50 protein-coding genes, 1 tRNA gene and 2 pseudogenes are annotated in these 56,789 nt (G+C 71.4%); 26 read left to right on the top strand and 27 right to left on the bottom strand.

What is annotated here, in order from left to right:
- The first annotated feature begins 12 nt into the window (after positions 1-12).
- From ABZ078_RS11465 to ABZ078_RS11455, 3 genes and pseudogenes are all read left to right on the top strand, one after another.
- On the top strand, positions 13-783 hold the full coding sequence (locus ABZ078_RS11465; protein WP_356574030.1) for an SDR family oxidoreductase: 771 nt from the start codon (positions 13-15) through the stop codon (positions 781-783).
- Positions 780-2,300, top strand: a pseudogene (locus ABZ078_RS11460) (AMP-binding protein); the annotation flags it as partial. The gene ABZ078_RS11465 and the pseudogene ABZ078_RS11460, both read left to right, overlap by 4 nt.
- Positions 2,301-2,350: 50 nt before the next feature.
- A complete protein-coding gene (locus ABZ078_RS11455; RefSeq protein ID WP_356574028.1) occupies positions 2,351-2,944 on the top strand; it encodes a TetR/AcrR family transcriptional regulator in 594 nt (197 codons plus the stop codon).
- Between the two features lie 122 nt (positions 2,945-3,066).
- On the opposite strand, the gene ABZ078_RS11450 is transcribed toward ABZ078_RS11455, so the two are convergent.
- The 3 genes from ABZ078_RS11450 to ABZ078_RS11440 form a co-directional block, all read right to left on the bottom strand.
- On the bottom strand, positions 3,067-4,281 hold the full coding sequence (locus tag ABZ078_RS11450) for an acyl-CoA dehydrogenase family protein (protein ID WP_356574026.1): 1,215 nt from the start codon (positions 4,279-4,281) through the stop codon (positions 3,067-3,069).
- A gap of 6 nt (positions 4,282-4,287) precedes the next feature.
- Entirely contained in the window at positions 4,288-5,319 is a 1,032-nt protein-coding gene (locus ABZ078_RS11445) for a phosphotransferase family protein (protein ID WP_356574024.1), read from the bottom strand.
- Positions 5,320-5,474: 155 nt separating this feature from the next.
- A complete protein-coding gene (locus ABZ078_RS11440) occupies positions 5,475-5,771 on the bottom strand; it encodes a hypothetical protein (protein ID WP_356574022.1) in 297 nt (98 codons plus the stop codon).
- A 130-nt stretch (positions 5,772-5,901) separates the two neighbouring features.
- On the opposite strand from ABZ078_RS11440, the gene ABZ078_RS11435 reads away from it, so the two are divergent.
- A complete protein-coding gene (locus ABZ078_RS11435) occupies positions 5,902-6,879 on the top strand; it encodes an NADP-dependent oxidoreductase (RefSeq protein ID WP_356574020.1) in 978 nt (325 codons plus the stop codon).
- A gap of 139 nt (positions 6,880-7,018) precedes the next feature.
- Here the strand turns inward: ABZ078_RS11435 and ABZ078_RS11430 are convergent, their stop codons facing one another.
- Genes ABZ078_RS11430 through ABZ078_RS11415 form a run of 4 tightly spaced genes read right to left on the bottom strand, consistent with a single transcriptional unit; the run spans position 7,019 to position 9,330 of the window.
- Positions 7,019-7,321, bottom strand: a complete 303-nt coding sequence (locus tag ABZ078_RS11430; RefSeq protein WP_356574018.1) for a DUF202 domain-containing protein — start codon at positions 7,319-7,321, stop codon at positions 7,019-7,021.
- A gap of 59 nt (positions 7,322-7,380) precedes the next feature.
- The gene (locus tag ABZ078_RS11425) at positions 7,381-7,773 is read right to left on the bottom strand and encodes a DUF202 domain-containing protein (protein WP_356574016.1); all 393 of its coding nucleotides are present in this window, start codon (positions 7,771-7,773) and stop codon (positions 7,381-7,383) included.
- Between the two features lie 58 nt (positions 7,774-7,831).
- Positions 7,832-8,347 (bottom strand): NUDIX domain-containing protein, encoded by a 516-nt coding sequence (locus ABZ078_RS11420; RefSeq protein WP_356574014.1) that lies wholly within the window; start codon positions 8,345-8,347, stop codon positions 7,832-7,834.
- Between the two features lie 53 nt (positions 8,348-8,400).
- Positions 8,401-9,330: a DMT family transporter gene (locus ABZ078_RS11415; RefSeq protein WP_356574012.1), complete on the bottom strand. Its 930-nt coding sequence runs from the start codon at positions 9,328-9,330 to the stop codon at positions 8,401-8,403.
- 308 nt (positions 9,331-9,638) lie between these two features.
- Between ABZ078_RS11415 and ABZ078_RS11410 the strand changes: the two genes are divergently transcribed.
- The 4 genes from ABZ078_RS11410 (at position 9,639) to ABZ078_RS11395 (ending at position 13,706) form a co-directional block, all read left to right on the top strand.
- Complete coding sequence (locus tag ABZ078_RS11410; protein WP_356574010.1) at positions 9,639-10,592, top strand: hypothetical protein; 954 nt, start codon at positions 9,639-9,641, stop codon at positions 10,590-10,592.
- A 36-nt stretch (positions 10,593-10,628) separates the two neighbouring features.
- Positions 10,629-12,176, top strand: coding sequence for an APC family permease (locus tag ABZ078_RS11405; protein ID WP_356574008.1), 1,548 nt, complete (start codon positions 10,629-10,631; stop codon positions 12,174-12,176).
- 185 nt (positions 12,177-12,361) lie between these two features.
- On the top strand, positions 12,362-13,099 hold the full coding sequence (locus ABZ078_RS11400; protein ID WP_356574244.1) for a molybdopterin-dependent oxidoreductase: 738 nt from the start codon (positions 12,362-12,364) through the stop codon (positions 13,097-13,099).
- Positions 13,083-13,706: a cytochrome b/b6 domain-containing protein gene (locus ABZ078_RS11395; RefSeq protein ID WP_356574006.1), complete on the top strand. Its 624-nt coding sequence runs from the start codon at positions 13,083-13,085 to the stop codon at positions 13,704-13,706. Before ABZ078_RS11400 ends, ABZ078_RS11395 begins: the two co-directional genes overlap by 17 nt.
- Before the next feature lie 56 nt (positions 13,707-13,762).
- Here the strand turns inward: ABZ078_RS11395 and ABZ078_RS11390 are convergent, their stop codons facing one another.
- From ABZ078_RS11390 to ABZ078_RS11370, 5 genes are all read right to left on the bottom strand, one after another.
- On the bottom strand, positions 13,763-15,082 hold the full coding sequence (locus tag ABZ078_RS11390; protein ID WP_356574004.1) for a hypothetical protein: 1,320 nt from the start codon (positions 15,080-15,082) through the stop codon (positions 13,763-13,765).
- A gap of 261 nt (positions 15,083-15,343) precedes the next feature.
- The gene (locus ABZ078_RS11385) at positions 15,344-16,369 is read right to left on the bottom strand and encodes an L-idonate 5-dehydrogenase (RefSeq protein ID WP_356574002.1); all 1,026 of its coding nucleotides are present in this window, start codon (positions 16,367-16,369) and stop codon (positions 15,344-15,346) included.
- Positions 16,370-16,383: 14 nt separating this feature from the next.
- The gene (locus ABZ078_RS11380) at positions 16,384-17,157 is read right to left on the bottom strand and encodes an SDR family oxidoreductase (protein ID WP_356574000.1); all 774 of its coding nucleotides are present in this window, start codon (positions 17,155-17,157) and stop codon (positions 16,384-16,386) included.
- A gap of 10 nt (positions 17,158-17,167) precedes the next feature.
- Positions 17,168-18,565, bottom strand: a complete 1,398-nt coding sequence (locus tag ABZ078_RS11375) for a gluconate:H+ symporter (protein ID WP_356573998.1) — start codon at positions 18,563-18,565, stop codon at positions 17,168-17,170.
- Between the two features lie 55 nt (positions 18,566-18,620).
- Positions 18,621-19,139 carry a gluconokinase gene (locus ABZ078_RS11370; protein ID WP_356573996.1) on the bottom strand — a complete coding sequence of 173 codons (519 nt, stop codon included), beginning with the start codon at positions 19,137-19,139 and terminating at the stop codon, positions 18,621-18,623.
- 137 nt (positions 19,140-19,276) lie between these two features.
- On the opposite strand from ABZ078_RS11370, the gene ABZ078_RS11365 reads away from it, so the two are divergent.
- On the top strand, positions 19,277-19,978 hold the full coding sequence (locus ABZ078_RS11365) for a FadR/GntR family transcriptional regulator (protein WP_356573994.1): 702 nt from the start codon (positions 19,277-19,279) through the stop codon (positions 19,976-19,978).
- 3 nt (positions 19,979-19,981) lie between these two features.
- Here ABZ078_RS11365 and ABZ078_RS11360 read toward each other — a convergent pair whose 3' ends face one another.
- A complete protein-coding gene (locus ABZ078_RS11360; RefSeq protein ID WP_356573992.1) occupies positions 19,982-20,359 on the bottom strand; it encodes a YchJ family metal-binding protein in 378 nt (125 codons plus the stop codon).
- Positions 20,360-20,438: 79 nt separating this feature from the next.
- Positions 20,439-20,523, bottom strand: a tRNA-Leu gene (locus ABZ078_RS11355).
- A 191-nt stretch (positions 20,524-20,714) separates the two neighbouring features.
- On the opposite strand from ABZ078_RS11355, the gene ABZ078_RS11350 reads away from it, so the two are divergent.
- From ABZ078_RS11350 to ABZ078_RS11340, 3 genes are all read left to right on the top strand, one after another.
- Entirely contained in the window at positions 20,715-22,040 is a 1,326-nt protein-coding gene (locus tag ABZ078_RS11350) for a M20/M25/M40 family metallo-hydrolase (RefSeq protein ID WP_356573990.1), read from the top strand.
- A gap of 157 nt (positions 22,041-22,197) precedes the next feature.
- Positions 22,198-22,431 carry a chaplin ChpH gene (gene chpH / locus ABZ078_RS11345; protein WP_280889652.1) on the top strand — a complete coding sequence of 78 codons (234 nt, stop codon included), beginning with the start codon at positions 22,198-22,200 and terminating at the stop codon, positions 22,429-22,431.
- Between the two features lie 145 nt (positions 22,432-22,576).
- Positions 22,577-23,428 (top strand): chaplin family protein, encoded by an 852-nt coding sequence (locus tag ABZ078_RS11340; protein WP_356573988.1) that lies wholly within the window; start codon positions 22,577-22,579, stop codon positions 23,426-23,428.
- A 106-nt stretch (positions 23,429-23,534) separates the two neighbouring features.
- Here ABZ078_RS11340 and ABZ078_RS11335 read toward each other — a convergent pair whose 3' ends face one another.
- Positions 23,535-23,723, bottom strand: coding sequence for a DUF5703 family protein (locus tag ABZ078_RS11335; RefSeq protein ID WP_356573986.1), 189 nt, complete (start codon positions 23,721-23,723; stop codon positions 23,535-23,537).
- 47 nt (positions 23,724-23,770) lie between these two features.
- Here ABZ078_RS11335 and ABZ078_RS11330 point away from each other — a divergent pair, with 47 nt between their 5' ends.
- Entirely contained in the window at positions 23,771-24,487 is a 717-nt protein-coding gene (locus ABZ078_RS11330; RefSeq protein WP_356573984.1) for a hypothetical protein, read from the top strand.
- Between the two features lie 63 nt (positions 24,488-24,550).
- Here the strand turns inward: ABZ078_RS11330 and ABZ078_RS11325 are convergent, their stop codons facing one another.
- Positions 24,551-26,728: a helix-hairpin-helix domain-containing protein gene (locus ABZ078_RS11325; protein ID WP_356573982.1), complete on the bottom strand. Its 2,178-nt coding sequence runs from the start codon at positions 26,726-26,728 to the stop codon at positions 24,551-24,553.
- Positions 26,725-27,708: an aldo/keto reductase gene (locus ABZ078_RS11320; protein WP_356573980.1), complete on the bottom strand. Its 984-nt coding sequence runs from the start codon at positions 27,706-27,708 to the stop codon at positions 26,725-26,727. Before ABZ078_RS11320 ends, ABZ078_RS11325 begins: the two co-directional genes overlap by 4 nt.
- Positions 27,709-27,894: 186 nt before the next feature.
- Between ABZ078_RS11320 and ABZ078_RS11315 the strand changes: the two genes are divergently transcribed.
- Both ABZ078_RS11315 and ABZ078_RS11310 read left to right on the top strand, forming a co-directional pair.
- The gene (locus ABZ078_RS11315; protein WP_356573979.1) at positions 27,895-28,959 is read left to right on the top strand and encodes an LLM class F420-dependent oxidoreductase; all 1,065 of its coding nucleotides are present in this window, start codon (positions 27,895-27,897) and stop codon (positions 28,957-28,959) included.
- Positions 28,960-29,236: 277 nt separating this feature from the next.
- Positions 29,237-30,025, top strand: coding sequence for a ferritin-like domain-containing protein (locus ABZ078_RS11310; RefSeq protein ID WP_356573977.1), 789 nt, complete (start codon positions 29,237-29,239; stop codon positions 30,023-30,025).
- Between the two features lie 10 nt (positions 30,026-30,035).
- Here ABZ078_RS11310 and corA read toward each other — a convergent pair whose 3' ends face one another.
- Positions 30,036-31,034 carry a magnesium/cobalt transporter CorA gene (gene corA / locus ABZ078_RS11305; RefSeq protein ID WP_356573975.1) on the bottom strand — a complete coding sequence of 333 codons (999 nt, stop codon included), beginning with the start codon at positions 31,032-31,034 and terminating at the stop codon, positions 30,036-30,038.
- A 62-nt stretch (positions 31,035-31,096) separates the two neighbouring features.
- Here corA and ABZ078_RS11300 point away from each other — a divergent pair, with 62 nt between their 5' ends.
- From ABZ078_RS11300 to ABZ078_RS11280, 5 genes are all read left to right on the top strand, one after another.
- Positions 31,097-31,783 carry a histidine phosphatase family protein gene (locus tag ABZ078_RS11300; protein ID WP_356573973.1) on the top strand — a complete coding sequence of 229 codons (687 nt, stop codon included), beginning with the start codon at positions 31,097-31,099 and terminating at the stop codon, positions 31,781-31,783.
- A gap of 106 nt (positions 31,784-31,889) precedes the next feature.
- On the top strand, positions 31,890-32,480 hold the full coding sequence (locus ABZ078_RS11295; protein WP_356573971.1) for a DUF3090 domain-containing protein: 591 nt from the start codon (positions 31,890-31,892) through the stop codon (positions 32,478-32,480).
- Positions 32,444-33,262, top strand: a complete 819-nt coding sequence (locus ABZ078_RS11290) for an SCO1664 family protein (protein WP_356573969.1) — start codon at positions 32,444-32,446, stop codon at positions 33,260-33,262. The genes ABZ078_RS11295 and ABZ078_RS11290 overlap by 37 nt, the downstream gene beginning before the upstream one ends.
- A gap of 93 nt (positions 33,263-33,355) precedes the next feature.
- Positions 33,356-34,585 carry a cysteine--1-D-myo-inosityl 2-amino-2-deoxy-alpha-D-glucopyranoside ligase gene (mshC, locus tag ABZ078_RS11285; RefSeq protein WP_356573967.1) on the top strand — a complete coding sequence of 410 codons (1,230 nt, stop codon included), beginning with the start codon at positions 33,356-33,358 and terminating at the stop codon, positions 34,583-34,585.
- A 223-nt stretch (positions 34,586-34,808) separates the two neighbouring features.
- A complete protein-coding gene (locus ABZ078_RS11280) occupies positions 34,809-35,783 on the top strand; it encodes a superoxide dismutase (protein ID WP_356573965.1) in 975 nt (324 codons plus the stop codon).
- 99 nt (positions 35,784-35,882) lie between these two features.
- Here ABZ078_RS11280 and ABZ078_RS11275 read toward each other — a convergent pair whose 3' ends face one another.
- The 7 genes and pseudogenes from ABZ078_RS11275 to ABZ078_RS11245 form a co-directional block, all read right to left on the bottom strand.
- Entirely contained in the window at positions 35,883-36,881 is a 999-nt protein-coding gene (locus ABZ078_RS11275; RefSeq protein ID WP_356573963.1) for a PAC2 family protein, read from the bottom strand.
- Between the two features lie 184 nt (positions 36,882-37,065).
- A complete protein-coding gene (locus tag ABZ078_RS11270; RefSeq protein ID WP_356573961.1) occupies positions 37,066-37,737 on the bottom strand; it encodes a FadR/GntR family transcriptional regulator in 672 nt (223 codons plus the stop codon).
- Between the two features lie 111 nt (positions 37,738-37,848).
- Positions 37,849-37,986 (bottom strand): annotated as a pseudogene (locus ABZ078_RS11265) (SMI1/KNR4 family protein); the annotation flags it as partial.
- Between the two features lie 266 nt (positions 37,987-38,252).
- Positions 38,253-39,869: a glycerol-3-phosphate dehydrogenase/oxidase gene (locus ABZ078_RS11260; RefSeq protein ID WP_356573959.1), complete on the bottom strand. Its 1,617-nt coding sequence runs from the start codon at positions 39,867-39,869 to the stop codon at positions 38,253-38,255.
- Between the two features lie 46 nt (positions 39,870-39,915).
- The gene (gene glpK, locus ABZ078_RS11255) at positions 39,916-41,457 is read right to left on the bottom strand and encodes a glycerol kinase GlpK (protein WP_356573957.1); all 1,542 of its coding nucleotides are present in this window, start codon (positions 41,455-41,457) and stop codon (positions 39,916-39,918) included.
- A 98-nt stretch (positions 41,458-41,555) separates the two neighbouring features.
- Positions 41,556-42,350, bottom strand: a complete 795-nt coding sequence (locus tag ABZ078_RS11250) for an MIP/aquaporin family protein (protein WP_356573955.1) — start codon at positions 42,348-42,350, stop codon at positions 41,556-41,558.
- 318 nt (positions 42,351-42,668) lie between these two features.
- The gene (locus ABZ078_RS11245; RefSeq protein ID WP_356573953.1) at positions 42,669-43,433 is read right to left on the bottom strand and encodes an IclR family transcriptional regulator; all 765 of its coding nucleotides are present in this window, start codon (positions 43,431-43,433) and stop codon (positions 42,669-42,671) included.
- Positions 43,434-43,730: 297 nt separating this feature from the next.
- On the opposite strand from ABZ078_RS11245, the gene metH reads away from it, so the two are divergent.
- The 4 genes from metH to ABZ078_RS11225 all read left to right on the top strand — a co-directional run bounded on the left by metH (position 43,731) and on the right by ABZ078_RS11225 (position 51,839).
- The gene (gene metH, locus ABZ078_RS11240) at positions 43,731-47,249 is read left to right on the top strand and encodes a methionine synthase (protein ID WP_356573952.1); all 3,519 of its coding nucleotides are present in this window, start codon (positions 43,731-43,733) and stop codon (positions 47,247-47,249) included.
- Positions 47,250-47,434: 185 nt separating this feature from the next.
- Positions 47,435-48,130, top strand: coding sequence for an HAD family phosphatase (locus ABZ078_RS11235; RefSeq protein ID WP_356573950.1), 696 nt, complete (start codon positions 47,435-47,437; stop codon positions 48,128-48,130).
- A gap of 424 nt (positions 48,131-48,554) precedes the next feature.
- Positions 48,555-50,159 (top strand): ABC transporter substrate-binding protein, encoded by a 1,605-nt coding sequence (locus tag ABZ078_RS11230; RefSeq protein ID WP_356573948.1) that lies wholly within the window; start codon positions 48,555-48,557, stop codon positions 50,157-50,159.
- Between the two features lie 99 nt (positions 50,160-50,258).
- Positions 50,259-51,839: an ABC transporter substrate-binding protein gene (locus ABZ078_RS11225; protein ID WP_356573946.1), complete on the top strand. Its 1,581-nt coding sequence runs from the start codon at positions 50,259-50,261 to the stop codon at positions 51,837-51,839.
- A 90-nt stretch (positions 51,840-51,929) separates the two neighbouring features.
- Here ABZ078_RS11225 and ABZ078_RS11220 read toward each other — a convergent pair whose 3' ends face one another.
- Both ABZ078_RS11220 and ABZ078_RS11215 read right to left on the bottom strand, forming a co-directional pair.
- On the bottom strand, positions 51,930-52,604 hold the full coding sequence (locus tag ABZ078_RS11220; RefSeq protein WP_356573944.1) for a response regulator transcription factor: 675 nt from the start codon (positions 52,602-52,604) through the stop codon (positions 51,930-51,932).
- A 14-nt stretch (positions 52,605-52,618) separates the two neighbouring features.
- Entirely contained in the window at positions 52,619-53,632 is a 1,014-nt protein-coding gene (locus ABZ078_RS11215; RefSeq protein ID WP_356573942.1) for a RecB family exonuclease, read from the bottom strand.
- A gap of 173 nt (positions 53,633-53,805) precedes the next feature.
- Here ABZ078_RS11215 and ABZ078_RS11210 point away from each other — a divergent pair, with 173 nt between their 5' ends.
- Entirely contained in the window at positions 53,806-55,686 is a 1,881-nt protein-coding gene (locus ABZ078_RS11210; RefSeq protein ID WP_356573940.1) for a site-2 protease family protein, read from the top strand.
- A 59-nt stretch (positions 55,687-55,745) separates the two neighbouring features.
- Positions 55,746-56,648, top strand: coding sequence for a tRNA (adenine-N1)-methyltransferase (locus ABZ078_RS11205; RefSeq protein WP_356573938.1), 903 nt, complete (start codon positions 55,746-55,748; stop codon positions 56,646-56,648).
- Positions 56,649-56,789: the final 141 nt, after the last annotated feature.

The following is a 56,789-nucleotide window of genomic DNA, read 5'->3' as shown; positions in this document are numbered from 1 at the left end:
CGAAGGAGACCGATGGTGGAAGCCGTTCAGGGTGCCGGAGTCGTCGTTACCGGGGCTGGAGGTGGCATCGGCGCGGCCCTTGCCCGGCGCTTCGCCGCCGAGGGAGCCCGCGTCGTCGTCAACGACCTGGATGCCGGGAAGGCCGAGGCGGTCGCCGGCGAGATCGGAGGCATCGCGGTTCCCGGCGACGCCTCCGCCGTCGTCGCCGACGCCCGGGACGCGCTCGGTGGCACGGTCGACGTCTACTGCGCCAACGCCGGCGTCGCCTTCGAGGGCGGGGAGGCCGGATCGCTCGACGAGAGGGCCTGGTCGCTGTCCTGGGACGTCAACGTCATGGCACACGCGCGTGCCGCCGACGCACTCCTCCCGGCCTGGCTGGAGCGGGGCAGCGGCCGGTTCGTCTCCACCGTCTCCGCCGCCGGGCTGCTCACCATGATCGGCGCGGCGCCCTACGCCGTCACCAAGCACGGCGCCTACGCCTTCGCCGAGTACCTGTCACTGACGTACCGCCACCGCGGGATCAAGGTGCACGCCATCTGTCCCCAGGGCGTGCGCACGGACATGCTGGACGCCACCGGCAGCGCGGGGGACCTGGTGCTGAAGCCCACCGCCATCGCGCCGGACGACGTGGCGGACGCCCTGTTCAAGGGCATGGCGGAGGACCGCTTCCTGATCCTGCCGCACCCCGAGGTCGCCGGGTACTACCAGGCGCGGGCCGCCGCCCCCGACCGCTGGCTGACCAGCATGAACCACATCCAGCGGAAGTGGGAGGCGAGCCGGTGACCGCCGCCCCCGCCTCCCGTTACGCGGCCAAGCCCTGGCTGGCGCTGCTCAGCGACGCCCAGCGCGCTCCGATCACCCCCGTCGCCTCCCTCGTGCACGCCCTGCGCCGGGCCGTCGCCGAGACCCCGGAGCGCGCCTTCCTCGCCTCCTTCGACGGCCGCCTGACCTACCGCGAGGTCGACGAGCTCAGCGACTCCGTCGCCGGGCACCTCGCCGCCCGCGGCCTGGAGCGCGGCGACCGGGTGGCGATCCTGCTCCAGAACTCCCCGCACTTCGTGCTCGCCCTGCTGGGCGCCTGGAAGGCGGGGGCGACCGTCGTGCCCGTCAACCCGATGTACAAGTCGGGTGAGGTCACGCACGTCCTGCCGGACGGCGACGTGGCCGCGCTGATCTGCTCCGACCGGGTCTGGGAGTCGTATCTGCGCGAGACGGCCGCCGAGTCGCCGGTCCGGATCGTGCTCACCGGCTGCGAGCTGGATTTCCAGATACGCCACGACGCGCGCGTGCTGACCTTCGAGCGGCTCCCGCAGGCCGACGACACCGACGACCTCACGACCGTCGCCCGCGCCGGCCACAAGGCGCCCGAGGGCCGAGACCCGGCCCCTTCCGACATCGCGCTGATCAGCCACACCTCCGGCACCAGCGGTACCCCCAAGGGCGCCACCAACACGCACGGCGACATCATGTACAACGCCGAGCGACAGCGGACCGGTCTGGAACTGCCCGAGGCCCCCGCCTACTTCGCGCTCGCGCCCCTGTTCCACATCACGGGCGTGGTCTGCCAGCTCGGCGCCTGCCTCGACAGCGCGGGCACGCTCGTGCTCGCCCACCGCTTCGAGGCGGGCGTCGTCCTGGACGCGTTCGCCGAGCACGGGCCGCACCACACCGTCGGCCCGTCGACCGCCTTCATGGCGCTGGCCGCCCACCCGGCCGCGACCCGCGACCACTTCGCCTCCTTCCGGATGCCGTCGACCCGGTCTCCGGCACGCTCGCCGTGGGCCCGCCGGGTCCCGAGACGGTCGTACGGATCGTCGACGACGAGGGCCAGGAGGTCCCCTTCGGCGAGCAGGGCGAGATCCTCGTGCGCGGTCCGCAGGTCGTCCCCGGCTACTGGCGGCGCCCCGACGCCACCGCCGAGACCTTCCCGGACGGTGAGCTGCGCACCGGCGACATCGGCTTCATGGACGAACAGGGCTGGCTGTACGTCGTCGACCGCAAGAAGGACATGATCAACGCGTCCGGCTTCAAGGTGTGGCCGCGAGGTCGAGGACGTGCTCTACACGCATCCGGCGGTGCGCCAGGCGGCCGTCGTCGGGGCGCCCGACGGGTACCGCGGGGAGACCGTCAAGGCGTACATCAGCCTCCGTCCGGGTGCGGAAACGGACCCCGGCGCACTCGCCGCGTACTGCGGGGAGAGACTGGCCGCCTACAAATATCCGCGTCAGGTGGAGATCCTGCCCGACTTGCCCAAGACGGCGAGTGGGAAGATCCTCCGTCGGGAACTTCGTTCCCGCCAGTACGACGGCTGGACAACAGGAAGACATCTCGGAAGGCAGGTGGCGGCACAGTGGCCAGGACGACGGACGGAGACGGCACGCCCGTCCCGCAGCGGCTGCTCGCCGCCGCCACCCGGCTCTTCGCCGAGCAGGGCTACGACCGCACCTCGGTGCAGGAGATCGTAGAGGCGGCCGGCGTCACCAAGGGCGCGCTGTACCACTACTTCGGCTCCAAGGACGACCTCCTGCACGAGGTGTACGCGCGCGTGCTGCGCGTTCAGCAGGAGCGGCTGGACGCGTTCGCGGACGCCGACGAGCCGATCGAGCAGCGGCTCCGAGGCGCCGCCGCCGACGTCGTCGTCACGACGATCGAGAACCTCGACGACGCGATGATCTTCTTCCGGTCCATGCACCATCTGAGCCCGGAGAAGAACAAGCAGGTACGCGCCGAGCGGCGCCGCTACCACGAACGCTTCCGCGCGCTCATCGAGGAGGGCCAGGAGGCGGGTGTCTTCTCGAAGGCGACCCCGGCCGACCTGGTCGTCGACTACCACTTCGGGTCCGTGCACCATCTGTCGACCTGGTACCGGCCGGACGGTCCGATGAGCCCCCAGGAGGTCGCCGACCATCTGGCGGACCTGCTGCTGCGGGCGCTGCGACCGTAGGAGCCCGAGAGGTCGGGCCTCGTCCAAGGGGCAGAGCCCCCTGGCTGGGGTCGAAGGGGACGAGCCCCTTCAGGATGGGACGGGTAGGGCGGCGGGGGCGAGACACCCCCGCCGCGACGCAGTCACAGGTGCCGCTTCAGCTCCCGCCGCGCCAGCGACCGCTGGTGCACCTCGTCCGGCCCGTCGGCGATCATCAGCGTCCGCGCGCCGGCGTACAGCTCGGCCAGCGGGAAGTCCTGGCTGACACCTCCCGCGCCGTGCAACTGGATCGCCCGGTCGATGATGTCCACCACCGCGCGAGGCGTGGCGATCTTGATGGCCTGGATCTCGGTGTGGGCGCCCCTGTTGCCGGCGGTGTCCATCAGCCAGGCCGTCTTCAGCACCAGCAGCCGCAGCTGCTCGACCGTCACACGCGCGTCGGCGATCCAGTTGTGCACCACGCCCTGCTGGGCCAGCGCCTTGCCGAACGCCGTACGGGACACGGCCCGCCTGCACATCAGCTCGATCGCCCGCTCCGCCATGCCGATCAGCCGCATGCAGTGGTGGATCCGGCCGGGACCGAGCCGCGCCTGCGCGATGGCGAAGCCGCCGCCCTCCTCGCCGATCAGGTTGGACACCGGCACGCGCGCGTGGTCGAAGATCACCTCGGCGTGGCCGCCGTGGTAGTGGTCCTCGTAGCCGAAGACCCGCATGGCGCGCTTGACCGTGACGCCCGGCGTGTCGCGGGGGACCAGGACCATGGACTGCTGACGGCGGATGTCCGCGCCGTCCGGGTCCGTTTTGCCCATCACGATGAAGATCTTGCAGTCCGGGTTCATCGCCCCGGAGATGTACCACTTGCGGCCCGTGATGACGTACTCGTCACCGTCCCGCTCGATGTGCGTGGTGATGTTCGTGGCGTCGGAGGAGGCCACCTCCGGCTCGGTCATCGCGAACGCCGAGCGGATCTCACCGGCCAGCAGCGGCTCCAGCCACTGCTTCTTCTGCTGCTCGTCGCCGAACTGGGACAGCACCTCCATGTTCCCGGTGTCGGGCGCGGCGCAGTTCGTCGCGGTGGGCGCGAGCTGCGGGGAGCGGCCGGTGATCTCGGCGAGCGGGGCGTACTGGAGGTTGGTCAGCCCGGCACCGTACTCGGCGTCAGGGAGGAAGAGGTTCCACAGGCCCTGCCTGCGCGCCTCCGCCTTCAGCTCCTCGACCACGGCCGGGGTGTCCCACGGGGACGCCAGCGCGGCCCGCTGCTCCTCCGCCACCGCCTCCGCCGGGTAGACGTACTCGTCCATGAAGGCGAGCAGCTTGGCGCGCAGCTCCTCGGTGCGTACGTCGAACGCGAAGTCCATGTGCCGTCAGCCTTCCTGAAGGGTGGTCAGACCGTGCTGGATGAAGACGGGGACCAGGTCGCCGATGCGGTCGAAGCCGCGGCCGACCGTCTGGCCCAGCGTGTAGCGGTAGTGGATGCCCTCCAGGATCACGGCGAGCTTGAACCAGGCGAACGCCGTGTACCAGGAGACGGCGCGGACGTCGCGCCCCGAGCGCGCGGCGTACCGCTCGATCAGCTCGGCCGGGTCCGGGTGGCCCGGAGCCTCGGCGGTGGTGGAGACGGGGGAGTCCGGCATGCCCAGCGGCATGCTGTACATCACCAGCAGGCCCAGGTCGGTGAGCGGGTCGCCGAGCGTGGACATCTCCCAGTCGAGGATGGCCCTGATCCGGTCGTCGTCACCGATCAGGACGTTGTCCAGCCGGTAGTCGCCGTGCACCACGGCCGGGGCGGGGGAGGCGGGCAGCCGCCGTCCGAGCGTCGCGTGCAGCTCGTCGATGCCGGCCAGCTCGCGGTTGCGGGAGGCGTCCAGCTGCTTGCCCCAGCGGCGGAGCTGGCGGTCCAGGAACCCCTCGGGGCGGCCGAAGTCGTCCAGGCCCACCGACGCCGGGTCCACCGCGTGCAGTTCGACGAGCGTGTCCACCAGCGCCAGGACCGCGCCCCGGGTGCGCTCGGGGCCGAGCGGGGCCAGCTCGTCGGCGGTGCGGTACGGGGTGCCCTCGACGAACTCCATGACGTAGAACGGCGCCCCGAGCACCGCCCCGTTATCGGGGTTCTCGCACAGCAGCACCGGCCGCGGCACGGGCACGTTCGTCGGGTGCAGCGCGCTGATGACGCGGTGCTCACGCTTCATGTCGTGCGCCGTGGCGAGGACGTGGCCGAGCGGCGGACGCCGTACGACCCACTTCGACGTGCCGTCGGTGACCGCGTAGGTGAGGTTCGACCGTCCGCCCTCGATCAGCCGGCCGGTCAGCGGGCCCTGCGCCAGACCGGGCCGCTCGCGCTCGAACAGGCCGCGCAGCCGGTCGAGGTCGAGGCCGGGCGGATGGTCGGGGCTCATACGTCGCTCCTGAAGGCAGGTGAACGGGACCTGACTCATGATGCCGACCAGTCGGTATGTCGTCCAGTGGGGGAGCCGAACGTGATCCGGGCCACGATAAGCCGACAGCTCCCCGCGCGCAGCGCCGGGGAGCTGTCGGTGGTGCCTTCTCGGCCTCAGTGGTCGTCCCAGTGCCCGTCGTGGGCGGCGTGCCGGTGGCCGTCGTGGACGTAGTCGACATGGTCGCCGTGCAGAACGCTCTCGTGTCCGCAGTCGGCGCCGTGCTGATGGGTGTGGCTCTCGTGGGCGACGTGCCCTTCCGCCTCGCACTCGTCCCAGTGGCCACTGTGCTCGCGGTGCAGGTGGCCGTCGTGGGCGTAGTCGGTGTGATCGCCGTGCGGCACCGCGGTGTGGCCGCAGTCGGGGCCGTGGGCGTGCGTGTGGGAGAGATGTTCCAGGTGCTGGGTGGTCATGGTGCTCACCTTCAAAGGTGGGGTGATGTTCAAAGGTGGGGGTGACGACGCCCCACAGGCTGCCACGCGAACGACGCCTATCGGGTCATTCGACTTGCGTGGCGTCCTTCCACCCCAGAGCGTCTGACCCATGAAGGGCATCAGCTACTCACGCTACGGCGGGCCCGAGGTGCTCGCATACGGTGACGTGCGGGACCCGCGGGTCGGCCCCGACCACGTGCTGGTCAAGGTGCGGGCGGCGGCCGTCAACCCGGTCGACTGGAAGTGCCGCGAGGGCTACATGGACCGGATGCTCGAGCCGCTCTTCCCGGTGGTGCCGGGCTGGGACGTCTCGGGGGTCGTGGTCCAACCGGGGGTGTCGGTCACGGAGTTCGGCGTCGGCGACGAGGTCATCGGCTACGTCCGCGAGGACCTCCTGACGCACGGCACCTTCGCCGAGTACGTCGCGGCGCCCGTGCGCACCCTCGCGCGCAAGCCCCGCAACCTCACCTGGGAGGAGGCGGCAGGTCTGCCCCTGGTGGGCCTGACGGCGTATCAGGTGCTGATCAAGGTGCTCCAGGTCCGGCGCGGCGAGACCGTCCTCGTGCACGCCGCGGCCGGCGGGGTGGGCTCCATGGCCGTGCAGCTCGCCCGCCATCTGGGTGCCCGGGTCATCGGCACGGCGAGCGCGCACAACCACGACTTCGTACGCGCCCTCGGCGGCGAGCCGGTCGAGTACGGCGACGGCCTGGTGGAGCGGGTGCGGGGGCTGGCGCCCGAGGGTGTGAGCGCGGCGTTCGACACGGTGGGCGGCGACTCGCTGAAGGCCTCGGCCAACCTTCTGGCCCCCGAGGGCCGCCTGGTGTCGATCGCGGACCCGGACGCCTTCGACTACGGGGGCCGCTACTACTTCGTCCGACCGGACCCGCAGGACCTGCTCCGGCTGTCCGAGCTGGCGGAGCAGGGAGTGGTGTCCGTCCACGTCTCGGAGACGTTCCCGCTGGAGCGGGCGGCGGACGCGCATCGGCTCAACCAGGAGGGGCGTACGCGGGGCAAGATCGTGGTGACAGTGGAGTGGGAGTCGGAGGAGGGGGTGGCGCCGGAGGGGTTGTGGCAAGGGGCTGAGTAAGGGCGTGGACCGGCTGTCTCCAGGGCGTGTCGGTGTGCGGTCCTGTCATGGAGACCGGCCGACGATCGCCGTCCGGAGCAGCGGTCGCGAGTCGATCGTCGCCGGGGCGATCAGTACGGCCCTCGGCGACCGGGCGTCCTCAAAAGATCAGGGCGGCCGCGCACACGGCCAGGGCCACGGTGAGCAGGGTCGTGGCCGTTGCGTGCCGGGGGGCGAGTGCCGCGGGCTCGGACGACGCGGCGAGGACACGGATACGGCGGTGGGCCAGAGCCAGGAAGCCCAGCCACAGCGCCAAGCACAGGGCGCAGACGGCCATGCCGGCCACCGAGGCCCCGCCGTGCAGCGCGGTCTTCATGGCGAGTACGGCGGCCACGGTGCCGGAGAGCGTCGTACGGCGCCACGCGAGGCGGGTCCGCTCGGGCTGCAGCCCGGGGTCCCGCACGGGCTCCGCGACCTCCCCCGGTCTCGACCATGCTCGACCGGGGGGACCCCCATCGGCGCTCACCCCTCCCACCCGACGAGCACGACGACGACCATCGCGACGGCCACGACCGCGACCGCGAGGCTGAGCACCGCCGGGAACCGCGACACCGGCAGGTCCTCGCCCCGGCGCATCGCCCGCTCGCAGCGCACCCAGTGATTGACCGCGCGCAGGGAACACAGCACGCCCGCCGCGAGCAGCGCGAGCGCCAGCCCGACCCGCCAGCCCCAGCGCAGATCCGGCAGGAACTGGTCCACCGCGAAACCGCCGCCGATGAGCGCGAGCGCGGTGCGCAGCCAGGCCAGGAAGGTGCGCTCGTTCGCCAGCGAGAACCGGTAGTCGGGGGTGCCGCCCTCCTGCCGGACCCGCTGCGGTTCGAACCACAGACGGACGTTTCGTACGAACTCGATCACATGCACGACCCTATCCGGGAGGTCGTCCGGGGGGCTTGGCCGGCGGTCCTCGGGTGGATCAGTCGGCAGCCCGGTGGGTCCGGAGCCGCTCGTACGCCGCCAGTCCGTCCGGCACCCAGGCCCACTGCGTCAGCCGCCGCTCCACCTCGGCCTCGGGGAGGAAGTCGTGCCAGGCGACCTCCTCCCGCTGCGGGCTCACGGGCAGCTCGCAGCGCACCTCGTACACCGCCGACCACCAGGTCTGCCCGGCGCCGTCGTCATACAGGAACTTGAACAGGAAGGAGGGCCGGGGCAGCCCGCTCACGCCGAGCTCCTCCTCGGCCTCGCGCAGCGCCGCGTCGTCGTACGACTCGCCCGCGCCGACGACGCCGCCGACGAACATGTCGTACCGCGAGGGGAACACCAGCTTGGTCGGGGTGCGGCGGTGCACGAAGAGGCGGCCCTGCGCGTCCCGGGCCTCGATGAAGACGCAGCGGTGGCGCAGGCCCTTGGCGTAGGCCACGCCGCGTGGGGACCGTCCGATGACCCGGTCCTGTTCGTCGACGATGTCGAGGATCTCGTCAGCAGCGCTCATGGGGCCATCCAAGCAGGCTGCCTCGCGGCGGGCGGCGGGCACCGGAATCCAGGTCACCGCGTCGGCAGAGCCGCAGCCGCAGCCGCCCGTGTCGCGAGCTGTGTCTGTGCCGGCGTCCGTGCCTGCGTCGCCCCGCACGGCATCGCCGGATGCAACCCGAGCAGGATGATGCCCACCACGATGCCGGCGAGCCCCGCGGCCTCCCATGCCAGCGCGCCCGCGTCGGCGCGCAGCCGGTCGCCGAGGAAGCCCACACCGCACGCGATGCCGGCCAGCGGCTGGGCCGCGGTCAGGGCGGGCAGGGACATGCGCAGGGAGGCGGTCTCGAACGCGCTCTGCACCAGGATCAGCCCGGTGAGACCGAGCGCCACCACGGCGTACGGCTGCCAGCCCGTCAGCACCTCCGCGAGGCCGCCCTCGGCGAAACGCTGGCCCGTCACCCGGGTCAGCGCGTCCTGCACGCCGTACAGCAGGCCCGCGGCCGCCGCCAGCAGCGCCGGGCCGGAGCTGAGCCGAGAGCGCTTGGCGTACGCCGTGAACAGCAGGGCCAGTCCGACCATGACGCCGATGATCAGCCACTGCCGGAACGGGTCCTCGGGTGCCGTACCGCCGCGGGGTTCTCCGGCGACGATGAACGTCGTCACGCCGCCCGCGAGCAGCGCGAGGCCCGCCCAGCCCTGGCGGCCCAGCGGCTGCTTGGTCTGGCGGCGCGAGAGCGCGAGCGCGAACAGCAGGTTCGTCGCCAGCAACGGCTCCACCAGCGAGACCTCGCCCTGGCCCAGCGCCATCGCGCCGAGGGCCATGCCGACCACCATGAGCCCGATGCCGCCCAGCCAGCGCGGCACCTTCATCAGGTCGAGCAGGATCCGCGGCGAGAGGAAGTCGTTCAGCGGGGCCCGCTGGGCCGCGTTCTGCTGCAGTACGAAGCCGAAGCCCAGGCAGCACGCAGCGGTGACGGCGAGTATCAGGATCTGGAGCGACACGCTGCGTACCTCGATCATCCTGCCGGGCGTTCGGGGGGTGCGTAAGGGCCGACTGTAGCGGCCCCGAGCCCGGCGTGCGCGTCCCGCAATCCTGCGCCGCGGTTCCCCGGCGGCGCCATGACGTACGCCACACAGTCTGAACAAATCCGACATTGCGGGCAGGTTGAATGTCGCAACCGTCCCACTGGTAACAGGAGTTGACGCGTGTAACGCGTCAGCGGCCCTTGACGTGAACTGTTGGCTGCGGCTTTGCTGTGCGTGATCGCTTGATGACAGTCCACACTCTGCCCCCTACAGAACTCAAAACGGTGCCCCCACCACCCCCGCCCCCACTCGGCCGCGGCCGGAAGCGCGCAGCTCACGCCTTCGACGCGGCCCTCGACGACGCCGAGCTCGCCGCGGCCCGCGCCGCGCTGGCCCAGGGCAGGTGGCAGATCGCCCGCTCGCTGCTCGCCAGGACCGGCGACGACTGGGACCGCAGAGGGCACCGCGTCACCGTCCTCGCCCAGGAGCCGTACTGCGCCCCCTGGACCCGCGACTGGCTGCTCGCCGAGCCCGACTCCGCCGACGCCGCCGTCCTGCTCGCCCTCGCCAAGGTCCAGCGGGCACTGCGCGGCAAGGAGAAACCCGTCCGCGCCCGCGAGTCCTGCCACGCCGCCGCCGCGCTCGCGCCCGCCGACCCCACCCCCTGGCTCGGTCTGCTCATGCTGGAGAGCGCCCTGGGCGCCGAGGCGGAGGTGCGCCGCCACTTCGGCGAGGTCCGCGCCCGCCACCCCGACCACCACCACGCCCACCACCTGATGGTCGCCCGGCTCGCCGAACACCGCTCCGGCGTCGGCGCCGACCCGCTCCACGAGGTCTACGACTTCGCCGGCGAGGCCGCCGAGCGGGCCCCGGCCGACTCCCCGCTCGCCATCCTCCCGGTCATCGCCCACGCCGAGCGCTACCGCGTCCTCGCGGCGGCGGGCCACGAACCCCCCGACGCGGCCGCCGCCGCGCACTGGACCGGCCGCCGGGCCCGGCAGGTGATGCGGGCCGCCTTCGACTGGTGGCTGGAGTGGGAGCAGGAAGGCCACCCGCGCCGCCTGGTCGACCTGAACTACCTCGCCCACGCCAAGGTCTGCGAGGGCCGGGGCGCCGAGGCGGCCGCCCTGTTCCACCGCATCGGCCGGCACGCCACCCCGTCGCCGTGGTCGTACCCGGACCGCGATCCGTACTCCGCCTTCCGTGCCGCGCGCGGCATCGCGCTCGGCACGGCGTAACGCCCCCAACCGCAGTCGACCCAAGGACGGTCCCCGATGACCACGGGCAGTTCCCGCACGAGCAGAGCCACGACCGGCAGTGGCGGCATCAGTACGTTCAAGGGGCAGGACCGCGCCCTGCGCGCCGACCGGCTGGGCACGACGGGCCTGCTGCTGTCCGTGCTCGCCGCCACGGCACCCCTGATGGTCGTCGCGGGTGTCATGCCCACGACTTTCGGGGTGATGGGTGTCCTCGGCCAGCCGCTGCTGTTCGTGATCCTCGGCCTCGTCCTCGCCCTCTTCAGCGTCGGTTACGCCGAGATGAGCCGGCACGTCCACAACGCCGGCGCCTTCTACGCGTACATCTCCCGCGGCCTCGGCGGCACGGCCGGCGCCGGCGCCGCGATGGTCGCGCTCGTCGCCTACAACGCCCTCCAGGTCGGCATCTACGGCATCTTCGGCTTCGAGGTCTCCGGACTGTTCGCCACCTACATGGAGGTGCAGGTCGCCTGGTGGATACCGGCGCTCCTGGCCGTGCTCCTCGTCGGAGCCCTCGGCTGGCTGAAGATCGACCTCAACGCGCGCGTGCTCGGCGTGCTGCTGCTCATCGAGGTCGCCCTCGTGGTCGTCTTCGACGTCGCCGCCATCGCCGACCCCGCCAAGGAGGGCCTGTCGCTGCACGCCTTCGACCCCGACACCCTCACCGGCGCGGGCATCGGCACCGCCCTGTGCTTCTGCGTCGCCGCCTTCCTCGGGTTCGAGCAGGCCCCCGTCTACGCCGAGGAGACCAGCCGCCCGCATGTCCTCGTGCCTCGCGTGATGTTCCTGGCCGTCGGCGGCATCGCGGTGTTCTACACGATCAGCTGCTGGGCGTACACCGTCGCCGCCGGCCCCTCGGCCATCGTCGGCACCGCGCAGGAGCAGAGCGCCGGCCTGCTGTTCTTCCTCACCGAGGACCTGCTCGGCCCCGGCTTCACCGACGTCCTGCACGTGCTGTTCGTGACCGGCATGTTCGCCGCGATGCTCAGCTTCCACAACGTCGTCGCCCGCTACGCCTTCGCCATGGGCCGCGAGGGCCTGCTGCCCGGCGCCTTCGGCCGCACCAGCGGCGCGAGCGGCGCCCCCGGCACGGGATCGCTGCTCCAGACCGTGATCGCGCTCGTGGTGGTCGCCCTCTTCGCGCTCACCGACGACAAGCCGACCGGGGATCCGACCGCACCGGTCCTGCACCTGTTCACCTGGATGGGCAGCCTCGGCGCGCTGGGCGTCACCGTCCTGATGGCCGCCGCCTCCGCCTCGGTGATCGTCTTCTTCGTGCGCCGGGGTGCCGCCGCCGCCCAGTTCTGGCGGCTGGCCGCCTCCGGGCTCGCCGTCCTCGCGCTGGCCTTCATCGTCGTCTACACCGTCAAGGACTTCGGCGTCCTGATCGGGGCGGGCCCGGACTCGTCCCTGAGCTGGGCGCTGCCCGCCGTCATCGCCCTCGCCCTGGCCGCCGGCCTGGCCCAGGGCCTGCTGCTGCGCTCGCGCACCCCCGAGAAGCACGCTCGGATCGGGCTCGGCAACGAGGCGTTCCAGCTGGAGAAGGCGGCGACGGAGACGCCGTAACCGACGGACCACGTCCGAGTGCCGCCGTGCGTGGTTACGGAACCCTGACGAGCACCCGCGTTCCCTGGTCCCGCCGGGGTCGCGGGTGTTCGAATGAACGGGTGAACCCCGAACAGCCCGAAGAACAGGGCGGAGTACGGCCCGAGGAACAGGGCGGAGTACGGCCCGAGGAACAGGGCGGAGAACTGGGTGTCGACCAGGGCGGAGTCGAGGGCGAGGAGAAGGGCAGGCCGATCGGCCGCCGCGTCCTCCTCGGCACCCTCGGCCTGGGCGCCCTCGGCGTGGTCACCGCGCCCACCCTGCAACGCGGCCTGGAGTCCTTCCTCGCCGGCGCGTCCGACAAGGACCCCACCGGCCTGACGGACCTGCTGCCCAACGGCGGCGGCTTCCGCTACTACTCGGTCACCTCCTCCGTACCCCGCAGGACGGCCGCCACCTACCGCCTCACGATCGACGGCCTGGTGGACCGTCCCCGCACCTACACACTGGCCGAGCTGCGCGCCCTGCCGCAGACCCGGATGGTGCGCGACGTCCAGTGCGTGACCGGCTGGCGGGTGCCCGAGACGCCGTTCGAAGGGGTGCGCCTGTCCCGGCTCCTGGACGCCGCGGGCGTGCGCCAGGAGGCCGGCGCGGTGCGCTTCACCTGCTTCGACGGCGCGTACACCGAGAGCCTCACCCTCGACCAGGCCCGCCGCGCCGACGTCCTCGTGGCCCTGCGCATGCGGGACAAGGACCTCAGCCACGCCCACGGCGGTCCCGCCCGCCTCTACGTCGCGCCCATGTACTTCTACAAGTCCGCCAAGTGGCTCTCCGGCATCACCGTCACCAAGGACGTGCGGCCCGGCTACTGGGAGGAACGGGGCTACGACATCGACGCCTGGGTCGGCCGCTCGAACGGACGCGACGATGAGCCTACGAGTTGAGGCACCCGCCGGCGCCGTGCGCGTACGGCGCTTCAGCCGGGCCGAGCGCTGGGTGCACCGTACGACGGCCGCGCTGATGGGCGTGTGCGTCGTCACGGCGGCCTGCCTGTACGTCCCGCAGCTCGCCGAACTCGTCGGCCGCCGCGAGCTGGTGGTCCGCGTCCACGAGTGGTCCGGCCTCGCGCTGCCGGTGCCCGTCCTGGCCGGCCTCGCCTCCCGCGCGTTCCGCGCCGACCTGGGCTTCCTCAACCGCTTCGGCCCGCACGACCGCGTCTGGCTGCGCGCCGCCCTGCGCCGTGACAAGCGGCCCGCGTCCCGTCCTGCGGGCAAGTTCAACGCCGGGCAGAAGGTCTACGCGGCCTGGATCGCCGGCGCGACGCTGGTGATGCTCGGCACCGGCCTCATCATGTGGTTCACCCATCTCACGCCCCTGGTGTGGCGCACCAGCGCGACCTTCGTCCACGACTGGCTGGCCCTCACCATCGGCATCGTCCTCGCGGGCCACATCGGCATGGCGCTCCGCGATCCGGAGGCCCGCCGGGGCATGCGGACGGGATCGGTCAGCCGGGGCTGGGCGAAACGGGAGCATCCACTGTGGCGGCCATGAGATGACGCGCGGGGCCGAGCGATGACGCGGATTGGCCGTGGGCGGTACCGGCGTGGTCAGCGGTGGCGCGGGTGGCCGTGGGGTGGCAGCGGGGTCTTGTGCGGTGACGTGACCGGGGCTTGGCGCGGCCCCGGCCCGGTGAGCAGTGGTGACCGTGCTTCCCCGAAGGCCGGCAGTGACGTCGTGAGTGTCGTGAGTGGTGACGCCGGTTCGTTGTCGGGCGGTAGCGGCGCGGTGGGCGCCGACGCGGATTGGCCGTGGGCCGGCATCGGCGCCGCGAGCGAGGACAGTGATCCGCCGTCGGCCGACATCGATGCGCCCAGCGGGGACGCCGTTTCGCCGGGCGTCCCCGTATCCGTGCTCGGCTCCTGCACCACGTCGGGGGCGGTGACGGTGAGGGCGGCGGGCAGGTGGACCTCCGTGCCCGCGTGGTGGACGGCGATGTCGGCCGGGCCCGGCTCCAGCGCCGGTACGACGACCGACAGCACCAGGCGGTCACCCGACTCCGACTTCAGGACGGGCGCCCCGGGCACCTGGAGTCCGCCGATGTTCACGCTCGCGGACCGCACCAGCTCGGCGTGGTCGAGGTAGGTGTCCGCCAGCTCGATCGTGATCGTGTCACCCGGCCGGACCTCGCCGTCGCCGCCCGTGTCGACCCCGGCGATCCGGTAGCCGCAGGCCGGCGTGGCGCCCGTCGTCGCCGCGAGCCGCACCTGGGTGCCCGGATGGCGGCGGTGGAAGTCCAGCAGTCCGCCCAGCACGGCGTAGGCGGCGCGCCCCTTGCAGGTGTCGACGCGGCCGGCGAGGGCCGAGTGGTCCGCGGTCACCGACTCCCAGTCGCCGCCCCCGCCCTGCACCGCCAGGCAGGCGGTGGCCAGCGCGCGCAGCAACCGCCACTCCTCGTCCGCCGACCCCTGGGGGATCACACCGAGCGCGGACCGGCAGTGGGACGGGGTGCGCAACCGGTCGTAGACGACGGCGGGGTCGGGGAGGCCATCGGTGTCGGGCGAGTCGGGCCCGGGCGGGAGCCAGGGCGGGGCCTGGAGGACGACGGTGCTGCCGGCGCTCGGGGAGGGGGCGGGCAAGGCGCTCGGACTCGCGCTCGCCGCGCCGCTCGGGGAGGCGCTCGGCGTGTCCGCGGGCGCGAGCCCGCTCAACTGCCCGTTCGGCGAGGACCGTACGGGTGGCGCGGAGCGATCCGCGGCGCCGGTCGGCAGCCCCCGGGGACCACCCGAGGGCCCCGCGATCACGACCGTGTCCCCGCCGCCCCGTCCGCCCGCCGTGCCGTCCCCGTCAGTGGTGAAGGCCGCGGCGGCCACCGCCACCGCCCCGACGACGAGCAGCCCCGAGATACGCATCCCGAGGGAAACCGCCATGACGCCCCCCGATGTCCATGCCCTCGAGGCAGCGGCAGCCTCCGAGGGTCACCTCATCATCGGGCCGACCGCGCCCGTACGGAAGCCGCTTTCTGCGATCGTCGGTGTGAGTTCGGCCTCCGAACGCCGCGGCCCCGCACATACCGGCGGGCGCCCCGGGCCCTCAAGTACCGGAGCCCGGCGGCACGTCGATGCGCGCGACGCCCCACGAGGCAGCGCGTCGCACGTGCGTCGGCGGCGCCGCCCGCGGAACCCGTGGCGTCAGCCCGCGAAGTCCAGCAGCACCTTGCACGAGCGGCTCCGGTCGGCGGCGAGCGCGAACGCCGACTCGGCCTCCGCGACCGGCACCACCGCGCTGACCAAGCCGTCGAACGACGCCTCGGCGGCGAGCAGTTCCAGCGCGTCGTCGAACTCCGCGTCGAAGCGGAAGGCGCCGCGCAGCTCGATCTCCCGGCTCACCACGAGGTTCCCCGCGAAGGGACTGCGCCCCGCCGGCAGCATCCCGAGCTGCACCACGACACCCCCGCGCCGCACGAGCCGCAGACAGGTGTCCAGCCCGGCCGCGACGCCCGACGCCTCGACGGCCACATCCACCTCGGAAGGCCACCCGGCATCGTCCGGATCGTCGGCCCGTACGAGGGTGTCGGCGCCGACGGCATGCGCGTACCGCAGGGCAGCGGGCAGCAGGTCCGTCGCCGTCACACGCGCCGCGCCGGCCGCCTTGGCCGCCGCGACCACCAGACAGCCGATGGGCCCGGCGCCGGTGACGAGGACGTGCCTGCCGGCCACGTCCCCGGCCCGCCGCACCGCGTGCAGCGCGACGGACAGCGGCTCGGCCAGCGCCGCCCGCCGCGGGCCCAGCCCGGCCGGAAGCGGCCGCAACTGGCCTGCGGGGACGGCCACTCGGGCGGCGAACCCGCCCTGCACATGCGGGAAGCGGGCCGCGCTGCCGAGGTAGCGGGTGTCCCGGCAGACGTTGCGCCGCCCGTCCGCGCACTCGGGACAGACCTCGCACGCGGTGGCGGGATGCACCGCGACGGCCGTACCGGGCGCGGGACCTGTCCCCGCCTCACCGTAGGAGACGACGGTGCCGACCACCTCGTGCCCGAGCACCATCGGCTCCCTCAGCCGGAAGTCCCCGACCCCGCCGTGCCGCCAGTAGTGCAGGTCGGAGCCGCAGACCCCGCCGTAACGGACGGCGACGAGGGCCTGCCCGGGACCCGGTTCCGGGACCGGCACCTCCTCGACGCGCAGGTCCCCCTGCCCGTGGATCACACAACCGAGCATCCCCGCGGCCCCTTTCACAGCACGCTCGTCATGCCGCCGTCGACGTACAGCACCTGCCCGCCGACGAAGTCCGCGGCCGGGGAGGCGAGGAACAGCACCCCGCCCACCAGGTCCTCGGTACGGCCCCAGCGTCCGGCCGGGGTGCGTCGCCGCACCCACGCGCTGAACTCCTCGTCGTCGACCAGGGGTCGGGTGAGCTCGGTCTCGATGTAGCCGGGACCGAGCCCGTTGACCTGGACGCCGTACGGCCCCCAGTCCGCGCACATGCCCTTGGTGAGCATCTTCAGCGCGCCCTTGGTGGCGGCGTAGGGCGCGATGCCGGGACGGACCACCTCGCTCTGCAGCGAACAGATGTTGATGATCTTCCCGTGGCCGCGTTCCGTCATCCGCCGGGCCGCCTCCCGGCCGACCAGGAAGGCACTGGTCAAGTTGGTGTCCAGGATGCGGTGCCAGTCGGAGTCGGTGAACTCCAGGAGCGGGGCGCGCAGTTGCATGCCCGCGTTGTTGACCAGGATGTCGAGCGGGCCCACCCGCTCCTCGACGTCAGCGATCCCGGCGGCCACCGAGGCGCCGTCGGCCACGTCGAACACGGCCGTGCGGACCTCGCCCGGCGGCTCGGTGGCCTTGAGCGCGGCGGCGGCCTCGGTGAGCCGCTCACCGTCGCGGCCGTTGAGCACCACCGTGCAGCCGGCCTCCGCCAGGCCCCGGGCCAGGGCATGTCCGATGCCCCGGCTGGAGCCCGTCACCAGGGCCGTGCGGCCGCTGATGTCGAACAGCGGGTGACTCATCGTCGTACCTCTAGAGGATCAGCGAGAGCAGCAGGACCACACCACCGGCGACCACCGAGATGATCGTCTCCATGACGGACCAGGTCTTGATGTTCTGGCCGACGCTGAGGCCGAAGTACTCCTTCACCATCCAGAACCCGGCGTCGTTGACGTGGCTGAAGAACAGCGAGCCGGCGCCGATGGCGAGGACCAGCAGGGCCGCGTGGGTCGTCGACATGTCGGCCGCGAGCGGGGCGACCAGACCGGCCGCCGAGACCGTGGCCACCGTCGCCGAACCCGTCGCCAGCCGGATCGCCACCGCGATCAGCCACGCGAGCAGCAGCGCCGGGATCGACCAGTCCTCGGAGATGTCGAGGACCATCTGGCCGACGCCCGTGTCGATCAGCGTCTGCTTGAAGCCACCGCCCGCGCCGACGATCAGCAGGATGCCCGCGATGGGCGCGAGGCTCTTCTCGACCAGTGGCGAGACGCGCTCCTTGCCGAAGCCCGCGGGCCTGAGCAGGGTGAAGATGCCGACGAGCACCGAGGCGAGCAGGGCGATCAGCGGGGAGCCGATGACGTCGAAGACGCGCTGGACGGTGTTCTCGGGGTTGTCGATGACGATGTCGACCAGCGCCTTGGAGAGCATCAGGACGACGGGGAGGAGGATCGTGGCCAGCGTGGCCCCGAAGCTGGGCCGCTTCTTCAGGTCGTCGGAGGCGCGCTGAGGGATCATCCGCTCCGGTGCCGGCACGTCCACCCAGCGGGCCGCGTACCGGGAGAACAGCGGACCGGCGATGATGACCGTCGGTATGGCGACGAGGACGCCGAGCGCCAGGGTGACCCCCAGGTTGGCGCCGACCGCGTCGATCGCGACCAGCGGGCCGGGGTGCGGCGGGACCAGGCCGTGCATCACGGACAGGCCGGCGAGGGCGGGGATGCCGATGCGCATCAGCGAGTAGTTGCCGCGCTTGGCGACCATCAGCACCACCGGGATCAGCAGCACGACGCCGACCTCGAAGAACAGCGGCAGACCGATCACCGAGGCGATCAGCACCATCGCCCACGGCATCGAACGGCCGCCGGCCTTGGCGAGGATCGTGTCGACGATCTGGTCGGCGCCGCCGGAGTCGGCGAGCATCTTGCCGAGCATCGCGCCGAGGGCGATCAGCACGCCCACGCCGGCGACCGTGGTGCCGAGCCCGGTGGTGAAGCTGGTGAGGACCTTGTCGAGCGGCGCCCCGGCGATCGCGCCGAGCGCCAGCGAGCCGAGGGTCAGCGACAGGAACGCGTGGAGCTTGAACTGGGTGATGAGCAGGACGATGACGGCGATGCCCGCCAGGACGGCGATGCCCAGTTGAGCGTGGCCGGCCGAGGTGATGGGCTCGACGGTGTCCGCTGCCAGCATCTCGACGCTGAGTCTGGTCACGGGGGTTTCCTTGCAGTACGGGGACGGGGGAGAGGGATGTCAGGCCGCGGGGGCCTCAGGGGGTCGGCTCGAAAAGCGCCGTCAGGGCCGCCACGGCCCGTCCGGTGATCTCCTCGGGGCTGCCCGCGACGTCCACCGCGACGCCCGCCTCGTCCGGCTCCAGCGGCTGGAGCGTGGCGAACTGGGAGTCGAGCAGTGCCGTGGGCATGAAGTGCCCCTGCCGTTGTGACATCCGGTCCTCGATCAGCGCGCGGTCGCCCGAGAGGTGCACGAACACCACGCCCGGCGCGGCAGCCCGCAGCCGGTCGCGGTACGCCCGCTTCAGCGCCGAGCAACTGACCACCCCACCGAGCCCGGCCCGCCCGTCCGCCCAGGCACCGATGGCGTCGAGCCAGGGCCACCTGTCCGCGTCGTCGAGCGGGGTGCCGGCCGACATCTTGTCGATGTTGGCCTGCGGGTGGAAGTCGTCGCCCTCGGCGTACGGGACGCCGAGCCTGGCGGCGAGCAGGGGACCGATGGTGGTCTTGCCGGTGCCCGCGACGCCCATGACCACGACGACATGGGGGGTGTTCATCGCTGCCTCACTGTTTGCTGTCTTCGTCGACACGTGATGTCGACGCAACTGAAGCTCATTAGATACGACGAATTCAAGACCCTGTGACAAATAAGTCTGACTTTTTGTTCGCGTGATCCGCCCCGTACGCTGAGTGCATGAGCACACCGGGCCGGGGGCTGCACGGCCACGTACTGGACACCCTCGGGCCCGCCATCACCGCGGGCGAGTACCCGCCGGGCAGTGTCCTGCGCACGGACGAACTGGCGCAGCGCTTCGACGTCTCGCGCTCGGTGATGCGCGAGGCGGTCCGCGTCCTGGAGTCCATGCACCTGGTCGAGTCCCGGCGCCGCGTGGGCGTGACGGTGCGCCCCGAGTCCGAGTGGAACGTCTACGACCCGCAGGTCATCCGCTGGCGCCTGGCCGGCGCCGACCGCCCCCGGCAACTGCGCTCCCTCACCGTCCTGCGCTCGGCGATCGAGCCGGTGGCGGCGGGCCTGGCCGCGAAGCACGCCACCGCCGACCAGTGCGCCGAACTCACCGAGTGCGCCCTCGGCATGGTCGCCCACTCACGCGGCCACCAACTGGAGGGCTACCTCGTCCACGACATCGCCTTCCACCGCGTCATCCTGAGCGCCTCCGGCAACGAGATGTTCGCGCGCCTGGGCGATGTGGTCGCGGAGGTCCTCGCGGGCCGCACCCACCACGAGGTCATGTTCGAGGACCCCGACCCGGCCGCGGTGACGCTGCACGTCCAGGTCGCGGAGGCGGTCCGCGCGGGCGACGCGGCCCGGGCGGAGCACCTGACCCGCGAGATCACCGTCGGGGCGCTCCAGGAGCTGGACATACTGGCGCCGTAGGCCCTACGGCTGGAGGAACTCCCCGTCGACGTACACCCACGCCCCGTCGACCCGCTCGAACCGGCTCCGCTCATGCAGCGACCCGCCCCGGAACGAGGCCCGGAAGGTCACGGTCCCCGTGGCGTGGAACGCCGAACCGCCCGTCGTCTCCAGGATCTCCAGCCCGGTCCACCGCATCCCCGCATCGAGGTCCAGCCGCGCGGGCCGCGTCCGCGGATGCCAGGTCCGCAGCAGGTACGCCCCGTCTCCCTCGACGAACGCGCTGTACCGCGAGCGCATCAGCGCCTCGGCGGTCGGCGCGGCGGCGGCGCCGCAGTGGTGGCGGCCGCAACACTGGTCGTACGCCCGGGACAGCCCGCACGGGCAAAAACGCGTGGTCATGCCCGCCATTGTGCTGGACGGCCTGCCGCACAACGGCCGAGGGCCGCGACCTCGTGGTCACGGCCCTCGCCATCTCGTGTGTCCGAGGGGGGACTTGAACCCCCACGCCCGATAAAGGGCACTAGCACCTCAAGCTAGCGCGTCTGCCATTCCGCCACCCGGACAAGGTGTCTGTCGTGCGGGGTTTCCCTCGCGGCGACGGAGGAAACATTACCAGGCTTTCGAGAGGTGCCCGATCACCCCCCGTCGTGGTGTGAACGGCGTGTATCGGGTCGCGGCCGGTCTTGGGCCGGGACGGGGGGAGGGGGAGGATGAGGGGGGAACCACCAGCAGCGACAGCGCGGGAGGAAGCAGCGTGAGCGACACGGGCACGGCCAGGGGCGTCACCGGCGAGGACGAGGTCGTGGACCTCTGCCGCGAGCTGATCCAGATCGACACCAGCAACTACGGCGACCACTCCGGTCCCGGTGAGCGCAAGGCGGCCGAGTACGTCGCCGAGAAGCTCGCCGAGGTGGGCCTGGAGCCGAAGATCTTCGAGTCCCACCCGGGCCGCGCCTCCACCGTGGCGCGGATCGAGGGGGAGGACCCGTCCCGGCCCGCGCTGCTCATCCACGGCCACACCGACGTCGTCCCGGCCAACGCCGACGACTGGACCCACCACCCCTTCTCCGGCGAGGTCGCGGACGGGTGCGTGTGGGGGCGCGGGGCCGTCGACATGAAGGACATGGACGCGATGACCCTGGCGGTCGTGCGCGACCGGCTGCGCAGCGGGCGTCGGCCGCCGCGGGACATCGTGCTCGCGTTCCTCGCCGACGAGGAGGCCGGCGGCAAGTTCGGCGCCCGGTTCCTCGTCGACAAGCACCCGGACCTCTTCGAGGGCGTCACCGAGGCGATCAGCGAGGTGGGCGGGTTCTCGTTCACCGTGAGCGAGGAGCGCCGGCTCTATCTGATCCAGACGGCCGAGAAGGGCATGCACTGGATGAAGCTGACGGTGGCCGGCACGGCCGGGCACGGGTCGATGATCCACCGGGACAACGCGATCACCGAACTGTCGGAGGCGGTCGCGCGGCTCGGGCGGCACAAGTTCCCGGTGCGGGTCACCAAGACCACCCGGGCCTTCCTCGACGAACTCGGCGACGCCCTCGGCACCGAGCTCGACCCGGAGAACATGGAGGGCACCCTCGCCAGGCTCGGCGGCATCGCCAAGCTCATCGGCGCGACCCTGAGCAACACGGCCAACCCCACCCAGCTGGGCGCCGGTTACAAGGTCAACGTCATCCCGGGCGAGGCCACCGCCCATGTCGACGGCCGCTTCCTGCCCGGGTTCGAGGAGGAGTTCCTCGCCGACCTCGACAAGATCCTCGGACCGCACGTCCGGCGTGAGGACGTGCACGCCGACAAGGCCGTCGAGACGAGCTTCGACGGGGCGCTCGTGGCGGCGATGCAGTCCGCGCTGGTGGCCGAGGACCCGGCGGCCAAGGCGATCCCCTACATGCTCTCCGGCGGGACCGACGCCAAGTCCTTCGACGACCTGGGCATCCGGGGCTTCGGCTTCGCTCCGCTGAAGCTGCCGCCGGAGCTGGACTTCGCGGGCATGTTCCACGGCGTCGACGAGCGGGTACCGGTGGACGGGCTGAAATTCGGCGTGCGGGTGCTCGACCGGTTCATCGAAGCGTCCTGAAATGGCCCACTGAAACGACACTTCAGCATTCGGGCAGACGTGCTGTCCGTGACCGGGGAGAGTGAACGCGCTCATAAGGTCGTAGCCCTATTAGTTCCTCCTCGTTACAGGTGATGCGATCAGCTACTTGTGATCGCATTGCCAACAAGGAGGAATAATGATCAAGAAGGTCGTCGCTGCTGCGGCTGCCACTGGTGGGCTGGTTCTCGCGGGCGCGGGCCTGGCCGTTGCCGACGCTGGTGCCCAGGGTGCCGCTGTGCACTCCCCGGGTGTCCTGTCGGGCAACGTCGTTCAGGCGCCGGTTCACGTCCCCGTGAACGTCTGCGGCAACACGGTCTCCGTGATCGGGCTGCTGAACCCCGCCTTCGGCAACACCTGCATCAACAAGTGACGTTGTGTCTCGCCCCGTGAAAGGGGCTGAGCCCGTCGGCCCCGGAGCGCGCGCCATGCGCTCCGGGGCCGACCGGCCTTTTCGGAACGTCGGTCGAATACCGACGTCGTCATTTCGGAACAAGGTCGAAGGCAGGGAATCAGCAATGCGACAGGTCACCCGCAAGGGCCTGATGACTGTGGCGGCCGCGACCGGCGTCATCGCCGCCGCAGCCGGCGCCGCCCACGCAACCGGCTCGGGTGCGAACGGCTCCACGTCGAACTCGCCCGGCGCGCTGTCGGGCAACACGGTGCAGGCGCCGGTGGACGTGCCGGTCAACGTCTGCGGCAACACGGTCAACGTCGTCGGGGTACTCAACCCGGCGACCGGAAACAGCTGTGCCAACCAGGGCGGCAGCTCGGCCGGCGGTCACGATGGCTCGGGCGGCGGCTCGGGGTCCTCGTCCGGCGGGCACGCCAGCGACTCGCCCGGCGTCGGCTCCGGCAACCACGTCGAGGTACCGGTCCACGTGCCGGTCAACGTGTGCGGCAACAGCGTCGACATCATCGGCATCGGCAACTCCACCGAGGGCAACGACTGCGCCAACGGAGGCGGGGGCGGGAGCCACACCCCGCCCGGCGGCGGTCACGAGAACCCGCCCGAGTCACCGGAGCAGCCCGGCAACCCCGAGCAGCCGGGCAACCCCGGGGACCCTGGCGATCCTGGAAACCCCGGCAACCCGGGCAACCCCGGAAACCCGGGCAACCCGGGCAACCCGGAGAACCCGGTCGAGCCGACCCACCCCGGATCTCCGAGCACGCCGCCCGGTGCGGGCGGCCAGACGCCGGGCGGTTCGCACGGCAACGACCCGGGCGCCCACTTCGTCACCCAGCCCCAGGGTGACGCGGAGCTCGCCCAGACCGGTACCGACCTGCCGATGGGCCTCGTCCTGCCGGTCGGCGCGGGGGCGCTGCTCGCGGGCGCGGTGCTGTACCGCAAGGCACGGCCCTCGGCGTAAAGCCCGGCCTCCGGCACGACGGAGCGGGCCCCGCATCGGCGGGGCCCGCTCCGGTTCTTCCTTCTCCTGCTGTGTTCCTGTCCCGTTGTCTTCCCGTCGCCTCAGCTCACCACTTGGCCCGCACCTGGCGGATGATCCTGCGGCGCAGCCGCACCTTGCGGCTGCCGTCGCGCAGCAGGCTCAGGCGGTCCAACTCCCAGTGTCCGTACTCCGCATGGTCCGTCAGCAGGCGTGTGGCGTCCTTGCGGGAGACCCCGCGAGGTACGTACACGTCGACAAATTCGTATTCCGGCATCGCATCTATTGTGCGGGCTGGGGCCCGGTACGGATAGCGTCTGCACTATGTCTGATGCTGTGCAGCCCACCGCTGCCGAGGTACGCGCCGCCGCCGAGGCGGTCAAGACCGCGCTCGACCGCCACCTGGCCGCGGTTGAACGCCGGTCGGGTGAGGACGACCCGGCCGTCTACGACGCGTTCAACCAGCTGGCCGCGGCCGCCGAGGTCTATGACGAGCTGCTCTACGACCGCTATGACGAGGTCACGCCCTTCGAGATCCCCGGTGCGGACGACGCGCTGCCGCCGTACAAGGGCCCCGAGGAACCGAACGCGCTGAGCGTGCTGATCCGCCGCGACTACACCGTGGTGGAGCCGCAGCGGCTGATGGCGCAGGCCCAGCGGGTCGAGGCGGCGGACGACGAGGGGGCGGAGGTCTCCGGCAGCGTGCACGGGGCGCTGGGCATCCTGTTCGGCGAGTTCGAGCCGGACGAGATCGCCTCCCGGCACAAGGAGTTCGGCCTGGAGGAGGGCGACTCCACGCTCTGGGTGACCGCCGCGGACGAGTCGGCCGAGCCGGGGGAGTGGCTGGAGACGCCCTTCGAGGGGGTCGACCCGCAGAGTGTGGTCTGCCGGTTCGACGTCAGCGCGGTGTTCGACGACGAACTGGACGATGTCGAGGAGACCGACGAGGACCTCGAGGACGAGCTGGACCCGGACCTGGACGAAGACGAGGACGAAGACGAGGACGAGGACGACCTCGAACCACTGGACGTGGATCGCTGACGCGAGGCGCGGCTGTTCCGCGACGGCTGCGGTCACGGATGAGTCCCGTGACCGCAGCCCCGGTCAGTCCACCGACGGCACCTGCGGCCCGAGCAGGACGGGGAGGCGAGTCGTGCGCGGCTTGGCCTGGACCTCGGCGACCGCTCGGGGCAGCGCCTGCTCCACGCCGTGCACCACGGACAGGTGCCGCTCCGCCCGGCCGAACGCCGTGTAGACCCACGGCCGGTTCAGTGTCTGCGCCGCGTCGCCCGGCAGCACCACGACGACCGCCGGCCACCGGCCGCCCACCGCCTGGTGCGCGGTCAGGGCCCAGCCATGCCGTACGGACTGCTCGACCCGTTCCTTCGGTACGACGACGGCCTCGCCCGCGCAGGACAGGTGCAGTCCCTCGGCGTCGGCCTTCACCACCTGGCCCGGCACCGTACGGCCGGGTGCGGGGGAGTAGGCGACGCGGTCACCGGGGTCGAAGCCGCCGAAGCGGCCGGGGCCGGGGTTGAGGCGCTCCTTGAGCGCGGCGTTGAGGGCGCGCGTGCCGGCCGCGCCGCCGTGACCCGGCGTGATCACCTGCGTCTCCTCGGGCGGGACGCCGATCGCGCGCGGCACCGAGTCCGCGACGAGCTGCACGGTGCGGTGCACGGCCTCGCCCGCGTCCCGCACCGGCACGATCACCAGTTCCTTGCCGGGCGCCTCGACCTGGGTCAGTTCGCCGACGCCGATACCAGACACCAGCTCGCCCAGCGGGCCGGGATCCGGCCGCCGCGAGGCGATCAGTGGGCAGATCCGCGCCGCCAGCAGATCGGCGAACACCCGCCCGGGCCCGGCCGACCACAACACCGCTGGGTCCCCCGCCAGCACCAGCCGGGCCCCGTCCGGCAACGACTCCGCGAGCAGTGCCGCAGTCTCGACGTCCACCTGCGGGGCGTCCAGCACGACGAGCAGGTCGAGGTCCAGCGCACCGTCCGCGTCCCGCCCGGGCCCTTCGGCGCCGGAGAGCAGCCCGGCCACGGTGGCGACACCGGCCACGCCGGTCCGGGCGCCGGCGTCGGCCGCGGGACTGCCCGGTCGGCCGGATCCGCTCAGCAGTGCCGAGAAGCGGTCCCGCCCGAGCGGGCTGTGGGCGGCCGCCCAGGCCCGCAGTCCCAGCGCCTGCGCCGTGTGCAGTAGTGCCGCCGGTTCCGCCAGGGACGCCTCCCCGCCGGTGTGCAGGACCAGGCCGTGCGCCGAGACCGCGCGGATCAGGTCGGCGGCGGAGCCTGCGGCAGCAGCGGCCCGCTCCCACTCCTCGGCCGAACCGTCCTGCTTCGGCACCGAGTTGATCAGGCGGGCCAGTCCGTCGGCGAGGCTCTCCTCCGCGAGGGCGTACCGCTCCAGGCCGACGAGGACACGGACGGGCCGCTCCTCGTCCGCCGCCTCGTCGCCCTGCCGGGCCGGGGCGCCGGGCTCGTCCAAGGCGTCCTGGAAGGCCAGCGCCTCGCCCTCGGCGAGGGTGCTCTGCACGGCCGTATCGGCGTCCGGCACACCCCGCTGGGTCAGCGCCGCGGTGAGGGCCGGCAGCTCCAGGGCCGTGTGCCCGGCGAGAGCCGCCTGTTCCAGGAGCCAGACGGTGAGCGCCCGGCCGCGCCGCTCGTCGTCCGGTCCGCACTCCGCGCCGAGCAGCGCCCGCGCGAACCCGTCGGCCTGCTCCGGCCGTACGCCGACCACGCGCAGCAACTGCCAGGGGTCCGCCCGCAGCCGGTCGCCCGCGCCCTCGCCGAGGGCCGCGGCCACCTGCGGGGCGAGTGCCTCCGGGGCGCCGCCCTCGGCCAGCACGCGCCGTACGGACTCGACGGTCTCCGGCGCGGGACCCACGGGCGCCGCGGTCGGGACGGGCTGCGGACGGCGCACCGGCTCCGGGGCGGGGCGGCGCGGCGGCTCCGGTGCCTCGAAGACGGTGGCCGCCGGCTTCGCGCCGCTCTCCACGGCCCGTACGGCGGCGAGCAGTTCGGCGGCCTTCCCGCTGAGTTTGGTCCCGCTCTCGACGGGTGCCTGCTTCTCGGCCTTCCGCTGCTCGATCCGCTCCCGCTCGATCCGCTGAGCGGCAAGCTCGGCCTCGGCCTCCGACATCTTGGCCGCGGTGTCGTCGGCGCCGCCGTCGGCCGCGGCGGCCTGCGCCGTGGCGTCGCCGTCCCCGGCGCCCTCAGGCGCGGCGCCCGGCGTCCCCGGCTCGGTGTTCTCCGTGGTCTCGGGCGGCTCCGTGCTCACAGCGTGCTCCAGTCGTGATCGGGATAGCGGTGCACGGGCGCCGACACGTCGTCGAGCGCCCGGCAGATCTCGTCAGGAAGACTAAGGTCCTCCACTGACAACGCCGCCGTGAGCTGCTGTGCGTTGCGCGCGCCGATGACCGGCGCGCTCACGCCGGGCCGGTCGCGGACCCAGGCGAGGGCGACCTGGAGCGGGGTCACGGCCAGCCCGTCGGCCGCCGTCTGCACGGCGTCCACGATGCGGCTCGCCGTGTCGTCGAGGTACGGCGCGACGAAGGGCGCCAGATGCTCCGAGGCGCCGCGCGAGTCGGGCGGCGTCGCGTTGCGGTACTTGCCCGTCAGGACGCCCCGGCCGAGCGGGGACGAGGGCAGCAGACCGATGCCCAGGTCGAGCGCGGCCGGCAGCACCTCGCGCTCCACGCCCCGCTGGAGCAGCGAGTACTCCAGTTGTGTGCTCGCCAGCCGGGTCCGCGTCCCGGGCGCCGCGAGCTGCCAGGTCGCCGCCTTGGCGAGCTGCCAGCCGCAGAAGTTGGAGACGCCGGCATAGCGGGCGCGGCCGCTGCCGACCGCCAGGTCGAGGGCCTGGAGGGTCTCCTCCAGGGGTGTGTACGGGTCGTAGGCGTGGACGTGCCAGACGTCGACGTAGTCCGTGCCGAGCCGGGTCAGCGAGGCGTCCAGGGCGGAGAGCAGATGGCCGCGCGAGCCGTCGAAGCGGCGGTCCGGGTCGGGAACGCTGCCCGCCTTCGTCGAGATGACCAGGTCCCGGCGCGGAACCAGCCCTTCTATCAGCCGGCCGAGCAGATACTCGGCCTCTCCGTCGCCGTACACGTCGGCCGTGTCGACGAGCGTGCCGCCCGCCTCCCAGAACGTCTTCAAGAGGTCCGCGGCGTCGTGCTCGTCGGTGTCCCTGCCCCAGGTGAGGGTGCCCAGCCCGATACGGGACACGCGCAGGCCGGTGCGTCCGAGATGCCTCTGCTCCATGAACGCCGAGATTACTGGCCAGAACCTGGCGTGTGGGGGCCTGTGGATGACCAGTTTCCGGGACGGTCACCGAGGGTGCCGACGACCGGCCGAGCGACGCCCGCCACATCGGCCTCCCCGCGGGAGGCCCACCGCGCTAAGGTCGGGCCCACAAGGGACGTTACTGATCGGTAAGGGGAATCCGCCATGCAGCTCGGGATCAACCTCGGCTACTGGGGTGCCGGAATGGACGCGGACAATCTCGCCGTCGCCCAGGAGGCCGACCGGCTGGGGTACGCCGTGTGCTGGGCCGCCGAGGCGTACGGCTCGGACGCGGCCACCGTGCTCTCCTGGGTCGCCGCCCAGACCGAGCGCATCGACGTCGGCTCAGCCATCTTCCAGATCCCGGCCCGCCAGCCCGCGATGACCGCGATGACGGCCGCCACCCTGGACTCCCTGTCCGGCGGGCGCTTCCGGCTCGGCCTCGGCGTCTCCGGACCACAGGTCTCCGAGGGCTGGTACGGCGTCAAGTTCGACAAGCCGCTGGCACGCACGCGTGAGTACGTCGAGATCGTCCGCAGGGCCATGACACGCGAGCGGCTCACGTACGAGGGGCAGCACTGGACGCTGCCGCTGCCCGGCGGCCCCGGCAAGCCGATCAAGCTGACCGTGCACCCGCAGCGCGAGCACATCCCGCTGTACATCGCCGCCATCGGCCCGAAGAACCTGGAGCAGACCGGCGAGATCGCCGACGGCGCCCTTGTGATCTTCCCCTCCGCCGAGCACCTCGAGGAGACCACCATCCGCCACCTGCGCGCGGGGCGCGAGAAGGCCGGCAAAACCCTCGACGGGTTCGACGTCTGCCCGACGCTCCCGCTGGCCGTGGGCCCCAAGGAAGGGGACAAGGACGTGACCGCGCTTGCCGACACCTTCCGCCCCTACACCGCGCTGTACGTCGGCGGCATGGGCAGCGCCAAGCAGAACTTCTACAATCAGCTCGCGCAGCGCATGGGCTTCGAGGCCGAGGCCGCCGAAGTCCAGGAGAAGTACCTGTCCGGCGACAAGCAGGGGGCCGCGGCCGCCGTCCCGCACGAGCTGATCGACCAGACGACGCTGCTCGGCTCCGTGGACCGCATCGCGGACCGGATGAAGGAGTACGCGGCGGCCGGAGTCACCACCCTCAGCCTCGCGCCCGCCGGCTTCACCCTCGACGAGCGGCTCGCCTCGCTCCGCGCCGGAACCGAGGCCCTGGAGCGCGCCGGACTGGCGTGACGCAGGGGGCGTACGAGCGGGTCGCATCAGCGGGCACACGGGGGGAGATTTCCGCGGCCGTGGTGGGGGCTCGGGGGTCTTCCCCGCCACGGCCGTCACGCGGAACAACGCGCGCGTGCCCGTGCGGTTACGCCCTCGGCGTGACCCCCATGGTCATTCGTTCGGCGGAGTTGTCCGACACAAGTGTTGCCAGGCCTTTCTCACCGCATTTGACTCGTTCCTTGCGGATTCCTGCGGAGCCCGTGGCGTCCTGCGTCCGGCAGAGAGGTGCCCAACGATGCTTTCGGCCAAGAGCCTGTTCCAGGAGATCCTCGACAACGACGAGTCCTTCCGCCTGTTCTGCTCCATCGCGGCCAGCGGCGAGTCCCAGGGCGGCTGGGAGAACGCGCGCATCGCCGTGCTCGTCCCGGAGAGCGAACGCGCCCTCGCACCCAAGATCACCCGGCACGGGGCGGACGAGGACAAGCACGGGCGGATCTTCAACGCCCTGCTGAAGAAGCGCGGCCTCGAACCCGTCCCCGTCCCGCCCGAGACCGACTACACGATGCTCCTCGAAAAGCACGGCATCGGGCTCGCCCACGACAAGCTCAAGAGCGACGAACCGCTCACCGTCCAGGACATCGTCACCTACCTGTCGCACAGCCGGGTCACCGAACAGCGGGCCTCCGAGCAGATGGAACTGCTGCGCAGGCACTTCGCCGACCACCCCGACCTCGGGCGCGCGGTCAGGATGATCTCCAACGACGAGGACAACCACCTCGCCTACTGCCACGAGGAGCTTCTGCGCCTCGCGGCCCAGGGGCACGGCCGGGCCATCCAGCGGACGCTGCGCGAGTGCGCGCTCGCCGAGATCCGGATCTACCGGGACGTCAGCCTCGCGGTCATGGACCACATGGGCCGCGTCCTCGGCTGGTCCCGGGCGAAGGCCGCGGTGCTCGCCGCGGGCATCCACGCCGTGTACGCCTGGGAGCGGTTGGCGGGCTGGCGGCGGATGGTGAGCCTGAGGACGCCCGAGCGGCGGGACGCGCTGGGCGGACCCGCGGCCTCGGCGTCCGAGTTCGCCTGACGCACGGCTCCTACAACCAACCCCTCCTCTTGAACAGCCGGTACAGCAGCACCTCCAGGACGGCCATGACCGTGATCAGCACCGGATAGGACCACCGCCAGGTCAGCTCCGGCATGTGGTCGAAGTTCATGCCGTACACACCCGCGATCATCGTGGGGACCGCGGCCATGGCCGCCCACGCGGAGATCTTGCGCATGTCGTCGTTCTGCCGGACGCTCATCTGCGCCAGATGCGCCGCGAGGATGTCGGAGACCAGCCGGTCCAGGCCCTCGACCGACTCGTTCACGCGCGTGAGGTGGTCGCTCACGTCGCGGAAGAAGGGCTGCGCCTCGTCGTGCACGAAGGGCACGCGCGCGCCGAGCGTGCCCGTCCCGGCGAGCCGGGCCAGGGGCGGGGCCAGCGGGCCCGTGGCCCGGCGGAACTCCAGGACCTGCCGCTTGAAGTTGTAGATGCGGGACGCCGTGTGCCGCGAGCCCCCGACGGTCGGCGAGAACACCTCCGCCTCCAGCTCCTCCAGGTCGGTGCCCAACTCGCCCGCCACGTCGACGTAGTGGTCGACCACCGCGTCGGCGATCGTGTACAGCACCGCCGTAGGACCCTGCCGGAGCATCTCGGGGTCCTCCTCCAGCCGGTGCCGCACCGCCTGGAGAGGCGCCTCCTCGCCGTGCCGGACGGTCACCACGAACGAGTCGCCGACGAAGACCATGACCTCGCCGGACGAGACGACGTCGCTCTGCGGCTCGTACCCGACCGGCTTGAGGACCATGAACAGCGAGTCGTCGTACACCTCGAGCTTCGGTCGCTGATGCGCCTTCAGCGCGTCCTCGACGGCCAGCGGGTGCAGCGCGAACTCCTCCGTGACCTGGTCGAACTCCTTCTCCGTGGGCTCGTACAGCCCGATCCAGACGAACGCGTCGTCCCGGCGACGGCACAGGTCCAGGGCGTCGGAGAGGTCCTGCGGTCCCTCCGTCCGGCGCCCGTCCTGGTAGATGGCGCAGTCGACGATCACGGAGCGTGTTCTCCCGTCCTCCGGCCGTGGGCGCACCGCTCGGTGCGCCTACGCTGGGCGGCATGCCCACGCTGATCCTGGTCCGGCACGGACGTTCCACCGCCAACACCGAGGGATTGCTCGCCGGGTGGACGCCCGGTGTCGCCCTCGACGAGCGCGGGGCCGCGCAGGCCGCCGCACTGCCCGGGCGGCTCGCCGAGCTGCCGATCTCCGAGGTCGTCACCAGCCCGCTGGAGCGCTGCCGGCAGACGATCCGGCCGCTGCTCGACGCCCGCCCCGGGCTCACCGCCCACACCGACGAGCGCATCGGGGAGTGCCACTACGGCGACTGGTCCGGTCGCAAGCTCGCCGAGCTGGGGGACGAGCCGCTGATGGAGGTCGTCCAGGCGCACCCGTCGGCGGCCGCGTTCCCCGGCGGCGAGTCGATGCGGGCGATGCAGACCCGCGCCGCCGAGGCCGTACGCGAGTGGAACGCGCGCGTGGAGCGCGATCACGGTGCCGACGCCGTGTATCTGATGTGCTCGCACGGCGACATCATCAAGTCCCTCGTCGCGGACGCACTCGGTCTTCATCTCGACCTCTTCCAAAGGATTTCCGTAGAACCGTGTTCCATCACCGCGATCCGTTACACCCGTCTGAGGCCGTTCCTCGTACGCCTCGGGGACACCGGTGACTTCGCGTCCCTCGCCCCGCGCGAGGAACCACCGGCCGGCGATGCGACGGTCGGAGGCGGCGCGGGCGCACCGTGATCGTCCGGCGCAGTAGGGTGAAGCGGTCGAAGCAGCGCCGCACGCACGAATTCGCCGTCGCCGTACCCAGATTTCGCCGTACTCACGATTCCAATGGAGACAGGACGTGTCCCGTCAGGTGTTCCTCTACGACCCCCCGGACCGCTTCGTGGCCGGTACGGTCGGACTGCCCGGACGCCGTACGTTCTTCCTCCAGGCCACCGCAGGCTCCCGGGTGACCAGCGTGGCCCTGGAGAAGACCCAGGTCGCCGCTCTCGCCGAGCGCATGGACGAACTGCTCGACGAGGTCGTACGGCGTAGTGGCGGCAGCGCCGCCGTGCCCGCCGTGGCGCCCACCGAGATCGCCGACACCGCCCCGCTGGAAACCCCCGTCGAGGAGGAGTTCCGCGTCGGCACCATGGCCCTCGCCTGGGACGGCGAGGAGCAGCGCATGATCGTCGAGGCGCAGGCCCTCGTGGAGCTCGACGCCGACACCGAGGAGGACCTCGCCGAGGCCGAGGAGCGGCTGCTCCAGGACGAGGAGAACGGCCCCCCGATGCTGCGGGTGCGGCTCACCGGCGCGCAGGCGAGGGCCTTCGCCAAGCGCGCCCTGGACGTCGTCAACGCCGGGCGGCCGCCGTGCCCGCTGTGCAGCCTCCCGCTCGACCCGGAAGGACACGTATGTCCGCGCCAGAACGGATACCGCCGCGGAGCGTGACCTCGGTGGACCTGCTCACCGAGGGTGAGCTGACGGTGCGCGGCCGCATCCGTGAGGCGTCCAACGCGGCGCTGTTCTGCACGGTCGCGTACGAGGGGCGGGAGGCGTCCTGCGTGTACAAGCCGGTCGCCGGTGAGCGGCCGCTGTGGGACTTTCCCGACGGCACGCTCGCGCAGCGCGAGGTCGCCGCGTTCGAGGTCTCCGAGGCGAGCGGCTGGGGACTCGTGCCGCCGACCGTGCTGCGGGACGGGCCGTACGGCGAGGGCATGGTCCAGTTGTGGATCGACGTGACGGCCGAGGCCGAGCTGCTCGCCCTGGTGGACGGCGAGGAGCCCGAGCCCGGCTGGAAGGCGATCGGCTTCGCCGAGGTCGGCGAGGGACAGACCGCTCTGCTGGTGCACGCCGACGACGAGCGGCTGCGGCGGCTCGCGGTCCTGGACGCCGTGATCAACAACGCCGACCGCAAGGGCGGGCACCTGCTGCCCACCGAGGGCGGCCGGCTCTACGGCATCGACCACGGCGTGACCTTCAACGTCGAGAACAAGCTCCGCACGCTGCTGTGGGGCTGGGCGGGGGAGCCGCTGACGGCGGAGGCGGTCGAGGTGCTCGGTTCCCTGCGGGAGGCGCTGAAGGAGGGCGGCGCGCTGGCCGTGCGGCTGGCCGCGCTGATCACCGCCGCGGAAGTGGCGGCCACGCGCGCGCGTGTCGACGCGCTGCTCGCCTCGGGCCGGCATCCGGAGCCGAGCGGAGAGTGGCCGGCCATTCCCTGGCCCCCCGTCTAGAGCACAACGGCCGGTATCACGCAAGCCCGCCTTACCGGCCATCCGGCCTGGTCCGGTTCGTATCCGGAACATCCGTCCGGTTAGGCTCATGACATGTATGCCTGGCCCGCTTCTGAGGTCCCCGCCCTGCCCGGTCAGGGCCGCGACCTGAGGATCCACGACACCGCGACCGGCGGTCCGGTCACCCTCGACCCCGGTCCCGTCGCCCGTATCTACGTCTGCGGCATCACCCCGTACGACGCGACCCACCTGGGTCACGCGGCGACCTACAACGCGTTCGACCTCGTGCAGCGCGTGTGGCTCGACACCAAGCGCCAGGTTCACTACGTCCAGAACGTCACCGACGTCGACGATCCGCTCCTGGAGCGGGCCGAGCGCGACAACATCGACTGGGCCGCCCTCGCCGAGAAGGAGACCGCCCTCTTCCGCGAGGACATGACCGCCCTGCGCATGCTGCCCCCGCGGCACTACGTCGGCGCCGTCGAGGCGATACCCGGGATCGTCCCGCTCGTCGAGCGCCTGCGGGACGCCGGCGCCGCCTACGAACTCGAAGGCGACGTCTACTTCTCCGTCGAGTCCGACCCGAACTTCGGCAAGGTGTCCCACCTGGACGCCGCCGCGATGCGCCTGCTGTCCGCCGAGCGCGGCGGCGACCCGGACCGTCCCGGCAAGAAGAACCCCCTCGACCCGATGCTGTGGATGGCCGCCCGCGAGGGTGAGCCCAGCTGGGACGGCGGTTCGCTCGGGCGCGGCCGGCCCGGCTGGCACATCGAGTGCGTCGCCATCGCCCTCGACCACCTCGGCATGGGCTTCGACGTCCAGGGCGGCGGCTCCGACCTCGCCTTCCCGCACCACGAGATGGGCGCCTCGCACGCCCAGGTGCTGACCGGCGAGTTCCCCATGGCCAAGGCGTACGTGCACGCCGGCATGGTCGCCCTGCACGGCGAGAAGATGTCCAAGTCCAAGGGCAACCTCGTCTTCGTGTCCCAGCTGCGCCGCGACGGCGTCGACCCCGCGGCCATCCGGCTCGCCCTCCTCGCCCACCACTACCGGGCCGACTGGGAGTGGACCGACCAGGTGCTGCAGGACGCCGTCGACCGCCTCGGCCGCTGGCGTGCCGCGGTGTCCCGGCCCGACGGGCCGGGAGCCGAGGCGCTCGTCGAGGAGATCCGCGACGCCCTCGCGAACGACCTGGACGCCCCGGCCGCGCTCGCCGCGGTCGACCGATGGGTCGCGGCGCAGGACGAGCGGGGCGGCACGGACACGGGCGCCCCCGGTGTCGTGTCGCGAGCCGTGGACGCGCTGTTGGGCGTGGCCCTGTAACCCGAACAGGACACGAGAGGGGCGCTTCCTCCGCGCGGAAGGAAGCGCCCCTCTCATGCGTCGCGGTGGGCGCCGGAATCGGGCCGCATGCTGTCCACATGCTGTCCAGGTGCTGTCGAAGGGCCGTCTTCCGCTGCGGGGGCGGTCTGCCTGTGGTGGGGTGGAGGAGTCAGTTGACCGTTGGACCAGCCGTCGGCCGGTCCCGTCCGCGGAAGGACGCACCGTGGCCCCCGAACGCCGCTCCTTCGCACCTCACCTCACCCGTCGCAGACTCCTCACGGCCGGCGCCGCCACCGCCGGTGCCGTACTGGTCGGGTCTGCCGGCACCTCCGCCACCGCGGCCGGAAAGACCCGGCCCGCGGTGATCCACCTCCCGAACGGCTTCCGCCCGGAGGGCATCGCCATCAGCGGCGGACCGTACGCCTACCTGGGCTCGCTCGGCGACGGCTCGATCTACCGCGCAGACCTGCGCACCGGCCGGGGCGAGATCATCTCCGCCGGACCCGGCACACCCTCGGTCGGCCTCAAACTCGACCACCGGGGACGCCTGTTCGTCGCCGGACGCGGCCAGGGTGCCCGCGTCGTGGACGCCCGCACCGGCGAGCTCCTCGCCTCGTACGTCCTCACCACGGCGACCCCGACCTTCGCCAACGACGTGTACCTGACCCCGCGCACGGCCTGGTTCACCGACTCCTTCCAGCCCGCGCTGTACGCCCTGCCGCTCGGCCGGCACGGCCGACTGCCGGACGCGGACGAGGTCGTGAAGATCACGCTGAGCGGCGACTGGAGCCAGGTCCCCGGCGAAGTCGTGAACGCCAACGGCATCACCCGCACCCCCGACGGCTCGGCCCTGCTCGTCGTGCAGTCCGGGGTCGGCGGCCTGCACCGCGTCGACCCGCGCACCGGCGTCACCAAGCGCGTCGACCTGGGCGACGCCGCCCCGCTGACCAACGGCGACGGCCTGCTGCTGATCGGGCGGACGCTGTACGTCGTGCAGAACCGGCAGAACGCGATCGACGTGTTCGGGCTCGCCGCCGACGGCCGCAGCGGCGTCTTCCAGCGCCGGATCACCGACCCGCTGTTCGACGTGCCGACCACGGTGGCCGCGTACCAGGGCCGGCTCTACCTGCCCAACGCGCGCTTCACGACCACGCCGACGCCGGAGACGACGTACGACGTGATATCCGTGCGTGCCTGACGATTCCCCGCCCCGGTGACGACGGAGGGCGGTGCGCGGATCGCGCACCGCCCTTTCTCGGCCCTTTTCTCGGCTCTCTTCTCGGCCCTCCAGGACTCCTCAGTCCTCCGACGACTCGTCGTCGTCCGTGCCGCCCGCCTTCGGTGGCTTGGGCGGCTTCGTACGGCCGCCCGGGTTGTCCCTCAGGCCCGGGTTGTCCCTCAGAAAGGGCCCGGCCTCCCCGCCGTCCGCGGTGGCATGCCCGCCGGCGGGGCCGCCGCCGTCCCGGCGCCGCAGATACCGCTCGAACTCGCGGGCGATCGCCTCGCCCGACGCCTCCGGCAGCTCCGCGGTGTCCCGGGCCTCCTCCAGCGACTGCACGTACTCGGCGACCTCGCTGTCCTCGGCGGCCAGCTGGTCCACACCGACCTGCCAGGCGCGCGCGTCCTCGGGCAGCTCGCCCAGCGGGATGCGCACGTCGATCAGGTCCTCCAGGCGGTTGAGCAGGGCCAGCGTCGCCTTCGGGTTGGGTGGCTGCGAGACGTAGTGCGGTACGGCCGCCCACAGCGACACCGCGGGCACGCCCGCGTGCGTGCACGCCTCCTGGAGGACGCCGACGATGCCCGTCGGGCCCTCGTACTTGGTCTCCTCCAGATCCATCCGGCGGGCCAGGTCCGCATCGGACGTGGTGCCGCTGATCGGGACCGGACGCGTGTGCGGGGTGTCGCCGAGCAGGGCGCCCAGGATGACCACCAGCTCCACGCCCAGTTCGTGCGCGAAGCCGAGCAGTTCGTTGCAGAACGAGCGCCACCGCATGGACGGTTCGATACCTCGGACCAGGACGAGATCACGCGGCTTCTCACCGCCGACGCGGACGACGGACAACCTTGTCGTCGGCCAAGTGATCTTCCTGACGCCGGCGTCCATCCACACCGTGGGGCGGTTCACCTGGAAGTCGTAGTAGTCCTCGGCGTCCAGCGCCGCGAACACCTCGCCCTTCCACTCCCTGTCCAGATGCGCGACCGCGGTGGAGGCGGCGTCGCCGGCATCGTTCCAGCCCTCGAACGCGGCCACCATGACCGGGTCGATCAGCTCGGGAACCCCCTCGAGCTCGATCACCCAGCGCCTCCTTCCGACGTGCCCTCGCTTGACGTCCCAACCTTACGGCGTGCGGCCGGGGCGCCCGCAGCCCCCTTGCAAGGGGTGGTGAACGGATCATTGCCCCGTTCAACGGCCGGGAACACCCGGCAGTCATCCGAGCTGTGTCCTGGGCCCATCGACACGGTGATCAGGGGCGGGCCGGTCACAGCGTCGACCGCAGCCACTGCTCCACGCTCGCGATGTGCACCGTCGCCCACGACCGAGCCGCCTCCGCGTCCCGGTCCCGCAGCGCCGCCAGGATCGCCCGGTGCTCGTGCAGGGTCCGGCTGACGGCGTCCTCCTGGGTCAGCCCCCGCCAGATCCGCGCCCGCGTGGTCGGCCCCGACAGCCCGTCGAGGAGCGAGCACAGCACCGAGTTCCCCGAGCTGCGCACGATGCCCCGATGGAACTCCAGGTCGCAGGCGACGAGCTCCTCCACCGACGGGGCGTCGCCGAGCTTGTCCAACTGGTTCGCCAGGGCGTCCAGTTGCTGCTCGCTGATCCGGGACGCGGCCATCGCCGTGGCGGCCGGCTCCAGGATGCGGCGTACGGCGAGGAACTCCAGCACCGTGTCGTCGCGGTGGAAGTCGACGACGAAGCTCAGCGCCTCCAGCAACAGCTGCGGATCCAGGCTGGTCACATACGTCCCGTCGCCCTGACGCACGTCCAGGATCCGGATCAGCGACAGGGCCCGCACGGCCTCCCGAAGGGAGTTGCGGGACAGTCCGAGCTCGGCGGCGAGCTCGCTCTCCTTGGGGAGCCGGTCGCCGGGGCGCAGCGCGCCGGAGACGATCATCCCTTTGATCTTTTCGATCGCCTCGTCGGTGACTGCCATGGCCGCCCTCCCTGTCGTTCAGGATGCCGTACAAGACATCCGATGTCTCTGCCGCATTATGGAGCCTGTTCGGGCGAGCGCCTCCAAGTCGACGATCACCACGGGCACCGCTCACACCGCGTCGAACCATTCCCTGCCCGCCGCCCAGTGCTGCACCCAGCCGGCGAAGCCGGGCTCGGCGGTCGTGTGTCCGAACCGCGCTCCGAACGGCATGGCCCCGACGTCGGTGACGTGCCATATGTGCCCCCGATCGAAGCCGAAGGCCGCGCGCAGCACGTCGAGTGCACCCGGGTCCGCGTGATCGTTGTTCATGCGGTCATGGATATCAGCCGGCACTGACAGCGGGCAGGCGAAAGGGGCGGCTCCCATCGGCGTGGAGCCGCCCCTTCCGGTGATGGCCGGCCCCAGTGCGGAAGGGGCCGCCCTCGTGCGGCCCGGTCGGTCAGGGGAGTGACCGGACCCGGCGCTGGGGGAGGCTCATCCGGCGAAAACCGTCCCTCGGCGCCATGCGAGGCTCACTTCTTGTCGAGCAGGTCCTGGACCTTCGCCCGGACGTCGTCCGTCGCCAGGCCCCGGATCGTCAGCGTCGTACGACGGCGCAGCACGTCGTCCGGCGTCTCGGCCCACTCGTTGTCGCGGGCGTAGACGACCTGGGCCCAGATCTCCGGGGCGTCCGGGTGGACGCGCTCGCCCAGCTCCGGGTTCTCGTTGGCGATGCGGGCGATGTCGAAGGCCAGGGAGCCGTAGTGGGTCGCCAGGTGCTTCGCCGTGTCGGCCGCCATGCGCGGGCCCGGCGCCGGGTGGTCGGTCAGCAGACGGTGGGCGACCGCGCGCGGGTTGGCGATGCCCGGCAGCGGCAGCTTCTTCGGCAGCGAGGCGATCGGCTCGAAGTCGTCGCCCAGCGGGTGGCCCGGCAGCGCCTCCAGCTTCTTCATGATCGTCCGGCCGATGTGCCGGAAGGTGGTCCACTTGCCGCCCGCGATGGACAGCATGCCGCCCCTGCCCTCGGTCACGACGGTCTCGCGCTTGGCCTTCGCCGTGTCACCGGGGCCGCCCGGCAGCACACGCAGACCCGCGAAGGCGTACGTGATGAGGTCACGGTCCAGCTGCTGGTCCCGGATAGAGAACGCCGCCTCGTCCAGGATCTGGGCTATGTCCTTGTCGTTGACCGCGACGTCCGCCGGGTCGCCCTCGAACTCCTCGTCCGTGGTGCCCAGCAGGAGCATGTCCTCCCAGGGCAGGGCGAAGGTGATGCGGTACTTGTCGATCGGGGTCGCGAGCGCCGCCTTCCACGGGGACGTCCGCTTCAGGACCAGATGCGCGCCCTTCGAGAGGCGGATCGACGGGGCGGCATCGGGGTCCTCCATCTTGCGCAGGTGGTCGACCCACGGGCCGGTCGCGTTCAGGACGAGACGGGCGTTCACCCCGAACTCGTCGCCGGACAGGCGGTCCTTCAGGTCCGCGCCGGTCACCCGGCCCTTGGTGAAGCGCAGGCCGGTGACCTCGGCGTGGTTGAGCACGACCGCGCCCGCTTCGACGGCCGCGCGGACCGTCATCAGCGCCATGCGCGCGTCGTTCATCTGGTCGTCGCCGTAGACGGCCACGGCCTTGAGGTTCTCGGTGCGCAGCTCGGGGACGTCCTGCGCGGCCTTGGCCGGCGAGAGCAGGTGGCCCACTCCGTCACCGAACGCGGACAGCGCGGAGTAGGCGAAGACGCCCGCACCGAGCTTCGCGGCGCCGTGCGGCCCGCCCTTGTACACGGGGAGGTAGAACGTGAGCGGGTTCGCCAGGTGCGGGGCCACCTGGCGGGAGACCGCACGGCGCTCGAAGTGGTTCTCCGCCACCAGCTTCACCGCGCCCGTCTGCAGATAGCGCAGACCGCCGTGGAGCAGCTTGGAGGAGGCGGAGGAGGTGGCGCCGGCGAAGTCGCCGGCGTCGACCAGAGCCACCCTGAGGCCGGACTGCGCGGCGTGCCAGGCGGTGGAGATGCCCAGGATGCCGCCGCCGATCACGAGAAGGTCGTACGACGCCTTGGCGAGCTGCTCCCGGGTCTCGGCGCGGCTCGGGTTCGAGCCGGAGGCCGGGTGCGTCCCGAGGGCAGGCACGGACTGCAGGGTGGACTGACTGGTCATTTCGGGTTCTTACTCCTCATCAGAGTTCGAGAGCTGTCGGCTGTCGTCAGTTCTCGTCGTCCTCGAGCCAGCCCATGGTCCGCTCGACGGCCTTGAGCCAGTTCTTGTACTCACGGTCGCGGGTCTCCGCGTCCATGCGGGGGGTCCACTCGGCGGCCCGGCGCCAGTTGGCGCGCAGGTCGTCGGTGCTGTTCCAGAAGCCGACGGCGAGACCGGCGGCGTAGGCGGCGCCCAGGCAGGTGGTCTCGGCGACCATCGGGCGCACCACGGGGGCGTCCAGGACGTCCGAGAGCGTCTGCATCAGCAGGTTGTTGGCGGTCATGCCGCCGTCGACCTTGAGGGTCACCAGCTCGACGCCGGAGTCCTTGACCATGGCGTCGGCGATCTCACGCGTCTGCCAGGCGGTGGCCTCCAGGACGGCACGCGCCATGTGCGCCTTGGTCACGTACCGGGTCAGACCGGCGATCACACCGCGGGCGTCGGAGCGCCAGTGCGGGGCGAACAGACCGGAGAAGGCGGGCACGAAGTAGGCGCCGCCGTTGTCCTCGACCGAGAGCGCCAGCGTCTCGATCTCGGCGGCGGTGGAGATCAGGCCCATCTGGTCGCGCATCCACTGCACCAGGGAGCCGGTGACGGCGATCGAGCCCTCCAGGGCGTACACCGTGTCCTGGTCGCCGATCTTGTACCCGACGGTGGTCAGCAGACCGGCGTAGGAGTTGATGATCTTGTCGCCGGTGTTCATCACCATGAAGGTGCCGGTGCCGTACGTCGACTTGGTCTCGCCCTCGGCGAAACAGGTCTGGCCGAACAGGGCCGCCTGCTGGTCACCGAGCGCGGAGGCGACCGGGATGCCGCCGAGCAGGTCGCCCAGCTTGCCGCCGGTGATCTCGCCGTAGACCTCGGCGGAGGAACGGATCTCGGGGAGGATCCGCAGCGGCACGCCGATCGACTCGGCGATCTTCTCGTCCCACTCCATGGTGTGGAGGTTCATCAGCATGGTGCGGGAGGCGTTGGTGACGTCCGTGACGTGCTTGCCGCCGTCGACACCGCCGGTCAGGTTCCAGATGACCCAGGTGTCCATGGTGCCGAAGAGGATGTCGCCGGCCTCGGCGCGCTCCTTCAGCCCCTCGACGTTGTCCAGCAGCCAGCGGGCCTTGGGGCCGGCGAAGTAGGAGGCGAGGGGAAGGCCGGTCTCGCGGCGGAAGCGGTCCTGGCCGACGTTGCGGCCGAGCTCCTTGCACAGGGCGTCGGTGCGGGTGTCCTGCCAGACGATGGCGTTGTGGACGGGCTCACCGGTGTTCTTGTCCCACAGCACGGTGGTCTCGCGCTGGTTGGTGATGCCGATGGCCTTGATGTCGTCACGGGTGATGCCGGCCTTCTCGATGGCTCCGGCGACGACCTCCTGGACGTTGGTCCAGATCTCGGTGGCGTCGTGCTCGACCCAGCCCGGCTTCGGGAAGATCTGCTCGTGCTCCTTCTGGTCGACGGAGACGATACGGCCGTCGCGGTCGAAGACGATGCAGCGGCTGGAGGTGGTGCCCTGGTCGATGGCTGCGATGAAGGGGCCGGCGGTGTGCGCGTCGGTCACTGTGTGCTCCTGGAAAGTTCCGTGGTTATGGGGCTTTACGTACGGCGTGCGCTGAGAGTTTCGGTGCTTCTCACTCGAATGGGTGAAGCTCGGTTCTCCTAGGCGAATGCCACGTTGTAGATGCCTGCGGCGATCGCACCGCCGATGAGCGGACCGACCACCGGGATCCAGGCGTAGCCCCAGTCGGAGCCGCCCTTGTTGGGCAGGGGCAGGAGGGCGTGCACGATGCGCGGACCGAGGTCACGGGCCGGGTTGATCGCGTATCCGGTCGGACCGCCGAGGGACAGACCGATCGAGACGACGACGAGCGCCACGATCAGCGCGCCCAGCGGGCCGAGGCCGTCGCCGTTGTTGTTCAGGCCCTGCGTGAGGATGGCGAGTACCAGCACGACGGTGCCGATGATCTCGGTGGCGAGGTTCTGCGCCACGTTCCGGATCTCGGGACCGGTGGAGAAGATGCCCAGAACGGGGCCGGCACCCTTCTCCTGGGCCTCGACGGCCTTGGTCGCCGTGGCCTGCGCGCCCGGACCGCCGACGATCTCCTTGTCGGTGAGGTGGGCCTGGAACTGGCCGTAGTAGGCGACCCAGACCAGGGCCGCACCGATCATGGCGCCCAGGAACTGTCCGGCGAGGTACGTCGGAACGTCGCTCCAGTCGTTGTCCTTGATCGCGAGGGCGACCGTCACGGCCGGGTTCAGGTGGGCACCGGACAGCGGCGCCGAGGTGTAGACCGCCGTGAGCACCGCGAAGCCCCACCCGAAGGTGATGGCGAGCCAGCCGGCGTTGCGGGCCTTGGAGGCCTTCAGCGTGACGGCGGCGCAGACGCCACCGCCGAGCAGGATGAGTATGGCGGTACCGATGGTCTCGCCGATGAAGATGTCGGAGCTGGACACCCGCGACTCCTTTGTCCTTCGTCCAGGGGAAGCCGAACCCCGGGTCCCTCCGGTGGTTCGCGTTGCCCTCGGGGTGAGAGCGGTGGCGGCCCTTGGCGTTGTCACACTCTAGCGCGTATTGCCGGTAGGTGTTCGACAATGCCGACCGATGGACGGGAGTCTTGCCCCGGCGTCAGGTGTGCGTCAAGAGCTCTGTCGTCGAATGCGCGATCGTTGTCGCTTGTGTTGATTTATCGACTTGGCGATGTCGGGTCGGTCCACGACGAAGGCGGAACGCCGTACGACGTCCCGGCAACCGCTTTCACCCTGTACGGGCCCTCAGAACCGCCCGGCGCCCAGATCCCGCGACACCGCGCGGGCACAGTCCCGCACCGCCGCGATCAGCTCCGGACGCAGCTCGCCGTCCCGGCACAGCCGCTCCACGGCGCCGGTGATGCCGACGGAGCCGACCGGCATGCGGCGCCGGTCGTGGACGGGTGCGGCGACGGACGCGACGCCCTCCCAGGTCTCCTCGACGTCGGCCGCGTAGCCACGCGCGCGTGTCATGTCGAGGATGTGCTCGAAGCCGTCCAGCTCGCACACGGTGCGGTCCGTGAAGGCCTTGCGGTCGGCCTCGATCGCCTCGCTGTGCGCCACGGGGTCGTACGCCGACAGCACCTTGCCCAGCGCCGTGGAGTGCAGCGGCTGCATGGCCCCGATCTCCAGCACCTGCCTGCTGTCGTCGGGCCGGAAGACGTGGTGGACGATCAGCACGCCCTGCTGGTGCAGGACGCCCAGGTAGACGCTCTCCCCGCTGGAACGGGCCAGGTCGTCCGTCCACACCAGCGCGCGCGCCCGCAGCTCGTGCACGTCCAGATAGGTGGTGCCCAGGCGCAGCAGCTCGGCGCCCAGCTGGTAGCGCCCGGAGGTCTCGTCCTGCTCGACGAAGCCCTCGTGCTGGAGGGTGCGCAGGATTCCGTGGGCGGTGCCCTTGGCGAGGCCCAGCGAGGAGGCGATGTCGGACAGGCCGAGCCGCCGCTCGCCGCCCGCGAGGAGCCGCAGCATCGCGGCCGCCCGTTCGAGCGACTGGATGTTCCGTGCCATCGCCGTACTGCCTCCGTCCCCTTCGACCGTCGACACTCGCGACGTCGCTGCCGCCGTTCGGCAATGTCGAACACTACTAGTCGATGCCGACCTCCCGCTAATGATCCGTCGGCATCAGGTGCGCTTGTGCACCTGTCACTCGTATCCGGCGGTCCCTTCGCCCGCATCCTCGTCCCGCCCCGTGGACGCCCTGACCATTCGCGGTCGGTCCCGGCTACTCTGGCGGCGTGCGCCTGCTGTGGACGGCTCCACAAAGGGCGCAAAGCCGACAGCCGTCGCATTCCAGGGAGCCCTTACATGGCCTCGTTGCCACCGACCCCTTCCGCCGACAGCCGGACCCGTGTGTCCGCTCTCCGAGACGCGCTCGCCACCCGTGTGGTGGTCGCCGACGGAGCGATGGGCACCATGTTGCAGGCCCAGGAGCCCACCCTCGAGGACTTCGAGAACCTCGAGGGCTGCAACGAGATCCTCAACGTGACCCGGCCCGACATCGTCCGCTCCGTCCACGAGGCGTACTTCGGGGCGGGCGTGGACTGCGTCGAGACCAACACCTTCGGCGCGAACCACTCCGCCATGGCCGAGTACGACATCGCCGACCGCGTGTACGAGCTGTCCGAGGCCGGCGCCCGTATCGCCCGCGAGACGGCCGACGCCTTCGGCGCCCGAGACGGCCGCCAGCGCTGGGTGCTCGGGTCCATCGGCCCCGGTACGAAGCTGCCGACCCTCGGCCACATCGGCTACGGCACGCTGCGCGACGGTTTCCAGGCGAACGCCGAGGGCCTGCTCGCCGGCGGCGCGGACGCCCTGATCGTGGAGACCACCCAGGACCTCCTCCAGACGAAGTCCTCGATCCTGGGCGCCCGACGCGCCATGGAGGCCACCGGCACCGAGGTGCCGCTGCTGGTCTCGATGGCCTTCGAGACCACCGGCACCATGCTGCTCGGCTCCGAGATCGGCGCCGCGCTGACCGCGCTGGAGCCCCTCGGGATCGACATGATCGGCCTGAACTGCTCGACGGGCCCCGCCGAGATGAGCGAGCACCTGCGCTACCTCGCCCGGCACTCGCGCACCCCGCTGCTGTGCATGCCGAACGCCGGCCTGCCCATCCTCACCAAGGACGGCGCCCACTTCCCGCTCGACCCCGAGGGCCTGGCCGACGCCCAGGAGACCTTCGTACGGGACTACGGGCTGAACCTCATCGGCGGCTGCTGCGGCACGACCCCCGAGCATCTGCGGCAGCTCGTGGAGCGGCTGCGGGGAGCCACGCCCGTGGAGCGCCGGCCGCAGCCCGAGCCGGGCGCCGCCTCCCTCTACCAGACGGTCCCGTTCCGCCAGGACACCTCTTACCTGGCCATCGGCGAGCGCACCAACGCCAACGGCTCGAAGAAGTTCCGCGAGGCCATGCTGGCGGGCCGCTGGGACGACTGCGTGGAGATGGCCCGCGAGCAGATCCGCGAGGGCGCCCACATGCTCGACCTGTGTGTCGACTACGTCGGCCGGGACGGCGTCGCCGACATGGAGGAGCTCGCCGGCCGCTTCGCCACCGCCTCCACGCTGCCGATCGTGCTGGACTCCACCGAGGTCGACGTCATCCAGGCCGGCCTGGAGAAGCTCGGCGGCCGCGCGGTCATCAACTCCGTCAACTACGAGGACGGCGACGGCCCCGAGTCCCGCTTCGCGAAGGTCACCAAGCTCGCCCAGGAGCACGGCGCCGCCCTGATCGCGCTCACCATCGACGAGGAGGGCCAGGCCCGCACCCCGGAGAAGAAGGTCGAGATCGCCGAGCGGCTGATCGAGGACCTGACGACCAACTGGGGCATCCACGAGTCCGACATCCTCATCGACACCCTGACCTTCACCATCTGCACCGGTCAGGAGGAGTCCCGGGGGGACGGCATCGCCACCATCGAGGCGATCCGCGAACTCAAGCGCCGCCACCCCGACGTCCAGACCACCCTGGGCCTGTCGAACATCTCCTTCGGCCTCAACCCGGCCGCCCGCATCCTGCTCAACTCCGTCTTCCTCGACGAATGCGTCAAGGCGGGCCTGGACTCGGCGATCGTGCACGCGTCGAAGATCCTGCCGATCGCCCGCTTCAGCGAGGAAGAGGTGCAGACCGCCCTCGACCTGATCTACGACCGGCGCGGCGAGGGCTACGACCCGCTGCAGAAGCTCATGGCCCTGTTCGAGGGCGCCACCGCCAAGTCGCTGAAGGCGGGCAAGGCCGAGGAACTGGCCGCCCTGCCGCTGGAGGAGCGCCTCAAGCGCCGCATCATCGACGGCGAGCGCAACGGCCTGGAGGCCGACCTCGACGCGGCCCTCCAGGAACGCCCCGCCCTCGACATCGTCAACGAGACCCTCCTGGACGGCATGAAGGTCGTCGGCGAGCTGTTCGGCTCCGGCCAGATGCAGCTGCCGTTCGTGCTCCAGTCCGCCGAGGTGATGAAGGCCGCCGTCGCCTACCTCGAACCGCACATGGAGAAGTCGGACGCCGACGGCAAGGGCACCATCGTGCTGGCCACCGTGCGCGGCGACGTGCACGACATCGGTAAGAACCTCGTGGACATCATCCTGTCCAACAACGGTTACAACGTGGTCAATCTGGGCATCAAGCAGCCTGTCTCGGCGATCCTGGAGGCCGCCGCGGAGCACAAGGCCGACGTCATCGGCATGTCCGGGCTGCTGGTGAAGTCCACGGTGATCATGAAGGAGAACCTGGAGGAGCTCAACCAGCGCGGCCTGGCGGCGAACTACCCCGTCATCCTCGGCGGCGCCGCCCTCACGCGCGCGTACGTCGAGCAGGACCTGCACGAGATCTACGAGGGCGAAGTCCGCTACGCCCGGGACGCGTTCGAGGGCCTGCGCCTGATGGACGCCCTGATCGGCGTCAAGCGGGGCGTGCCCGGCGCGAAGCTGCCCGAGCTCAAGCAGCGCCGGGTGAGGACCGCGGCCACAGCGGCCGTGGTCGACGAGCGCCCCGAGGAGGGCAACGTCCGCTCCGACGTCGCCACCGACAACCCGGTCCCCGAGCCGCCGTTCTGGGGCACCCGCGTCATCAAGGGCATCCAGCTCAAGGAGTACGCCTCCTGGCTCGACGAGGGCGCCCTCTTCAAGGGCCAGTGGGGCCTGAAGGAAGCCCGCACCGGAGACGGTCCGTCGTACCAGGAACTCGTCGAGACCGAGGGCCGTCCGCGGCTGCGCGGTCTGCTCGACCGGCTCCAGACGGAGAACCTGCTCGAAGCGGCCGTGGTCTACGGCTACTTCCCCTGTGTCTCCAAGGACGACGACCTGATCCTCCTGGACGAACACGGCAACGAACGCACCCGCTTCACCTTCCCGCGCCAGCGCCGCGGCCGTCGCCTGTGCCTCGCGGACTTCTTCCGCCCGCAGGAGTCGGGCGAGACGGACGTCGTCGGCCTCCAGGTGGTCACCGTGGGCTCGCGCATCGGTGAGGAGACAGCCCGGCTGTTCGAGTCGAACTCCTACCGCGACTACCTCGAACTGCACGGCCTGTCCGTGCAGCTGGCCGAGGCACTCGCCGAGTACTGGCACGCGCGCGTGCGCTCGGAGCTGGGCTTCGCCGGCGAGGACCCGGCCGCCATCGAGGACATGTTCGACCTGAAGTACCGGGGCGCCCGCTTCTCCCTCGGCTACGGCGCCTGCCCGAACCTCGAGGACCGGTCCAAGATCGCCGACCTGCTCCAGCCGGAGCGCATCGGCGTCCACCTGTCGGAGGAATTCCAGCTGCACCCGGAGCAGTCCACCGACGCGATCGTGATCCACCACCCGGAGGCGAAGTACTTCAACGCCCGCTGACGAATCCGTCCCCGGCGGCATATCGGCGCACGTCAGCGCGTCCCCCGACGGTATACGGGGTGTGCCCCGGACCGCGCCGGATAAACGAAGCGCTTCGGCCGGGACGGACGTACACTGGTCGGTCCACCGCAGGCCGGTTCCTCTCCGGGGAACCGGCCTGATCGTCCCTTCAAGGAGGTACGTGGATGACCAGCACGGTCCCCGCGCCCACAACCCGTACGGCCGAGGGCTCCGCCCTGCAAGCCGTGCTGCTCGACATGGACGGCACCCTGGTGGACACCGAGGGCTTCTGGTGGGACGTCGAGGTCGAGGTCTTCGCCGGTCTCGGCCACATCCTGGACGACTCCTGGCGCCATGTCGTGGTCGGCGGTCCCATGACCCGCAGCGCGGGGTTCCTGATCGAGGCCACTGGCGCCGACATCACCCTCGCCGAGCTCACGGTGCTGCTCAACCAGGGCTTCGAGGACCGCATCGACCGCGCCGTGCCGCTGATGCCGGGAGCCGCCCGGCTGCTGGCCGAGCTGGCCGCCTACGAGATCCCGACGGCCCTCGTCTCCGCCTCGCACCGGCGCATCATCGACCGTGTGCTCACCTCGCTCGGCCCGCAGCACTTCGCGCTGACCGTGGCCGGTGACGAGGTGCCGCGCACCAAGCCGCACCCGGACCCGTACCTGTTCGCCGCGGCCGGTCTCGGCGCGGACCCGGCCAGATGCGCGGTCGTCGAGGACACGGCGACGGGCGTCGCCGCGGCCGAGGCCGCCGGCTGCCATGTGGTGGCGGTGCCGTCGGTGGCGCCGATCACCCCGGCCGCCCGGCGTACGGTGGTGCCTTCGCTGGAAGAGGTCGATCTGGCATTTCTGCGCGGTCTGATGGCGGCATGACAACGGAAAAGCACCCCGATGTTCACCGAGCGTGCAACATCGATAGCGCGAGAATTCCGCAAGGTAATTCGAACGTGCACGATGGTTGAATTCCGATCACCTCCAAGACCGTTCAGTTTGTGACGTTCACCACGTTGCTCGGGCTCAACGGGAGCGCCACCGGGTGCCGCAGGTCCTCCGAGAGGGGCTTCCTGCGCGCCCATGTGTCCCGATTGATGGACCGGTGCACGAATCCTTCCGCTGTCAGTTCTCCGTTGTGTCCGCGTCCGGTTCCGCTCCGTGAGGGGACCTCAACTCCGGTGGCCGCGAACCCTCCTGCGGGCGCGGACTAACCTCGTCGCGAGAACATCGCACTTACCCCGTGATCCGCCGCACCACCCCTGCATGCCGGATACACGGAGTCGACAGCTGGAGAAACCCGAGCATGAACCGCAAGACTTTGGTGCTGCCGGCCGTCATCGGTCTGCTCGCGCCGGTTCTCGCCGCCTGCGGCGGAACCGACAGCGGCAGCGACAGTGGCGACGCGATCGTCGTCGGCACCACGGACGCGTTCACTGCCTCGAAGGACGCTCCCGCGCCCCTCGACCCGGCCTACGCCTACGACGTCGGCACCTGGAACATCCTGCGCCAGACCGTGCAGACCCTGATGATCCAGCCGCGAGGCGAGGGCGACCCCGTCCCCGAGGCCGCCCAGAGCTGCGGCTTCACCGACAGCGGCAACGAGCGCTACGCCTGCACCCTGCGCGAGGGCCTGAAGTTCGCGAACGGCGACCCCGTCACCGCGGCCGACGTGAAGTTCTCCATCGACCGCGCCCGCGCCCTCAAGGCCGACAGCGGCGTCTTCGCCCTGCTGTCCACCATCGACACCGTCGAGACCCAGGGCGAGCGCGAGGTCATCTTCCACCTCAAGACCGCCGACGCCACCTTCCCGTTCAAGCTGTCCACCCCGGTCGCGGGCATCGTCGACCCGGACCTCTACGCCAAGGGCAAGCTGCGCGACGGCTTCGAGGTCGACGGCTCCGGCCCGTACACCCTCCAGGCCGAGGTCAAGAACGACCAGCTCGTCTCCGCCGTGTTCACCAAGAACCCCGACTACAAGGGGAGTCTGGAGGTGAACAACGACAAGGTCGAACTGCGCAACTTCACGGACGCCGACGCCATGGGCGCCGCCCTCGACAAGGGCGAACTCGACCTGATGACCCGCACCATGTCGCCCGAGCAGATCGAGAAGCTCTCGGCCGACTCCGACGACAGCGTCGACCTCGTCGACAAGTCCGGCCTGGAAATCCGCTACCTGGCCTTCAACACCAACGACCCGTCCGTACGCAGCAAGGCGGTCCGCCAGGCGATGGCCCAGGTCATCGACCGCGGCGAACTCGTCTCCAAGGTCTACGGCTCCCAGGCCGAACCGCTGTACTCGCTGGTCCCCGCCAGCCTCACGGGCCATTCCAACGCCTTCTTCAACAAGTACGGCGACCCGAGCGTCAGCAAGGCCAAGTCCCTGCTGGACAAGGCGGGCATCACCACCCCGGTGAAACTGACGCTGCACTACACCACCGACCACTACGGCCCGGCCACGAAGAACGAGTTCGAGCTGCTGCGCAAGCAGCTCAACGACAGCGGCCTGTTCGACGTGAGCATCAAGGGCACACCCTGGGCGACGTTCCGTCCCGCCGAGCAGAAGGGCGAGTACGAGGTCTACGGCATGGGCTGGTTCCCGGACTTCCCGGACGCCGACAACTTCCTCGCGCCCTTCCTCGACAAGGACAACTTCCTCGGCTCGCCGTACGCCAACAGCACGATCCGCAACACCCTCATCCCGGAGTCCCGCCGCGCCGCCGACCGGCTGTCCGCGTCGGGCAGCCTGATGGACATCCAGGACATCGTCGCCAACGACGTGCCCGTGCTGCCGCTGTGGCAGGGCAAGCAGTACGTCGCCGCGGGCGACAACGTCACCGGTACGGCGTATGTGCTCAACTCCTCCTCGACCCTTCAGCTGTGGGAGCTCGGCCGTGGCGTGAGCGGCTGACGTCTCCCCGTGCCCGGCGCCAGGACCAGGGCGCCGGGTCTGGCCCGGGTCCCAGGACGAGACCCGGGTTCCTCACAACCGACGACAAGGCACTCGTAAGTGAACATGCGCAACCAGTGGCCAGTCCTGCCCGTCGTGGCAGGACTGGCCTCCGGCCTGCTGACCGGCTGCGGAACGGAGACGGGCGATTCCGGGGGCTCCGGCACCTCGGTGGTCATGGGGATGTCGGACGACGTCCTGGCCACCGACCCCGCCTCCGGCTACGACCCCGGCTCCTGGCTGTTGTTCAACAACGTCTTCCAGTCGCTGCTCAGCTTCCCCAAGGGCGCCACCGAACCACAGCCCGAGGCCGCCGAGCAGTGCGCCTTCTCCGACACCAAGGCCACGGTCTACAAGTGCACCCTCAAGGACGGCCTGAAGTTCAGCAACGGTGACGCGCTCACCTCAGCGGACGTCAAGTTCTCCTTCGACCGCATGCTGAAGATCGACGACCCCGACGGCCCCGCGGTCATGTTCCCCACCCTCGAGAAGGTGGAGACGCCGGACGACAAGACGGTCGTCTTCCGGCTCAACACCCCCGACGCCACCTTCCCCAGCAAGATCGCCTCCGGCGCCGGCTCCATCGTCGACGAGGACCACTACGACGCGGAGGGCCTGCGCAAGGACGGCGCCGCGGTCGGCTCCGGCCCGTACAAGCTCGACAAGTTCGACGACGGCGAGGCCGTCTTCTCCGTCAACGAGCACTACAAGGGCACCGCCGAGGTCCAGAACGACGGCGTGACGCTGAAGTTCTTCCACGGCGACCAGGACGCCCTGAAGAAGGCGCTGCTCGCGGGCGAGGTCGACATCGCCTACCGCGGCCTCACCGCGGGCGACATCGCCGACATCGAGAAGTCCGGCGGCGACTCGGGCGTCGAGGTCGTCGAGGGCAGCAGCGCCGAGGTCCAGCACCTCGTCTTCAACATGGACGACCCGGTCGCCGGACAACTCGGCGTCCGCAAGGCCATCGCCCACCTCATCGACCGGGACGCCCTCATCGAGGACGTCTACCAGGGCACGGCGACCCCGCTGTACTCGATCATCCCGGCCGGTATCGGCGGCCACAACACGGCCTTCTTCGACACCTACGGCGCCCGCCCCTCCAAGGCCAAGGCCGCCGCCGCGCTGCGGGCCGAGGGCATCAACGGCAAGGTCAAGCTGACCCTGTGGTCCACGCCCTCACGCTACGGCCCCGCCACGGACCAGACCCTGAAGACGATCGCCGAACAGCTCAACGCCAGCGGCCTGTTCGACGCCGATGTGCAGTCCGTCGCGTTCGACCAGTACGAGAAGGACATCGCCGCCGGCAAGTACGGCGTGTACGTGAAGGGCTGGATCCCGGACTACCCGGACGCCGACAACTTCACGGCCCCCTTCTTCGGCAAGGGCAACGTGCTGAGCAACAACTACAGCAACAACTCGATCACCGGCACGCTCATCCCGAGCACCGCCGCCGAGAGCGACCGCTCCGCGACGGACGACGAGTTCGGCCAGCTCCAGGACATCGTGGCCAAGGAACTACCCGTCCTGCCGGTCTGGCAGGCCAAGCAGTACGCGGTCGTCCACGACAACGTCTACGGCCTGGAGTACTGCCTCGACGCCTCCACCGTCTTCCGCTTCTGGGAGCTCAGCAAGGGCTGACGGACGCTCGCACACGCACACAGGGCGCCCCTTCTCGACAAGGGGCGCCCTCTTCGCCGTGACGCGCGCTCCGGCTTGCGGCCCGCCGGCTCACTGCTGTGCGCCGGGGCGCACCAGCCCGCTCTCGTACGCGTACACCGCGGCCTGCACCCGGTCACGCAGCCCCAGCTTGGTCAGGACGTGCCCCACATGCGTCTTGACGGTGGTCTCGCTGACGAACAGATCCGCGGCGATCTCCGCGTTGGACAGACCCCGCGCCACCAGCTTCAGCACCTCCACCTCGCGCTCGGTGAGCGTGTGCAGGGTGTCCGGCACGGGCTCCTCACCGGAGGGCAGATGCGTGGCGTACTTGTCGAGCAGCCGACGCGTGATACTCGGCGCCAGCATCGCCTCACCGGCGGCGACCACGCGAATCGCCTGCACCAGCTCGTTGGCGGGGGCGTCCTTCAGCAGGAAGCCGCTGGCACCCGCCTTCAGTGCCTCCACCACGTACTCGTCGAGATCGAAGGTGGTCAGCACCAGCACCTTCGCCGGGCCGTCCCGCCCGGGCCCGGTGATCTGCCGCGTCGCCTCGACACCGTCCATCCGAGGCATGCGGATGTCCATCAGAACCACATCGGGCTGCAGGGCCCGCACCTGGTCGAGGGCCTGGAGGCCGTCTCCGGCCTCGCCCACGACCGCGAGGTCCTGCTCCGCCTCCAGGATCATCCGGAAGCCGGTGCGCAGCAGGGGCTGGTCGTCGACCAGTAGGACGCGGATGGCCACGTAAGTCTCCTTCGCTAGTCCGGCCCCATTCTGCCCTGCGGACCGCCGCCGGACTCGGCCGCCCTGACCGGCAACGGGTAGGGCGGGGGAGTACCGCCGAATTCCGGGCAGTGCGCCTGGTGGTCGCACCAGCCGCACAGCTTGGTCGGCCTGGGCCGCCAGTTGCCCGTGTCCGTCGCCAGCCGGATCGCGTCCCACAGCGCGAGCAGCTTGCGCTCGACCCGCTCCAGGTCCGCGCGGACGGGGTCGTAGGTCAGCACGTCACCGCTGCCGAGGTAGACGAGCTGGAGCCGGCGCGGGATCACGTTCTTCAGCCGCCACACGACCAGCGCGTAGAACTTCATCTGGAACAGCGCGCCCTCGGCGTACTCGGGCCGGGGCGCCTTGCCCGTCTTGTAGTCGACGATCCGCACCTCACCCGTCGGCGCCACATCGACCCGGTCGATGATGCCGCGCAGCCGCAGCCCCGAATCCAGCTCGGCCTCGACGAACAGCTCGCGCTCGGCGGGCTCCAGCCGGGTCGGATCCTCCAGACCGAACCACCGCTCGACGAGCTGCTCCGCCTCACCCAGCCACGTCGCCAGCCGCTCGCCCTCGGGATCGTCCGCGAACAGCTCCACGACCTCCGGCCTGCTCTCCCGCAGCCGGTCCCACTGACCGGGGATGAGCGCCTTGGCGCGCGGAGCGGTCCGCTCGGCGGCCGGGGCGTCGAAAAGCCGCTCCAGCACCGCGTGCACCAGCGTGCCCTTCGTCGCCGCCGCGCTCGGCTTCTCCGGCAGCCGGTCGATCACCCGGAACCGGTAGAGCAGCGGGCACTGCATGAAGTCACTGGCACGGGAGGGGGACAACGACCTCGGCGGTATCACCACGGGGGCGGCGGCGTCGGCCGCCGGGGCCGCGCCCTCACCGCCCTCGGCCGTCGCCGCCGTACTGTCCGCCCCCACCGGGTACTCGTCCGCCACCGGCTCTGTCACCGGCGCGACATCACTGCCGCAGTCCGCCGCGGCCCCCTCCGTGCTCGTCTCCATGACCACAGACCATACGGCCCGCCACTGACAGTGACCCAACCGCGCCGTTACGGCCGCGGCAGCCGGGGAAACAGAGGGGGTGCCGGGGAGAAAGGCGTCACGACGGCCGCATACCATCGACCCGAGACCCTTCCGCCCGGCAGTGCGGAAGACGCTTCGAACGAGGGGACACCGTGGACGAGAGCGGCAGCGGGCAGCCGCGGTCCGGCGACAAGGAATCGGCCGAGCGCCACGCAACACCTGCGACCCCGGCCGCCGGCCCCACACGCTCCGGCTCGCCCCGACGGGCCACGCCCCCGACACCCCCGGCCGACGAACCCACCATGGTGGTACGGCGGTTGGACCTCACCGGCGACGACGCCGCCGGGGACGCCCCGGCGCACCACGAGGACGGGCACGCGGCGACGGACGAGCGACCGCACCGAACCGACGCCGACGGCCGGAAGGCCGAGACGGCCGACGCGCGGGACCGTGACACCGACGACCCCGAAACCGGCCCGGCGCACGACCCGAACACCCCCCTGCGCGAGGCCGGCAGCCGTCGTACGGCGACCGACCCCGCGCCGGTCGCCGATCGCCCCACACCACCGGGCGACGGCTCGCAGGAAGCCGACGAACCCGCCGAGCCCCCTGCGCCGACCACGGGTGCCACCCCCCACGACGCCGACCGACCCGCACCCACACCCGCCCCCACACCCGGCCCGACCTCGCACGACAGCGCCGCCGAGCGCCCCGAGCCCCCGCGGCCGCAGAGTCCGGACACTCCGGCCGACAGCCACGCGTCCGGCCCCGCCACCGGCCACCGGCCCGCCACTGACCACCAGCCCGCTGCCGACCACCGGCACACCCCCAACACCCACCGGCACACCCCCGGCGGCCAAGGGCAGCCGCCGCGGCCGCCGGAGCCGCGGGGCGGGCTGCTCATGGGACGGCCCTTCGGCGTACCCGTCTACGTCGCGCCCAGCTGGTTCCTCGTAGCCGCCCTCATCACCTGGGTGTTCGGCGGACAGCTCGACCGCGTGCTGCCGGAGCTCGGCGCCGCCCGCTATCTCGTCTCGCTCTTCTTCGCGGTCGCCTTCTACGCCTCCGTCCTCGTCCACGAGCTGGCCCACACCGTCGCCGCCCTCCGCTTCAAGCTGCCCGTACGCCGCATCCAGCTGCAGTTCTTCGGCGGCGTCTCCGAGATCGAGAAGGAGGCCGAGACACCCGGCCGCGAGTTCATCCTCGCCTTCGTCGGCCCGCTGCTCTCCCTCGTCCTCGCCGGCGTCTTCTACGCCGCCATGCAGCCCGTCGAACCCGGCACCGTCCCCGGCGTCCTGCTCGCCGGCCTGATGATCTCCAACCTCATCGTGGCCGCGTTCAACCTGCTCCCCGGCCTGCCCCTGGACGGCGGCCGCATGCTCCGCGCGATCGTCTGGAAGATCACCGGCAAGCCCATGGCCGGCACCGTCGCCGCCGCCTGGGTCGGCCGCGCCCTGGCCGTCTCCGTCCTCGTCGGCCTCCCCTGGCTCACCCAGTCCGGCGCGCTCGGCACCGACGCGGTCGACAACGTCGGCATGGACACCGTCATGGACGCCCTGCTCGCCGCCATCCTCGCCGCGATCATCTGGACCGGCGCCGGCAACAGCCTGCGCATGGCCCGCCTGCGCGAACACCTCCCCGAACTGCGCGCCCGCGCCCTCACCCGCCGTGCCGTCCCCGTCGAGGGCGACACCCCCCTCTCCGAGGCCCTGCGCCGCGCCAACGCCGCCGGAGCCCGGGCCCTCGTCGTCGTCGACGCCGACGGCAACCCCCACTCCCTCGTCCGCGAGGCCGCCATCGTGGGCGTACCGGAACACCGCCGCCCCTGGGTGGCCGTCAGCGGACTCGCCCAGGAGCTCACGGAGGGGATGCGGGTGTCGGCCGAACTGGCGGGAGAGGAACTCCTCGACGCACTCCGGGGCACCCCGGCCACCGAGTACCTGGTCGTCGAGGAGACCGGCGAGATCTACGGCGTCCTGTCCGCGGCCGACGTGGAGCGCGCCTTCGTGAAGGCCATGGCCCGCCCCAGCTGACCGGCCCTCGGCACGCACGCGTGGTCGGCGGCCCCCACAAACCCCGGTAGGCTGGTCACATGTCCGAACCGACCGGTGCCGCCCGCAGGCGCGGGCCCTTCAAGGTCGGGGACCAGGTACAGCTGACCGACCCCAAGGGCCGCCACTACACGTTCACGCTCGAGGCCGGGAAGAACTTCCACACCCACAAGGGTTCCTTCCCGCACGACGAACTGATCGGCGCTCCCGAGGGCAGCGTTGTCCGCACCACCGGGAACGTCGCCTACCTCGCGCTGCGCCCCCTGCTCCCCGACTACGTCCTGTCCATGCCCCGCGGGGCAGCCGTCGTCTACCCGAAGGACGCGGGGCAGATCCTCGCCTTCGCCGACATCTTCCCCGGCGCCCGCGTCGTAGAGGCCGGCGTCGGCTCCGGCTCGCTCAGCAGCTTCCTGCTGCGCGCCATCGGCGACCAGGGCATGCTGCACTCCTACGAGCGCCGCGAGGACTTCGCCGACATCGCCCGGCAGAACGTGGAACGCTACTTCGGCGGCCCCCACCCCGCCTGGCAGCTCACCGTCGGCGACCTCCAGGACAACCTGAGCGACACCGACGTCGACCGCGTCATCCTCGACATGCTCGCCCCCTGGGAGTGCCTGGAAGCCGTCTCCAAGGCGCTCGTCCCCGGCGGCATCGTCTGCTGCTACGTCGCCACCACCACCCAGCTCGCCCGGACCGTCGAGTCCATCCGCGAGATCGGCTGCTTCAACGAGCCGACCGCCTGGGAGACGATGATCCGCAACTGGCACATCGAGGGCCTGGCCGTCCGCCCGGACCACCGGATGATCGGCCACACCGGCTTCCTGCTCACCGCCCGCCGCCTCGCCGACGGAGTCGAGCCGCCCATGCGCCGCCGCCGCCCCGCCAAGGGCGCCTACGGCGAGGACTACGAAGGCCCGAACGCCGACGGAGGCACCGGCCGCTGAGACGGCCTCGTGCCGCGTTCAACGTACGAGCGCCGTGGCCGAGTTCCGGGACTCGATCCGCACGTCCTCGATGTTGACCCCGGCCCGCCCCGCGTCCGCGAAGATCCGGGCCAGCTGCCCCGGCTGGTCGTCGATCAGCAC

Source organism: Streptomyces sp. NPDC006385 (genome assembly GCF_040612485.1).
GTDB lineage: Bacteria > Actinomycetota > Actinomycetes > Streptomycetales > Streptomycetaceae > Streptomyces.
Note: the sequence above shows the minus strand (reverse complement) of the source record. Positions and strands in the feature narration are given on the sequence as shown.

Bases quoted from the DNA above. Each gene is read 5' to 3' on its own strand.
- ABZ078_RS11465 (WP_356574030.1), top strand. From the start codon at position 13: ATGGTGGAAGCCGTTCAGGGTGCCGGAGTCGTCGTTACCGGGGCTGGA.
- ABZ078_RS11450 (WP_356574026.1), bottom strand. From the start codon at position 4,281: ATGGACTTCGCGTTCGACGTACGCACCGAGGAGCTGCGCGCCAAGCTG.
- ABZ078_RS11445 (WP_356574024.1), bottom strand. From the start codon at position 5,319: ATGAGCCCCGACCATCCGCCCGGCCTCGACCTCGACCGGCTGCGCGGC.
- ABZ078_RS11440 (WP_356574022.1), bottom strand. From the start codon at position 5,771: ATGACCACCCAGCACCTGGAACATCTCTCCCACACGCACGCCCACGGC.
- ABZ078_RS11435 (WP_356574020.1), top strand. From the start codon at position 5,902: ATGAAGGGCATCAGCTACTCACGCTACGGCGGGCCCGAGGTGCTCGCA.
- ABZ078_RS11420 (WP_356574014.1), bottom strand. From the start codon at position 8,347: ATGAGCGCTGCTGACGAGATCCTCGACATCGTCGACGAACAGGACCGG.
- ABZ078_RS11405 (WP_356574008.1), top strand. From the start codon at position 10,629: ATGACCACGGGCAGTTCCCGCACGAGCAGAGCCACGACCGGCAGTGGC.
- ABZ078_RS11395 (WP_356574006.1), top strand. From the start codon at position 13,083: ATGAGCCTACGAGTTGAGGCACCCGCCGGCGCCGTGCGCGTACGGCGC.
- ABZ078_RS11390 (WP_356574004.1), bottom strand. From the start codon at position 15,082: ATGGCGGTTTCCCTCGGGATGCGTATCTCGGGGCTGCTCGTCGTCGGG.
- ABZ078_RS11385 (WP_356574002.1), bottom strand. From the start codon at position 16,369: ATGCTCGGTTGTGTGATCCACGGGCAGGGGGACCTGCGCGTCGAGGAG.
- ABZ078_RS11380 (WP_356574000.1), bottom strand. From the start codon at position 17,157: ATGAGTCACCCGCTGTTCGACATCAGCGGCCGCACGGCCCTGGTGACG.
- ABZ078_RS11370 (WP_356573996.1), bottom strand. From the start codon at position 19,139: ATGAACACCCCCCATGTCGTCGTGGTCATGGGCGTCGCGGGCACCGGC.
- ABZ078_RS11365 (WP_356573994.1), top strand. From the start codon at position 19,277: ATGAGCACACCGGGCCGGGGGCTGCACGGCCACGTACTGGACACCCTC.
- ABZ078_RS11360 (WP_356573992.1), bottom strand. From the start codon at position 20,359: ATGACCACGCGTTTTTGCCCGTGCGGGCTGTCCCGGGCGTACGACCAG.
- chpH (WP_280889652.1), top strand. From the start codon at position 22,198: ATGATCAAGAAGGTCGTCGCTGCTGCGGCTGCCACTGGTGGGCTGGTT.
- ABZ078_RS11340 (WP_356573988.1), top strand. From the start codon at position 22,577: ATGCGACAGGTCACCCGCAAGGGCCTGATGACTGTGGCGGCCGCGACC.
- ABZ078_RS11335 (WP_356573986.1), bottom strand. From the start codon at position 23,723: ATGCCGGAATACGAATTTGTCGACGTGTACGTACCTCGCGGGGTCTCC.
- ABZ078_RS11330 (WP_356573984.1), top strand. From the start codon at position 23,771: ATGTCTGATGCTGTGCAGCCCACCGCTGCCGAGGTACGCGCCGCCGCC.
- ABZ078_RS11320 (WP_356573980.1), bottom strand. From the start codon at position 27,708: ATGGAGCAGAGGCATCTCGGACGCACCGGCCTGCGCGTGTCCCGTATC.
- ABZ078_RS11315 (WP_356573979.1), top strand. From the start codon at position 27,895: ATGCAGCTCGGGATCAACCTCGGCTACTGGGGTGCCGGAATGGACGCG.
- ABZ078_RS11310 (WP_356573977.1), top strand. From the start codon at position 29,237: ATGCTTTCGGCCAAGAGCCTGTTCCAGGAGATCCTCGACAACGACGAG.
- ABZ078_RS11300 (WP_356573973.1), top strand. From the start codon at position 31,097: ATGCCCACGCTGATCCTGGTCCGGCACGGACGTTCCACCGCCAACACC.
- ABZ078_RS11290 (WP_356573969.1), top strand. From the start codon at position 32,444: ATGTCCGCGCCAGAACGGATACCGCCGCGGAGCGTGACCTCGGTGGAC.
- mshC (WP_356573967.1), top strand. From the start codon at position 33,356: ATGTATGCCTGGCCCGCTTCTGAGGTCCCCGCCCTGCCCGGTCAGGGC.
- ABZ078_RS11270 (WP_356573961.1), bottom strand. From the start codon at position 37,737: ATGGCAGTCACCGACGAGGCGATCGAAAAGATCAAAGGGATGATCGTC.
- ABZ078_RS11260 (WP_356573959.1), bottom strand. From the start codon at position 39,869: ATGACCAGTCAGTCCACCCTGCAGTCCGTGCCTGCCCTCGGGACGCAC.
- ABZ078_RS11245 (WP_356573953.1), bottom strand. From the start codon at position 43,433: ATGGCACGGAACATCCAGTCGCTCGAACGGGCGGCCGCGATGCTGCGG.
- metH (WP_356573952.1), top strand. From the start codon at position 43,731: ATGGCCTCGTTGCCACCGACCCCTTCCGCCGACAGCCGGACCCGTGTG.
- ABZ078_RS11235 (WP_356573950.1), top strand. From the start codon at position 47,435: ATGACCAGCACGGTCCCCGCGCCCACAACCCGTACGGCCGAGGGCTCC.
- ABZ078_RS11230 (WP_356573948.1), top strand. From the start codon at position 48,555: ATGAACCGCAAGACTTTGGTGCTGCCGGCCGTCATCGGTCTGCTCGCG.
- ABZ078_RS11215 (WP_356573942.1), bottom strand. From the start codon at position 53,632: ATGGAGACGAGCACGGAGGGGGCCGCGGCGGACTGCGGCAGTGATGTC.
- ABZ078_RS11205 (WP_356573938.1), top strand. From the start codon at position 55,746: ATGTCCGAACCGACCGGTGCCGCCCGCAGGCGCGGGCCCTTCAAGGTC.